50 protein-coding genes and 1 riboswitch (2 of these 51 running past the window's edge) are annotated in these 57,671 nt (G+C 45.9%); of the genes, 9 read left to right on the plus strand and 41 right to left on the minus strand.

From position 1 onward, the window contains the following. Together BK126_RS03230 and BK126_RS03235 are read right to left on the minus strand one after the other, a co-directional pair. Positions 1-542, minus strand: partial view of an alpha/beta hydrolase gene (locus BK126_RS03230; protein ID WP_083655694.1) — the 5' portion only. It extends 253 nt beyond the left edge of the window; the window shows 542 of its 795 coding nt (coding positions 1-542); it begins with the start codon at positions 540-542; its stop codon lies beyond the left edge, outside the window. Positions 543-619: 77 nt separating this feature from the next. Beyond that, a complete protein-coding gene (locus BK126_RS03235; RefSeq protein ID WP_076311264.1) occupies positions 620-1,453 on the minus strand; it encodes an AraC family transcriptional regulator in 834 nt (277 codons plus the stop codon). 113 nt (positions 1,454-1,566) lie between these two features. On the opposite strand from BK126_RS03235, the gene BK126_RS03240 reads away from it, so the two are divergent. Next, positions 1,567-3,594 (plus strand): beta-galactosidase, encoded by a 2,028-nt coding sequence (locus BK126_RS03240; RefSeq protein WP_076311265.1) that lies wholly within the window; start codon positions 1,567-1,569, stop codon positions 3,592-3,594. 186 nt (positions 3,595-3,780) lie between these two features. Beyond that, the gene (locus BK126_RS03245) at positions 3,781-4,689 is read left to right on the plus strand and encodes a hypothetical protein (protein WP_256702690.1); all 909 of its coding nucleotides are present in this window, start codon (positions 3,781-3,783) and stop codon (positions 4,687-4,689) included. Positions 4,690-4,755: 66 nt separating this feature from the next. Here the strand turns inward: BK126_RS03245 and BK126_RS03250 are convergent, their stop codons facing one another. Beyond that, a complete protein-coding gene (locus tag BK126_RS03250) occupies positions 4,756-6,270 on the minus strand; it encodes a UxaA family hydrolase (protein ID WP_076311266.1) in 1,515 nt (504 codons plus the stop codon). Next, a complete protein-coding gene (locus tag BK126_RS03255; protein WP_076311267.1) occupies positions 6,267-7,772 on the minus strand; it encodes a tagaturonate reductase in 1,506 nt (501 codons plus the stop codon). Before BK126_RS03255 ends, BK126_RS03250 begins: the two co-directional genes overlap by 4 nt. A gap of 137 nt (positions 7,773-7,909) precedes the next feature. Here BK126_RS03255 and BK126_RS03260 point away from each other — a divergent pair, with 137 nt between their 5' ends. Continuing rightward, complete coding sequence (locus BK126_RS03260) at positions 7,910-8,782, plus strand: helix-turn-helix transcriptional regulator (protein ID WP_076311268.1); 873 nt, start codon at positions 7,910-7,912, stop codon at positions 8,780-8,782. A gap of 144 nt (positions 8,783-8,926) precedes the next feature. Here the strand turns inward: BK126_RS03260 and BK126_RS03265 are convergent, their stop codons facing one another. Continuing rightward, positions 8,927-9,523 carry an HD domain-containing protein gene (locus BK126_RS03265; protein WP_090723023.1) on the minus strand — a complete coding sequence of 199 codons (597 nt, stop codon included), beginning with the start codon at positions 9,521-9,523 and terminating at the stop codon, positions 8,927-8,929. A 209-nt stretch (positions 9,524-9,732) separates the two neighbouring features. On the opposite strand from BK126_RS03265, the gene BK126_RS03270 reads away from it, so the two are divergent. Together BK126_RS03270 and BK126_RS03275 are read left to right on the plus strand one after the other, a co-directional pair. Beyond that, on the plus strand, positions 9,733-11,709 hold the full coding sequence (locus BK126_RS03270) for an elongation factor G (RefSeq protein WP_256702691.1): 1,977 nt from the start codon (positions 9,733-9,735) through the stop codon (positions 11,707-11,709). 35 nt (positions 11,710-11,744) lie between these two features. Then, on the plus strand, positions 11,745-12,419 hold the full coding sequence (locus BK126_RS03275) for a tetratricopeptide repeat protein (protein ID WP_076311270.1): 675 nt from the start codon (positions 11,745-11,747) through the stop codon (positions 12,417-12,419). A gap of 83 nt (positions 12,420-12,502) precedes the next feature. Here the strand turns inward: BK126_RS03275 and BK126_RS03280 are convergent, their stop codons facing one another. From BK126_RS03280 to BK126_RS03385, 22 genes are all read right to left on the minus strand, one after another. Further along, positions 12,503-13,549, minus strand: a complete 1,047-nt coding sequence (locus tag BK126_RS03280) for a phosphotransferase (RefSeq protein ID WP_076311271.1) — start codon at positions 13,547-13,549, stop codon at positions 12,503-12,505. 80 nt (positions 13,550-13,629) lie between these two features. Next, on the minus strand, positions 13,630-14,289 hold the full coding sequence (locus BK126_RS03285; protein WP_076311272.1) for a GDSL-type esterase/lipase family protein: 660 nt from the start codon (positions 14,287-14,289) through the stop codon (positions 13,630-13,632). A gap of 192 nt (positions 14,290-14,481) precedes the next feature. Then, positions 14,482-14,682: a hypothetical protein gene (locus tag BK126_RS03290; protein WP_076311273.1), complete on the minus strand. Its 201-nt coding sequence runs from the start codon at positions 14,680-14,682 to the stop codon at positions 14,482-14,484. Between the two features lie 68 nt (positions 14,683-14,750). Beyond that, on the minus strand, positions 14,751-15,176 hold the full coding sequence (locus tag BK126_RS03295) for a GNAT family N-acetyltransferase (protein ID WP_076311274.1): 426 nt from the start codon (positions 15,174-15,176) through the stop codon (positions 14,751-14,753). A 57-nt stretch (positions 15,177-15,233) separates the two neighbouring features. Next, positions 15,234-16,244 (minus strand): BadF/BadG/BcrA/BcrD ATPase family protein, encoded by a 1,011-nt coding sequence (locus tag BK126_RS03300; protein ID WP_076311275.1) that lies wholly within the window; start codon positions 16,242-16,244, stop codon positions 15,234-15,236. After that, the gene (locus BK126_RS03305; protein WP_076311276.1) at positions 16,234-16,932 is read right to left on the minus strand and encodes a zinc dependent phospholipase C family protein; all 699 of its coding nucleotides are present in this window, start codon (positions 16,930-16,932) and stop codon (positions 16,234-16,236) included. The genes BK126_RS03300 and BK126_RS03305 overlap by 11 nt, the downstream gene beginning before the upstream one ends. An 83-nt stretch (positions 16,933-17,015) precedes the next feature. Continuing rightward, entirely contained in the window at positions 17,016-17,570 is a 555-nt protein-coding gene (locus BK126_RS03310) for a nucleotidyltransferase family protein (protein WP_143757661.1), read from the minus strand. Between the two features lie 189 nt (positions 17,571-17,759). Further along, complete coding sequence (locus tag BK126_RS03315; RefSeq protein ID WP_076311277.1) at positions 17,760-18,476, minus strand: class I SAM-dependent methyltransferase; 717 nt, start codon at positions 18,474-18,476, stop codon at positions 17,760-17,762. 110 nt (positions 18,477-18,586) lie between these two features. Next, positions 18,587-18,913, minus strand: coding sequence for a hypothetical protein (locus BK126_RS03320; protein WP_076311278.1), 327 nt, complete (start codon positions 18,911-18,913; stop codon positions 18,587-18,589). 15 nt (positions 18,914-18,928) lie between these two features. After that, positions 18,929-19,876 (minus strand): alpha/beta hydrolase, encoded by a 948-nt coding sequence (locus BK126_RS03325; RefSeq protein WP_076311279.1) that lies wholly within the window; start codon positions 19,874-19,876, stop codon positions 18,929-18,931. Positions 19,877-20,032: 156 nt separating this feature from the next. Then, positions 20,033-21,226, minus strand: coding sequence for an ABC transporter substrate-binding protein (locus BK126_RS03330; RefSeq protein WP_076311280.1), 1,194 nt, complete (start codon positions 21,224-21,226; stop codon positions 20,033-20,035). Positions 21,227-21,312: 86 nt separating this feature from the next. Beyond that, complete coding sequence (locus BK126_RS03335; RefSeq protein ID WP_076311281.1) at positions 21,313-22,023, minus strand: ABC transporter ATP-binding protein; 711 nt, start codon at positions 22,021-22,023, stop codon at positions 21,313-21,315. Beyond that, positions 22,016-22,813, minus strand: a complete 798-nt coding sequence (locus BK126_RS03340) for an ABC transporter ATP-binding protein (protein ID WP_076311282.1) — start codon at positions 22,811-22,813, stop codon at positions 22,016-22,018. The genes BK126_RS03335 and BK126_RS03340 overlap by 8 nt, the downstream gene beginning before the upstream one ends. Then, entirely contained in the window at positions 22,785-23,756 is a 972-nt protein-coding gene (locus tag BK126_RS03345) for a branched-chain amino acid ABC transporter permease (RefSeq protein ID WP_076311283.1), read from the minus strand. The genes BK126_RS03340 and BK126_RS03345 overlap by 29 nt, the downstream gene beginning before the upstream one ends. Before the next feature lie 9 nt (positions 23,757-23,765). Beyond that, the gene (locus BK126_RS03350) at positions 23,766-24,668 is read right to left on the minus strand and encodes a branched-chain amino acid ABC transporter permease (protein ID WP_076311284.1); all 903 of its coding nucleotides are present in this window, start codon (positions 24,666-24,668) and stop codon (positions 23,766-23,768) included. 227 nt (positions 24,669-24,895) lie between these two features. Continuing rightward, a complete protein-coding gene (locus BK126_RS03355) occupies positions 24,896-26,605 on the minus strand; it encodes a hybrid sensor histidine kinase/response regulator (protein ID WP_076311285.1) in 1,710 nt (569 codons plus the stop codon). 46 nt (positions 26,606-26,651) lie between these two features. Further along, entirely contained in the window at positions 26,652-27,704 is a 1,053-nt protein-coding gene (locus BK126_RS03360) for a cobalamin B12-binding domain-containing protein (protein WP_076312517.1), read from the minus strand. 219 nt (positions 27,705-27,923) lie between these two features. Further along, positions 27,924-28,229 carry an antibiotic biosynthesis monooxygenase family protein gene (locus BK126_RS03365; protein ID WP_076311286.1) on the minus strand — a complete coding sequence of 102 codons (306 nt, stop codon included), beginning with the start codon at positions 28,227-28,229 and terminating at the stop codon, positions 27,924-27,926. A 131-nt stretch (positions 28,230-28,360) separates the two neighbouring features. Further along, the gene (locus tag BK126_RS03370; protein ID WP_076311287.1) at positions 28,361-28,831 is read right to left on the minus strand and encodes a MarR family winged helix-turn-helix transcriptional regulator; all 471 of its coding nucleotides are present in this window, start codon (positions 28,829-28,831) and stop codon (positions 28,361-28,363) included. A 124-nt stretch (positions 28,832-28,955) separates the two neighbouring features. Continuing rightward, positions 28,956-29,627: a ribose-5-phosphate isomerase RpiA gene (gene rpiA, locus BK126_RS03375; protein WP_076311288.1), complete on the minus strand. Its 672-nt coding sequence runs from the start codon at positions 29,625-29,627 to the stop codon at positions 28,956-28,958. 173 nt (positions 29,628-29,800) lie between these two features. Continuing rightward, complete coding sequence (locus BK126_RS03380; RefSeq protein WP_076311289.1) at positions 29,801-30,418, minus strand: TraX family protein; 618 nt, start codon at positions 30,416-30,418, stop codon at positions 29,801-29,803. A 59-nt stretch (positions 30,419-30,477) separates the two neighbouring features. Continuing rightward, a complete protein-coding gene (locus BK126_RS03385; RefSeq protein WP_256209550.1) occupies positions 30,478-31,116 on the minus strand; it encodes a helix-turn-helix transcriptional regulator in 639 nt (212 codons plus the stop codon). 190 nt (positions 31,117-31,306) lie between these two features. On the opposite strand from BK126_RS03385, the gene BK126_RS03390 reads away from it, so the two are divergent. Continuing rightward, a complete protein-coding gene (locus tag BK126_RS03390; protein ID WP_143757662.1) occupies positions 31,307-31,765 on the plus strand; it encodes a MarR family winged helix-turn-helix transcriptional regulator in 459 nt (152 codons plus the stop codon). Between the two features lie 50 nt (positions 31,766-31,815). Then, on the plus strand, positions 31,816-33,006 hold the full coding sequence (locus BK126_RS03395; protein ID WP_076311291.1) for an MFS transporter: 1,191 nt from the start codon (positions 31,816-31,818) through the stop codon (positions 33,004-33,006). 49 nt (positions 33,007-33,055) lie between these two features. Here BK126_RS03395 and bcbE read toward each other — a convergent pair whose 3' ends face one another. Further along, complete coding sequence (bcbE, locus tag BK126_RS03400) at positions 33,056-34,342, minus strand: bacillibactin exporter BcbE (RefSeq protein WP_076311292.1); 1,287 nt, start codon at positions 34,340-34,342, stop codon at positions 33,056-33,058. Positions 34,343-34,567: 225 nt separating this feature from the next. After that, positions 34,568-36,886, minus strand: a complete 2,319-nt coding sequence (gene yicI, locus BK126_RS03405; RefSeq protein WP_076311293.1) for an alpha-xylosidase — start codon at positions 36,884-36,886, stop codon at positions 34,568-34,570. 213 nt (positions 36,887-37,099) lie between these two features. Here yicI and BK126_RS03410 point away from each other — a divergent pair, with 213 nt between their 5' ends. Then, positions 37,100-38,020, plus strand: a complete 921-nt coding sequence (locus BK126_RS03410) for a helix-turn-helix transcriptional regulator (protein ID WP_076311294.1) — start codon at positions 37,100-37,102, stop codon at positions 38,018-38,020. A gap of 65 nt (positions 38,021-38,085) precedes the next feature. Here the strand turns inward: BK126_RS03410 and BK126_RS03415 are convergent, their stop codons facing one another. The 6 genes from BK126_RS03415 to BK126_RS03440 all read right to left on the minus strand — a co-directional run bounded on the left by BK126_RS03415 (position 38,086) and on the right by BK126_RS03440 (position 46,882). Continuing rightward, positions 38,086-38,979, minus strand: a complete 894-nt coding sequence (locus BK126_RS03415; RefSeq protein WP_076311295.1) for a hypothetical protein — start codon at positions 38,977-38,979, stop codon at positions 38,086-38,088. Between the two features lie 65 nt (positions 38,980-39,044). Further along, positions 39,045-39,136, minus strand: a riboswitch (cyclic di-GMP riboswitch). A 236-nt stretch (positions 39,137-39,372) separates the two neighbouring features. Next, positions 39,373-41,193 (minus strand): adenine deaminase, encoded by a 1,821-nt coding sequence (gene ade, locus BK126_RS03420; RefSeq protein WP_076311296.1) that lies wholly within the window; start codon positions 41,191-41,193, stop codon positions 39,373-39,375. Between the two features lie 278 nt (positions 41,194-41,471). After that, the gene (gene helD / locus BK126_RS03425) at positions 41,472-43,835 is read right to left on the minus strand and encodes an RNA polymerase recycling motor HelD (protein WP_076311297.1); all 2,364 of its coding nucleotides are present in this window, start codon (positions 43,833-43,835) and stop codon (positions 41,472-41,474) included. Between the two features lie 51 nt (positions 43,836-43,886). After that, complete coding sequence (locus BK126_RS03430) at positions 43,887-44,354, minus strand: hypothetical protein (protein WP_076311298.1); 468 nt, start codon at positions 44,352-44,354, stop codon at positions 43,887-43,889. A gap of 174 nt (positions 44,355-44,528) precedes the next feature. Next, on the minus strand, positions 44,529-45,683 hold the full coding sequence (solA, locus tag BK126_RS03435; protein ID WP_083655697.1) for an N-methyl-L-tryptophan oxidase: 1,155 nt from the start codon (positions 45,681-45,683) through the stop codon (positions 44,529-44,531). 134 nt (positions 45,684-45,817) lie between these two features. Then, on the minus strand, positions 45,818-46,882 hold the full coding sequence (locus tag BK126_RS03440) for an FUSC family protein (RefSeq protein ID WP_076311299.1): 1,065 nt from the start codon (positions 46,880-46,882) through the stop codon (positions 45,818-45,820). Positions 46,883-47,231: 349 nt separating this feature from the next. On the opposite strand from BK126_RS03440, the gene BK126_RS03445 reads away from it, so the two are divergent. After that, positions 47,232-48,464 carry a copper amine oxidase N-terminal domain-containing protein gene (locus BK126_RS03445; protein ID WP_076311300.1) on the plus strand — a complete coding sequence of 411 codons (1,233 nt, stop codon included), beginning with the start codon at positions 47,232-47,234 and terminating at the stop codon, positions 48,462-48,464. A gap of 105 nt (positions 48,465-48,569) precedes the next feature. Here BK126_RS03445 and BK126_RS03450 read toward each other — a convergent pair whose 3' ends face one another. From BK126_RS03450 to BK126_RS03475, 6 genes are all read right to left on the minus strand, one after another. Further along, positions 48,570-50,003 (minus strand): NAD-dependent malic enzyme, encoded by a 1,434-nt coding sequence (locus BK126_RS03450; RefSeq protein WP_076311301.1) that lies wholly within the window; start codon positions 50,001-50,003, stop codon positions 48,570-48,572. A gap of 164 nt (positions 50,004-50,167) precedes the next feature. Then, positions 50,168-52,264, minus strand: coding sequence for a beta-galactosidase (locus tag BK126_RS03455; RefSeq protein WP_076311302.1), 2,097 nt, complete (start codon positions 52,262-52,264; stop codon positions 50,168-50,170). 133 nt (positions 52,265-52,397) lie between these two features. After that, positions 52,398-53,276 (minus strand): carbohydrate ABC transporter permease, encoded by an 879-nt coding sequence (locus tag BK126_RS03460; protein WP_076311303.1) that lies wholly within the window; start codon positions 53,274-53,276, stop codon positions 52,398-52,400. A 31-nt stretch (positions 53,277-53,307) separates the two neighbouring features. After that, a complete protein-coding gene (locus BK126_RS03465; protein WP_076311304.1) occupies positions 53,308-54,198 on the minus strand; it encodes an ABC transporter permease in 891 nt (296 codons plus the stop codon). A 100-nt stretch (positions 54,199-54,298) separates the two neighbouring features. Continuing rightward, complete coding sequence (locus BK126_RS03470) at positions 54,299-55,987, minus strand: type 2 periplasmic-binding domain-containing protein (protein WP_076311305.1); 1,689 nt, start codon at positions 55,985-55,987, stop codon at positions 54,299-54,301. Positions 55,988-56,090: 103 nt separating this feature from the next. Beyond that, positions 56,091-57,671, minus strand: partial view of a response regulator gene (locus BK126_RS03475; protein ID WP_256209552.1) — the 3' portion only. 69 nt of this gene lie beyond the right edge of the window; only the last 1,581 of its 1,650 coding nucleotides appear in the window; its start codon lies off the right edge, out of view; it ends in the stop codon at positions 56,091-56,093.

The raw sequence follows: 57,671 nt of genomic DNA on the forward strand, positions 1-57,671 counted from the left end.
CTGACCAATTCCTCATCCGGCTTGTCACCAAGAAGTGCATCTTTTGATCCCTGATGACCGTATTCCTCCATGGTTATGACAGGATAACACAGCACAATGCGATCCGGCCTTGAACTAACCCGCTCGAGCGGATCAACGTTCTCTGGATCTCCCTCCACCCACATCGTTCCTGCACTTGCCGTCAAATGACCTCCAGCGGAAAAACCGAGCATCGCGATCTTGTTCGGGAGAATCCCATACTTATCACTGTTCGCTCTTACATATTGAACGGCTCTCCTTGCATCTGACAGTGCTGCTGGCTGACGATGAGGGTTAATTCGGTATTTAAGGACAAAAGCCGAAATGCCTGCTTGATTGAGCCACTCCGCAACAGGCCCGCCTTCATGATCAGCTAAATGACAATATCCGCCGCCAGGACACACGATAACACAGCTGTCAGCTCCCTCCACCAGATAAGGTGTTAATGTGGGAGAATCATCTTCCAATCCAGCGGCAGCATACGGCGGCACTCCAGACCATAGATTTATAGATTGCACAGCCATCCCTCCTAATCTAATAAAAGAATAATTTTCATTCATCATCCTACATTAAATCGTTTTCATCAATCATTATTTTAGCTCTAGTAGAGCGTTCGGAAATGCTCGGGGGTAATTCCTTCAATTCTCCGAAAAGTAGCAACAAAATGACTCGCATCACGGAAGCCTACTCTGCCAGCCGTCTCCTTTACGGTTAGATGAGGCTCAGAGGTCATGATCTCCTTGGATTTACGTATTCTTTTCAGAATAAAATAGCTGTACGCTGTAATGCCAAATGACTGCTTGAACATCATATTCAAATATCTGGGGGAAACTGAGAGCACCTCCGCCATTTCCATAAGCCCAACACCAGGATCACTTATCTTCTCTTCCATAAATGACAGCAAGGGAGCCAATCGATCCATAGCATGTGAGAGGGAGAGCGTATTGCCCGTCGTCCCATGCTTCTTCAGCAGCAGTAAGAATCGATAGATGTCTCCTGACGCGTCCAGCCCCGTTAGATCAAAATCGCTGCCGATGGAGTCAAGAACCCTTTTGCCATGAGTCTGGAGCTCCGAGCTCACTTTCCACTGATAATAAGCAGATTCCTGCAAGTCCAATGAGGATAGGATCGCTGCTGCCTGCGGACCGCTGAAGGTAATATATATCGTTGACCAGCCTTCACCTCTCCCGCTGTAATGGTGCGGCACATTAGGAGCCAGCAGGATTCCCGTCCCTTTAGGAAGTGGATAGGTTCTGCCCTCAAATGAGAATGCCCCCTCGCCGTCTACCGTTTGCAGCCAGTGATAACAGGGATAGCCAGCAGGCCTTTCAATCGGCTCCTGATTGTTGTTCTCTCCTATGCTTTCTATAAACAGAGGCAGCGGTTGCTCCTTCCCTGTCATGAAAAAACGCTGATGGTCTTTGCTCAGCCACATATCTTTGGTACCTCTACTTCCATATTATTATATCATCCATAACAATTCTTATATTTTAAAAATATAATTCATATTATATGATTGAATTATTCTTATACAAGAGGTGAGTTCACTTGATTAGTACGAAGCTTCCTAAAATGTTCTACGGCGGAGACTACAATCCTGAGCAATGGGATCAGGCTACACATCAAGAAGATCTGCGCATGTTCAAGCTCGCAGGTATCGATATTGCGACAATTAACGTTTTTTCCTGGGCCAAGAATCAGCCTGACGAGATCACATATAATTTTGGATGGCTCGATGAGCTGATCGACAGTCTTTATGAAAGCGGTGTCTATGTATGTCTTGCCACGAGCACAGGCGCTCATCCCGCATGGATGGCAACGAAATACCCAGACATACTTCGGGTAGATAAGGATGGACGTAAACGCAAATTTGGGGGTCGCCATAACTCCTGCCCGAACAGTCCGACTTACCGGCTCTACTCCGAGCGTATTGCGGACAAGCTGGCAGAACGTTACAAGGATCATCCTGCGGTTCTCGTATGGCATGTGTCGAACGAATATGGGGGCGACTGCTACTGTGACAACTGTGAACGTGCATTCCGTGTCTGGCTGAAGGAGAAATATCAGACACTTGATCAGCTGAACACAGCCTGGAATACGGCATTCTGGGGACATACGTTCTATGACTGGGATGAAATCGTGCTGCCAAGCAACCTGAGCGAGGAATGGGGAGATCGTTCCACGAACTTCCAAGGCATCTCTCTGGATTACTCCAGATTCAATTCTGACAGCATGCTGAACTGCTACAAGCTGGAGTACAACGCAATTAAGAAGCATGTGCCTGAATCTGTTGTGACTACCAATCTGATGGGCTTCTTCAAGCAGCTGGATTACTTCAAGTGGGCCAAATACATGGACATTATTTCATGGGACAGCTATCCAAGCCTAACGACTCCGCCGAGCGAAACTGCCATGGCGAATGATCTGATGCGCGGACTCAAGGACGGAATGCCGTTCATGCTGATGGAGCAAACGCCAAGCCAGCAGAACTGGCAGCCGTACAACTCGCTGAAGCGTCCGGGTGTCATGCGCCTGCAGAGCTATCAGACTGTTGCGCATGGCGCAGATACCGTCATGTTCTTCCAGCTCCGCAGATCCATCGGTGCCTGTGAGAAGTACCACGGCGCTGTTATTGAGCACGTCGGGCATGAGAATACACGCGTATTCCGTGAAGTAGCTCAGCTTGGTAAGGAGCTGCAGCGAATCGGAGACCGCCTCTTAGATTCGCGCGCAGATGCCAAAGCCGCCATTGTGTTCGATTGGGACAACTGGTGGGCGATTGAGAAATCGAGCGGTCCAACGATCGCTTTGAATTACGTGCAGCAGATTCACAAATATTACGCGTCCTTCTACAACCGCAATGTTCAGGTCGACATGGTAAGTGTGGATACCGATCTGAGTGCATATGACCTTGTTGTTGCTCCAGTTCTATACATGGTTAAGCCGGGATTCGCTGAGAAGCTGGAAGCCTTCGTGGAGAATGGAGGAACGTTCCTGACAACATTCTTCAGCGGAATTGTAAATGAGAATGATCTGGTCACGGTCGGCGGATATCCGGGAGAGCTGCGGAAAATGCTGGGCATTTGGGTCGAGGAGATTGATGCCCTGTTCCCGGATCAGAAGAATAAGATTGTGCTGAAAGATAAGTTCGGCAAGCTTCAAGGCAGCTACGAATGCGGAATGCTATGTGATCTCCTGCATACAGAAGGTGCTGAGGTGATCGCGGAATACGGCGAAGATTTCTACAAGGGAATGCCTGCAGTTACTAGGCATACGTTTGGCAAAGGCGAAGCGTATTACGTAGCAACCGATCCAGAACAAGGCTTCCTCGATGAACTGATTGAGAAGATTACAACGGATAAAGGAATTCAGCCTAACCTCTCAGCTCCATCAGGTGTTGAGGTCAGCCGCCGTGTTAAGGACGGCATCTCCTATCTGTTTGTGCTTAATCATAATACGGAGGCCGTATCCTATGATCTAGGCCAATTAAAGGCCGAAGATCTAATCAGTGGCAATCAGCTGAGCGGCACAGTATCTATTGAAGGACGAGACGTTCAAATTCTGGAAGTCAAATAATCAGTAAGAAGCAATCGTTATCCCGTATCCATAATGGATACGGGATATTTCTTCTTCCTATAAAATCGGGAAGGAAAATCAGAATGCAGTAAGGAATACATCTGGGAGCTGCAATATTTCTATTTCTATAGCCCGCAATATGCAACCCATTCCTTAATTCAGATTTCCTAAGGAGTTGATTCTGTGATGAGAAAGTATCCTATGCTGGATATGTCTCACCCTATCGTACAGCAAGCAAGTGACTTTATTTTTAAGAACGCCCGTCTCTTGGATCGTCTCCGATTTGCACATCTTAGTGGACAGGGATCACCTGAAGCAGTTATGCAAGCATTAGCCGCATATCAGAACAAGGACGGGGGATTGGGGAATGCTCTTGAACCTGATATCCGCAGTCCGTACAGCCAGCCCCAGGGAGCAGAATTTGCGCTGCATTTGATGGACGAAACAGAGATTTTTCCGGAGAGTTTAATGACAGGACTAGGACAATTCCTTGAACGACATTCGAATCCTCATACAGGGGGATGGCCCTACGCTTTCCGCAGCATAAACGAGCATCCTCATACTCCTTGGTGGACTACGGAATCGGATGATACGGCTTCCATTAATCCTACCGGCTCGATTGCAGCCCTCCTGCTGAAATCAAGAGACTGGCATCCTTTTCTCAAAGAGAAATGGTTGAACCGAGCTATTCAATATACATGGGATACTGTAGAGAGTACCGATCTAACAGGATTCCACAACTGGATCCACGCTGTTCACTTTCTCGAACAGCAGACAGGTGATCTCCGTGCTGCAGCGCTGAAGACCAGAGTAGATCAGCACTTATCGAAGCCGGGTGTCATTGAACTTGATCCTAGGGCTGGAGGGTATGTGCAAAAAGTGCTCGACTGGGCACCGGAATCAACCAGTTATGCCGTCCAGTTCGTCCCTGAGCAGATCCTCTCACTCCATCTAGATCATCTCATCTCTGAACAACAGGATGATGGCGGGTGGCCGATCTCATGGGAACCACTGAGCTCAGCAGCCGAGAACGAATGGCGGGGCCATCTCACGATCGAGCGGCTGAAGACACTCTCGAGCTACGGCCGAATATAACAAAGAAATAAGCTTCCGGCAGCTCAGAACCAGCCGGAAGCTTATTTTGGCGAATCTAACGATGTGCTACAAGATTACGCCGTCCTTAAATATGGCAATTTCACGGAAACCATGCTGTTCACTGTTCGTCTCTGCACGACCTGATGCAATATCCACGAGCTGGCTTAACAGCTGAACGGCTGCATCCTCCATGCTGATCCCTTCGAGCAGCTGCCCTGCATTATAATCAATCCAGTGCTTCTTCCTGCGAGCCAGGTCGGAATTGGTTGCGATCTTCACCGTAGGTACAGGTCCGCCAAACGGCGTCCCTCTGCCTGTCGTGAATAAAACGATGTGCGCACCCGCTGCGGATAGTGCCGTAACGGAGACCAGGTCGTTACCAGGAGCTTCGACAATATTCAGCCCTGGCTTGGTCGTCCTGTTCCCGTAAGACAGAATATCCACCACTTCTGAGCGCCCGCCTTTTTGAGTACAACCAAGTGATTTCTCCTCCAGAGTAGTAATACCTCCTGCTTTATTACCTGGAGATGGATTCTCATAAATGTTCTGACCGTGGTTTACAAAATACTGCTTGAACCCATTGATCAGCTTAACAAGTTCATCATATACCCCTTGGTTAGCAGCACGGTTCATCAGGATGGTTTCAGCTCCGAACATTTCAGGAACCTCTGTTAGAATAGCCGTGCCTCCTGCTGCTACAAGCAGATCAGATACGACACCAACGAGTGGATTGGCCGTAATACCGGAGAAGCCATCCGAGCCACCGCATTTGAGACCGATCTTCAGCTTGTATAACGGCAGCGGCTCACGACGTACATGCTCAGCCTGCTCCACCAGCTCCTCAATCAATCTCATCCCTTCGCTCAGCTCATCATCCGTTTCCTGTGCTTTGAGAAAACGCACTTTATGATGATACTCCGCAGGGATAAACGTCTTGAAATCATCGACCTGATTGTTCTCACAGCCTAGACCAATAACGAGCACCCCTCCTGCATTCGGGTGTACAACGAGTGAAGCAAGGAGCTGCTGTGTATACTTCAAGTCATCGCCAAGCTGTGAGCAGCCAAAAGGATGAGGAAAATGATATACCCCGTCAACACGTCCCTTGAATTCGCCTTCTCCCATCCGGGCCAATGCTTCACATACCTTGTTGATGCAGCCGACTGTATTAATAATCCAGATCTCATTCCGAATTCCGGCTTCGCCGTTCGGACGCAGATAACCGTCGAACGTCAGGAGATGAGCGGGCGGTGCGGGAAGCGCTTCTGGCTCGGTTTTGTCGTATTCATATTCGAGGAGTCCAGATAGACCGGTTGCGAGATTATGAGTATGAATCCAGCAGCCCGGCAAGATTTGTTCTTTGGCCACGCCGATAGAGTAGCCGTATTTGAGCACATTCTCCCCTGCCAGGATCTGCCGGGCAGCGATTTTGTGACCCTTGGGGATGTCTTCCGTCAAAGTAATGGTTGAGGAAGAATTCCTTTCAATCACTTCTCCCTTTTTATAATCCCGAAGAGCAATAATTACATCATCGTTCTCCCGAATGATGGTGAAGTCCTGTGTTCGATGAATGGTGCTCATACCTCTTCCCCTTCCCATTCTCTAATCGATTCACATACAGTCTCAGTAAGTCCAGGCAGTAAGGATAAATCCTGTCCCCAGATCGTCTCCTCTGCCAGGATCTGAATAATCACACGATCAAGAGATTTGCCCTGACCCAGCTCTGCCCAATGTCTCTCCAATCGTTCAAGATGTGCTTCATTGTCTTTAAGCAGAACGGACTCACCGCTATAGGTTACCGTCGTGAATCCTTCCTCAGTCTTCACCGTCCGATACAATCGAAGCAGAGCAGCAAAGCCTGTCACAATCCGTTTGGGAAGCTCTCCGTTCTTACGGTAGTAATCCAACATTGTTGGCATCAATCGAACTTTAAATTTACTCAAGCTGCCCAGCATAATGTCCTGCAGTCGATGATCAATGTATGGATTCATAAACCGCTCAAACACTTCACCCGCATAAACACGCAGCTCCTCCTGCGAAAGATCCAGCGCTTGTGTGACCTCCTCATACACAGCTGTGCGCACCCAATCCCCAAGGTGGCTGTCCTCCATCGTTTCCCGAACGAAGCGCTTACCCTGCAATATACCGAGCGGTGTCATGAGCGTATGAGCACCATTTAGAATACGGACTTTTCTAAGCTGATATGGCTTCAAATCATCAGTGAAATGCACATTAAGTCCTGCCTGTGCGAGCGGAAGCTTGTCGGCAAGCGAACTGTCTCCTTGGATTGCCCACAAATGATAAGGCTCTGCACTGTTAATCAGTGAATCCTTATACCCTAACCGCTCTTCAATATCCCTGATTTCGGACTTAGAGGGTGCACCTGTTACGATACGGTCAACCAGATTGTTCAGAAATTGATTGCTGCTCTTGACCCATTCGCGAAACTCCTCCGAATATCCAAAATCTTCACTATGCATTAAAACGTAGGATTTCAATAAATCCCCGTTGCCTTCAACCAGCTCGCACGGAAGATGAATTAATCCTTTTCCGGTGTCTCCTTGAAAATGTTGAAAGCGATGATGCAGGAACACGGTTAGTTTCCCGGGAAATGAATTCACTGGCGTACCCTCATGGTACTCCGACTTCTCATACACGAGTCCCGCTTCCGTCGTGTTGGATACAACAATATCCAGCTCGGGTCCTTCAGCCACAGCCAGGAATTCATTCCATTCCTCATAAGGATCAATCATATGTGACAGCACAGGAATAATGGCTTCCCGCTCTACCACTGCTCCGTTCTCAATGCCTCGGGTCAGTAGCGTATATAAACCATCCTGCTCTCTGATGTTCAGCAGCTTGTGACGACCCGATCTTCTTGGCTGTGTTACGGCGACACTACCTGTAAACAACCCTTGTATAGCGCTTTCATAAATCATCCAGTCAAAAAATCCCCTCAAGAAATTTCCTTCGCCGATCTGAAGCACCTTCACCGGCATTTCTTGAAATTTAGCCAGCTTCGCGCTGTCGGTTACACCTTCCAGCTTCCGTCCCAGTCTAGGGAGATCATTGCTTACCGCCATGGTTCACTTCTCCTCTAATCAATGACATATTGTTTCCTGATACTGATCATTGTATCATCAATATAAAGAAGTAAAATTGCTGATTTTGATAAATATATACTCAAATTTGATATTAACGGAAAATGAGGCGATTCCCTATGCGTAACTCACTGAACGCACCTGTTGATACTCGTATACCTGCGGATATCGAGCTGCCCTTCCGAATGCTCTACCATGAGACCAAGCCTTACGAGCACGAGCTTCCCGACCACCTCCATGATTGGCATGAAATGATCTGTGTTCATCAAGGACGGGGTAAAATATTTATCGATCATATGAGCCTCGATATGGGGCCAGGTGATCTGATTATTATTCCAGGTAACACCATTCATCGAATTTTTCCTGATCCGGATAATCTTCTAACCTCCACCGCCTTCTATATCAGCCCTGCCTTGTTTCACGGTATGGGAAATGAAGCAGCCTCAACTCTGCTGCTATTTGAGAGGCACCGCCAATCCAAAATCTATAAGCGGCAATTCAGCAGGCTGGAGCTAGACGATGTAAGTCAAATCATCGATCACATCTATAACGAAATGAACAGCCGCAAGTCCATGCGATCGTACTCCACGCTCCTTCACTTACAGCTTCTGCTCATCTACTTAACCCGGCTCAGCTCCGTCACAGATCAAGCACCAGCGATAATGTCCGGCCCTGAATGGCTTACTCAATCTTTATCCATTATAGAGCATAAGCTGCGTGACAAGGTCTCGCTTGCCCATTTGGCTAAGGAGGCTTCGGTGTCGCCCGCTCATTTCAGCCGCGTATTTAAGCAATTTACGGGAATGACGCCGACAGACTACATCTGTGCAAGACGGATTATCCTGTCCAAGGAACAGCTGATGCATAGCGATCAGACGATGGCCGTTATTGCCGAGAGCTGCGGGTTTGACAGTCTTCCTCACTTTTACCGCATGTTTAAGAAACATACGGGGATGACGCCGGCGAACTATCGAAAAAGTATACGGAAGTAGATACGACGCCGATCCAACCAACTCGTGCCTTTGCCAGAGGAAGCCGTTTATGGAAAGAAAAAGCCCGGAGGAAGTGAAATTCCACTTCTCCCGGACTTTTTATCAGAACTGCCCACGCAATTCAACTATTTGTATATACGCAGCCTATTCAGGCAGTAAGTATCCTTTTTCTACTGCCTGCTCAAGCAGGCTTGCTGCATAGTCAGCAAGTACAGGAGAGGCTTCTGCTATGACTGCAACACGTGCTTTTACTGCGCTGACGGATACCTGATGTGCTCTCCATGCTTTTCCTTCCGTATAGAAGTTATGCAGCACCGGATGAAGACGATCCATAGCCGCAGCATATTTGGCTTCATTCGTCAGCCCTTCTTCAAATTCAAGCCACAGATTCATCCACTCGCTTGCTTGCTCGTCCGGAAGTAATCCAAAGATCCGCTTGGCCGCCGCTACCTCTCTATCCCATTTATCCTCATAGCCTTTGACATCATACGCAAAGGTATCTCCTGCATCGATCTCAACCAGATCATGAATCAGCAGCATATGAACTACTTTCTTCAGATCCAGTTGATCATCAATCGCATGTTCTTTCAAGAGTAGAGCCATGACAGCGATATGCCAGGTATGCTCCGCATCATTCTCCCGCCGTGAGCCGTTCATCAGATACGACTGGCGAAGCACATGCTTAAGCTCATCAATCTCGCGAATAAATTCAATTTGTTTGGCAACTCGTTCTATACTCACTGTTACATTCTCCTTATCCTGCTCATCAATTCATATTTCATCTATGTCCTGCTCTTAAGCATACCACTCCGGGTTTATTGAAGCCAAGTTCTGAGCACATGGATAAGGTTGTCTGCTGGATTATAGCCTCTCATCATCAAACTGCTGTGGTATAATTATGTTATAAAAATGGCTGTTGCATTAGAGTTGAAATACTGAGGGGTTTGATCGTGGCTAAACATCATCGTAATGTTGGTATTTTCGCGCATGTCGACGCAGGTAAAACGACGACAACTGAGCAAATACTGTATCAAAGCGGAGTTATCCGTGCGCTGGGCAGTGTAAATGAAGGAACAGCATTCACCGATTCGCTGGACATTGAGAAACAAAGAGGAATATCTGTCAAGGCTGCAGCGACCTCTTTTGTATGGAAGGATTGTACGGTAAATTTAGTAGATACGCCTGGGCATATTGACTTTATATCTGAGGTGGAACGCAGTCTTCGGGTTATGGATGGAGCCATCCTGATCATATCCGCCGCCGACGGGGTACAAGCACAGACGGAAACCATTTGGAAAGCACTTCGCAAACTACATATTCCTACTATCATTTATGTGAACAAAATGGATCGGCCAGCTATTTCTCTCACGGATATCATGGACAATATAACTTCACTCTTATCACCAGCGGCCTTGCCTGTTCAGCAGGTTCAGTTCGATCATGAGGTGCTGCGTGAGGCGGTATCCATTTTCACTGAAGATGGAATTGACGCTCGTGAGGAACATAACATCATTGCTGAATGGCTGGCTGATCAGGATGAGGAATTTCTGGAACGATTCATTGAAGGTGAGGAAATTCCACCAGATGAGCTCCAGGAGCGAATCGCAGCCGAAGTAAGACATGGGAATGCTTTTCCTGTCTGCTTTGGCTCGTCTCAAAAAGGAATTGGAATTCGAGAATTAATGGAAGCCATCATCGATTATCTGCCTGGACCAGCTGGCAATGCGGATGGCCCTCTCTCGGGTGTCGTCTTCAAAGTAGACAGAGACAGAACAATGGGAAGAGCGGTCTATGTCCGGCTCTATAGTGGTAAATTACATACTCGGGATACCGTCACCATTATGAACCGGGGCTTGGAGGAGAAAGTAACTCAAATCCGCAAATTCGAAGGAAGAAAAGCGATTGACCTCGGCCAATTTGAGGCAGGGGACATTGCTGCGGTTTACGGCCTTCATGAAGCTCAGATCGGAGACATCATCGGGAGTGAGTCATACGTTCCTCCACTGCCAGGAATGGCCGTCCCGCTGCTCACCGTTCAAGTACACTGCAAGGACACTGCACAGTATCCTTCCCTCATCGCAGCCCTTCAGGAATTATCAGATGAGGACCCGCTGCTTGGCCTGACATGGCTCAAGGATGAACGGGAGCTTCATCTGAAAGTAATGGGATCCATTCAACTCGAGATCCTGGAGAGCATTTTGCTGAGCAGATTCGGGCTTGCTGTCACTTTTGATCCACCATCTGTTATCTATAAAGAAACGCCAGCAGCTGAAGGAGAAGGGTTCATCGCCTATACCATGCCTAAGCCTTGCTGGGCTGTACTTCGGTTTGCCATTCGGCCTCTTCCTCGTGGCAGTGGTCTTGTCTATCGCTCAGAGGTTCGTTATGACCATCTATTGGAGCGCTATCAGAATGAAGTGGCACGCCGTGTGCCAGAAGCGCTGGAGCAAGGGTTGTATGGCTGGGAAGTAACAGATCTTGAGGTCGTACTGACCTATGGAGAGCATCATGTGTGGCATACACATCCGCTCGATTTTGTAGTGGCAACTCCCATGGGCATTATGGATGGATTAGATCAAGTGAGAACGACGCTGCTTGAGCCGATGCAGCATTTTCGAATTACCGTGCCGGAAGTGAACGGCGGTAAGGTCCTTAGTGAACTGGTTCATATGCGGGCCGTGTTTGAAGCACCTTATATCGCACACGGACGATGCACCGTAGAAGGGATTATTCCGGTAGCCACATCCCTGAATTATCCGGTTCAGCTTCGTTCAGAGACGAAAGGCAGCGGAATCATGACGACGAGCTACGCGGGATATCAGGCATGCCCCGAAGGCATCATTGCCACTCGTAAAAGACGGGGGGTTGATCCACGGGATCAGTCACGTTACATCCTTGCGGTTCGCAATGCCATCAGTTCGTCATAACAGTAGATTAGATAGAAATTATACGGAGGAGATTTATGAGCAAAATCTTAGGCTTTGGACTTCTGCTTTACCTTTTCGGCAATCCTTTCGTTGCTATTATCGTATTGCTGCTCATCATTTACTTTCTAGACCGCAGATTTGTCGGTGTGTTCCCAAGCCTGACCAAGCCGTATAAACGAATGCGGAATATATCCAAAAACCGCCAGCAAATCGCGATGAACCCAAATGATGTGACGGCAAAGCTTGATCTTGCGAGACTACTCATTGAACGCAAAAAGTTTAAAGAGGGGAATGAACTGCTGCGATCCATTGAAGGAGCCTATGAGCATTCGGCTGAATATTGGGATGCACTAGGGACGACGGAACTTCACCTTGGACAGCTTGAATCTGGAGAACAAAATATTCTCAGAGCGCTTGAGATCAACCCAAGAGTAAAATACGGGCAGCCTTATCTGCGGCTTGCCTCTGCTTACAGAGACAAAGAACACAGCAAGGCCCTTCGCTATGTAGAACAATTCCAGGAAATCTCTTCTTCTTCCAGCGAATCGTATTACTACCTTGGCCTGGTCTATCGTGCACTGGGACAGCCGGCTGAAGCCAAGGAGGCCTTCAATCAGTCAATTCAGGTCTATCGATCTCTGCCGAAGTACAAGAAGCGCCAAGAACGGCGCTGGGCGGTGCGCAGCCTATTCCGCAAAATGATGAACTAATTTATTGCACTTCACTAGTAAATGTTCTATACCATTTACAAACAGCTGTACTCCAGAATTGTGGAATACAGCTGTTTTCTTGTCTATTTCGATGGATTCAAAATGCTTGCCAGTTGATCTCTATTCTTGTCCATCCATTTCATTCGTGCATACAGTTCCTCCAATTGCCGCTCCACTACAGCATATGAGTCTATGCCCTTTCTCCACCTGGATATGAAGTGCATTACAACATCAAGCCGGCGAAGCAGAATCAGCAGCGGTATTACCGCTCTCTCGTCCTCTCCTAACACAATCACCGAAGTGAAGCCAGATATGAGTGCAATACAATTCTCCCACATCTCCTCTTCCTCATGACCCAGCATATCCGATAATGGAACAGCCAGCTCCATGACTCTCGCATCAAGCGTCGCAAACTCAAAATCCAGAATGGCATAAATTTGACCTTGATCATTCTCCAGCACATTAGAAGCATTAAGATCACCGTGAACGATTTGATGCGGCAGCTGATCGATGAAACGAAGGGCTTCAAATAGCTGAGCAACTGACTCTGCCATCTCCTTCATCTGATGAGCTTGATGCTGAAAGGCCGGATCAGGCTGATTGAGAAAAGAGAGCAGATATGCAGGCGGGCATTCCGGATACGAAATATCCAGCCTATAATAAGGCGGGTATACGGGAGTATGGGTCAATTCTACACGCGATAAGGCAGCAGAGAGCTGACCCGCCTGTAGACCGAGCTGTTCATAATGCTGAGGTGCTGTAAGCTCTGGATTCCGGCCTTCTTTATATCGAAATAGAGCCGCTATTTTACCATTACAATAAGTAATTGTGTTCCCTTGCGGTGTATGTACTAATTCAGGAATTTCAAATCTTCTCTCTATTCGTGATAGAGAATCAAGCACCGCATGCTCATACAGAACCTTGTCTTGATCCTGATGTGATTCATACAGCCTGAGCACATACTCTTGGTTCCTGATTCGTAATCGATAGGATGAATTATTCATTCCACCACGAAGTCGGGTAATGCTTGGCTCTGCTGCTGCTTCATGATCGGGTCCAGCGAAATAGCTGCTCCATATGTCCTGAAGGATATGAAGTTCATCATCCTGTTTAGGCTTGTCCATACTCATACATCACTCTCTCCTTATGTTCAGGCACTTCCTGTTGGGAGGAACACAAGCTGCAATACCTGTGCTCCCCTTTACTCCTATTACTTCCTTCGAACACTTATATTTCCTATCGATGCTAAAGGATCATAACCCAGTCTAGCAAGCTGGTCATCAATGACACGGTAGCCCTTGCTGCTTGGATGCACTTGATCAATAAACAGCAGCTCGCGCTCTCTCCCCTGAAAAGCTTGTAATAACGGAGCTGTGGCAATATTCTTGCTCGTAAAGCTTATCAAAAATTCATTATACTGCCTCACAAATTGATATGCTGCTTCACTTCGCGGCAAAGGATTATATAGTCCGATTAGACGAATAAAGTAGGGGTGTGATTTCTTCTTGAGCTGTCGAATCTGAGAAATAATTTCTGACACATGCTTCTCACAAGACTCAAGCGTTTCAATAAGCACTGGGGATAGCAAATTCCCTCTAGCTGAACGCGCTGCCCGAATCAGATCGTTACCGCCTATCGAAATCGTAATCACATCGGCCTCTTTAATTAAATATCGCAAGTGCTCATCATATTTTACCATGGACAACAGTCCTCGTGAGGTTAATCCATTCACTCCTCTATTACTGACAAGCACCATGCTGCCTAAATGATATTCTAGTTTTTTTCGGTAGAGAGGTACAAATCCGCTGCCAAACAATGCACCGATTCCAACGGTGAGTGAATCTCCAAGGGCTAAATATCGGTACACCATATGATTTCCCTCCTTTTATTTTGCTGCTGATCTATTCTAGCTTATGGAGGAATTCAGACTTTTGGCACGGCAAGTTGTCCTTGAGAAGGCTTCCTTCTCACAAAAAAACACATACGAACGAATCGAATAAAGGCTCCGAAACGTTCAGCATGTGTTCTCTTAATAAGAAATGAATTCTTATGAATATAAAGCTTAAATGAAATAAGCAGCAATACTTCCGACCAGCATGCCCCCGATAAAATAGACGCCGCTCTGAGGAAATTTTACCTTGCGTAATTCAGCATACACAACGGCAAGAAAGAGCACGAACATAATGAGCTTCAGCCACAAAACTAAAAAAGGAACCGCTAGACCAAGCAATAAACCTATGATTCTGTACACTGCTGTTGACAATATACTCTGCTTCTCGCTTGTGAGTTATCCTTCAAACACTGCTAATGCTTCCTTGTCTGCAACTAGGCTTATTCCTCTTCCTCTGTTTCAAAGACACAGCGGAAGCGTTCAACCCCAGGATACTTCTCTCCCAGGCTGTAAACGACAAAGCCCACATTGCGATAAAAATCAACCGCTTCTTCGTCGGTTTCCGCCATAACCGTCTCAGGCTGAAGACTGCTGATCATTTCTGAGATAATTCCGCGGCCATATCCTTTTTCCCGATTCTCGGGAAGTACAGCCAAATGCTTAATCATCACTTTACTCCCATCCTGCTCAAGTCCGATGAGTGCAACGAGCTGTCCTTCATCTTCTAGTCCGAGCAGCTGCGCGGAATCATTATCTTTATACATCGCAAGTGCTGCTTGAATATGAGATTCTTCTGGGAGTGTCGAATATCCGATCAGCTCCTCTACGATGGCATCATGTATACGATCTTTAATAGAAACTAACAAAATGAAATCCTCCCTGTCCTAATATCCTTAACTATACGTACTTTAGGACTTTTGGCGTTAGATTTCAAGTTTATTGATATTATACGGCTGCCCAAGCCTATTCATCATAGATTCAGTTGTTCTTCTGCCCACTGCTTCATAGGCCATCATGACAGCACCAATATCACTTGGGAGCCTCTGTTCAACGTATACGAACTTAGGATCCGTCTCATTTTTTATTCCGCTGCCGTTCTTCAATTGTGCAAGTACGGCCTTCTTCAGATAGGGTGAAGTAATGCAGCTTCCGCTGAATGACACAAGAATTTCAGAAGCGCGGAACGTAGCACCGATCAGCCGGATGCCGACGGCTGTTTGTCTAGCTGCCTCGTTGCATATGTTGACAGCCAGCGGGATACCGGTGTCAGCGGCTTCTGTAATGAGATGTGCCATATCCCCGAGCATCCGGTTCTGGCTGCGTTTGTCCACTCCATATCCGCGGAGAGCCAGCTCAGCCAGCTCCTGTGTTGATGAGCATCCTAAGTGCTGAAGCATTAGGCCGACTAAAGGCAGGTCAGCTTCTTCATCATAGCCGGAGATAATCGCATACACCGTTTCATAGGTTATGAATCGGGCTGCGACACGGGCGTAATGGGCAAAGTCATCATTTCGCACCATTCTGCCTTCTTCATTTATACCGAAAATAAGGGATCCTGTTCCTCCAATCGCTACAATTCCCGGACGTCCTAAAAAAATGGATCGATGGGCAGCCAGCGTATCATTAACCACCTGACCATGAGTGGAGATTCCTAGCTCATGAAGAACCTCCATTGCCCACTTCTCGTCTCCAGGCTGATCTATCCCAGCGAGTGCGGCCGTAATCGAAGTGACATGTTCCAGCTGTCTTCCTGCTGCACTTAAGGCATCAAGAATACCGGTGCGAAGATGCTCTTCCGCCTGTATATTGTGCAGGCGATTCGTACCGCCTTTGCGCACCTGAGCCAGAATCTGTCCTGTAAAGTCGGCAACCGTGACTCTTGTATAGCTTCCTCCTCCGTCAATTCCGATCACGATGTTATCTCTATTGTTCATGAATTATCTCCTTATAAGTAAGCTGATCATTCTCACTTTGCGCTTGCCAGGAGGGGAGCAGCCAGCTCAGTTCCTCAGCCGTATCCTGAATGAACTGCTCCACACGTTCCACATCCATGAATCGAAGGGTACGGGGCTTGACGGGTTCTTCCAGCTTCCTTAATATCTCAAACCTATAATCATCGACTTCCTCCATGGTAACGAGGGCTCCCATTGACAACGCAGGAGCGACCTCCAGCGCCTCCAGTAAATCCTTGGTTTCCGGATGTATATCCATAAGTATGTATTCCAGCTGCAGTACATCGCGCTGGTATAAGCTCTGAAACGATCTAATCTGACTGTACCAGCGGTAAACAATGAATCGCTGTACGTAATTCTCTATCCCTTTGTATACCGTTTCTGCCCACCTCACATCTGCATACAAGTGCGCCGCATATCCCAATAAATATTCATTGTATTCTTCTCCCAAGCTTCGGTCTGCATGAGCCGCATGGAACAGCTGAATATCTCTTACTCTGGGCAGCACACCTTCAGATGGACAGGAATGACTCGCCCACTTCATCTGTTCATTCGCGCCCTGTCGAACTCGAAAAGCGTTGGGTGCGATACTGCCAAGTACAAAAGACGGTGAGGGCCGCCCTTGCTTTACCAGATGGGCAATCGTTAAATGAACCATTGGCCAAGGCATAATAATTCCCCACTTTTCCCCTTTTTTATTATTGCTGTCTCTCTCTTGTTTTCTTATAGGTGGGTTCGCTATAATGCATCAATTCAGCCGTGCAAAATTAACAAAGGCCAGTGATCCAGCCACTCCTTCTCAAACACTCGCTGCTTAAACAGCCCGGTATGAAGGAAATAGGGACTTTGCCTGACATTCATTTCAAACAGATCTTGAAGACCAAATGGGCTGACAATCTCCATTTCATCCTGATCATTCAGTCTGATGGCCACGGCGGTTGCGGTTTCGGGCCAGTACCTCATTGCATCCTCTACCGATTGGTATGGAGTCGTCCGATTGTTGTATTCATGCATACGGGCCTGATTCTTCACCTGCCAGTTGCGCCTGATCTGGCCGGATTCAAGCTGCTTCTCATACTGCTTGTCTACCCAATCATCCGTCTGGTCAGGGTCGTAATAGATGACGTCAATATCATGAAGGGGTGTATATTGTTTGTATTCATGGAGTACATCCCAAACACGGTTGCGGACATATCCTGCAGCGATGCAGCCCTGAGGAAGCCTTAATTCACGAACACGCTTTAGATCATCCATCACCTGAACATCCTTCATGATCTGATACAGCTGCTCTTCATAGCTTAAATTCATAATTCCCTCCTTGCTATATAAATTATAGTCCATATGTTCATAGGCATTCAATGAATAGTTTGCACTTTTTTTACATATTAGAATAGGTTCAACTCAAGTGATCTTTTGATGAGGCTGGCTGTATAAATAGATTAATTAGCGTAACTAAAAAGCAGCAGATCGTCTGCTGATAACGACCTGCTGCATACTTTATTCTGACCGCTTCTGGGCTGCAAAACGGATCAGCTGACAGCGGAATTCAGTGGGCTCATCATATTTTTGTTCAGGAATAGCTTGTGTAACTCGCTCTGTGAATAATATTTCCCAGTCTTTGTATTGATCTGCAAGTATTTCTTCAGCATGCAAGGTAGGCAGATTAAGCTCAATCAAGGGTTCTCTAGGCCTATGATCCTGAATTGTCACTTCCTCTACATTCGTGCTCATCGTGATCAGATTGATTCCTCCGAGCTTCGTGCCCTCCTTCATTCTCCGAATTACTTTGCTTAGTGCCTCCTCAGAAGACAAGTGTTCAAGACAGGAACACGCGGCGATGTAATCATACCGATTCTTTCTCATCTCATAATGTTCAATATCTGCTTGCTCAGCTGATATCATATGATCTACCTTATAATCTTTAGCATGTTCAACTAGGCTTTGAACAGCCTCCTCCAGCAGATCAACAGCAATCAGCTCACTGCTTGTTCCTTTTAGTTTTTCCGCCATGGCGATCGTATTTCTCCCCGCACCAGCTCCGAGATCCAGTATGGTCAAGTTCTGCTTCAAACGCATTAACCGCGCAAGACTATCCATGACAACCGGCATTGGACCGGCCATCCAAGTTCCCTCTTCATAAATATCATGCTCTTGATAAAATTGTTTATGGTAATTCTCTTCCATTTTACGAGCTTCTTCAAATTGTCTATCCATCGAGTAGACACCTCCGTTATCGTTCGTTGTAGGATGTATTTACTCTTTAACCCATTTACAAACTTCTAATTCAGCATGGAAAAATATCTACCATACGAAAGAATGTCCCTTTATAGCCAGCCAAAATAAACGATAGCCCAAACCACAGTAACGATCAGACCTCCGGTTACCATCATCTGACCTACGTCCCGGCGATATTCATCGTCGTGGAACAAGAGAAATGTCCCCACTAAGATAGCAATGGGCGATAATACAATCGTCAGTATGACCAGCAGAACAGCCGAATATCTATCCACATAGAATAGCTCGTCACCTGGCAGCTCGTTGATGTCCAGCGACTTCTGTTTCTTTACGGCCAGCTCACCGCAGTTCTTACATTTAAAGGCATGTTCGTCAAGTGGTTCCCCGCATCCCGCACAACTACGCTTTTGATTCATAATAACCCCCTCCCTTTAGACAGCCTCTTCTTTTTTCTCCAAATACTTGGCCAGGAAATCCCGTACGGCCTGCTTGTAACCATCCGGGTCAATAACAAATGCGGTTCCATGTGCAGCATGGGGAACGGTGAACAAATATTTGTCTCCACCACTGTGTTCATAGAGCTCATATACCATGGTGGTAGGCACGAAATCATCCTCTTCCCCATGAATATATAGAACAGGCAGCTGCGTTTTTTTTACTTGCTCCAGAGCAGATGCCTCTTTAAAGCCATAGCCTGATTTCAGCTTGGTGTATAGGCTTGTCAGCGGGATAAATGGAAAAGGAGGCAGCTTAAACATTTGCTTCAATTGATAAGTTAACTCTGCATGGACGGAGGTATATCCACAATCCGCAATGATCGCCTTTATTTGTGGAGGCAGCTTCTCTCCGCTCGCCATCAGAACAGTTGCCGCACCCATGGATATGCCGTGCAATATAACTTCACTGTCCGCACCTGTCCGCATTATAACGGTCTGCATCCAGTCGATATAGTCCAGTCGGTCATGCCATCCAAAGCTGATATAGTTACCCTCACTCGCCCCATGTCCACGATCATCCGGCATCAGCACATTATAGCCGAGTTCTTCTACATAGAATTTGGCAAAGGCAGACATGTCATAGCCTCTTCCCGTATAGCCGTGAGCCAATATAACCGTTGTGTTTGTGTTGGTTTCTGCTTCAATCCATGTGGCCCTAAGCTTCAGCCCGTCGAAGGAGGTCAGCTCAAGCTCCTCTCTTTTCTGCGAACGGATCCAGGCATAATCAGGCCCGGAAGAAACAACTTGATCACCGGCTGCCTGATCTGCATTTCCCGCCAGGAAAGCTTTTGGCGCACGTTTAACAGCCATTTTATAAAAGTGTGATACGATAACTGCCATGATAGCAATGACAACTAGAGCAACAATAACAATCCACCACATTCCAAACTCTCTCCTTATCCAAACGATCTATCTTTCTGTCATATTCACTCTATAACGACTTTCCATTTTATACAATGCCAACGCCTAAATATGAAGTATAACAAAATAAACAGCCGGACTGCCATATAGGCGTCCGGCTGTTCAGCGTGTTCCTGTTTACGGATTCACTTTGGTTACAAAGGTTTGTTTACCATCCACATATTCAAGCACCGCTGCTGATTTAACGGGATCATGAAATTCATTAAGCGTTACGGTTCCGGTAGCCAGCTGCAGATCTGTCGTTGATGCAAGTGCGTCCCTCACTTTCTCCGGCTCCGTGGAGCCGGCACGGGTAAGGGCATCGGCAAGCAGCTTCACTGTATCATAGCCGAGCGCAGCAAAGCCATCGGGCGCTTCGTCACCATTTGCTTTTTTGTAAGCATCCACAAAGGATTTAACTTCCGGCGCGGTATCTTCTGATGAATAGTGATTGGAGATATACGTATTGTTCAGCGGGTCTTCACCTGCAATTTTCACAAGCTCAGGTGAATCCCATCCATCTCCGCCTAGGAAAGGAACCGTAATGCCAATTTCCCTCGCTTGCTTCACAATCTTACCAACCTCTTCGTAGTAGCCAGGCAGGTAAATTACATCCGGGTTCTTATCCTTGATCCGAGTGAGCACAGCTTTAAAGTCTGAATCTTTCTGAGCATACGATTCTTCAGCTACAATTTCTCCGCCAGCTGCCGTAAAGGTTTCTTTAAAGGAGGCCTGTAGACCCTTGGAGTAATCACTCGTCGTATCGGTATAAATAACTGCGGTGGCTGCATTTAATTCATCCTTAGCAAATGAAGCCATCACCTGACCTTGGAATGGATCAATAAAACAAGTACGGAAGATCCAATCGTTGACTTTCCCAGTTCGTTCATCGACTGTAATCTTGGAGTTCGTTGCCGAGCTTGTTATCATCGGAATTTGCTTTTCCATAGCGATCGGCACAGCACCGAGAGTGTTAGTGGAGGTTGATGGGCCTAGTAACGCAACAACCTTATCACTGGTAATCAGCTTCTGGGCAGCTCGTGTTGATTCCTCAGGCTTAGATGCATTATCAGCCTCCACTAGCTCAAGCTGCTTGCCGAGCACTCCGCCAGCTGCATTGATCTCTTCGACAGCTAAGCGAATTCCTTTGACAGATGAATTTCCAAAGGTGGATTGTCCTCCGGTCATCTCGTAGTTGGTACCAATCTTGATTGTGCCCTCATTCTCATTCTCACTCTCAGCACGGCTACCTGATTCTCCGCCGCTGCATCCGCTTAAGAATACTGCTGAAATCAATACTGTACTGAGTAGATTAAACCACGGTTTCCGCATCGACAATACACTCCCCCGTATCGTTTATTTTCCTATCTATTTGCCAACTGGTAGAAGAGGCATCCTGGCTTATAGGTTCCCTTCTCTCAGATATGACCTCCCAGATAAGCAAGCTTGATCTCATCAGAATCAGCGAGCTCCGACGCTTCTCCTTCTATGACGACCTTCCCGGTCTCCAATACGTAAGCACGGTCCGCAATCTTGAGGGCTTGGTGAGCATTTTGCTCTACCAGCATTACGGTCGTTCCCGCTGCGTTAATCGTCTGGATCACCTTGAATATTTCTTTTACAAGAAGTGGAGCAAGTCCCATTGATGGCTCATCCAGCAGCAACAGCTTCGGTCTTGCCATAAGTGACCGTCCAATAGCCAGCATTTGCTGTTCGCCTCCGGACAAAGTGCCCGCCATCTGCTTCTTGCGTTCAGCAAGTATGGGGAAGGTAGAGTATACATTCTCGATATCAGATCGCAGCTCTTTCTGATCCCGCTGCAGAAATCCGCCTAGCTCAAGGTTCTCCTCAACCGACATATTCGCAAAAATTCTTCTTCCCTCTGGGCAATGAATCAGGCCTTTCATTGTAATGTTTCGGGGAGATTGTCCTTGAACAGCCATCCCCTGAAAATGAATGATTCCCGTTCTTGGCTTGATCAGTCCAGACAAGGTCCTGAGCAAGGTCGACTTCCCGGCACCATTCGCGCCAATCAGGGTCACAATCTCTCCTTCGCTGACATGAAGATGTATATCTTTTAGAGCATGAATGGCTCCATAATATACATTCAAACCCTCAATGTTAAGCATGGCCTTCCTCCTCAGCGTCCTGACCCAGATAAGCTTCAATGACTTGTGCAGAGGTACGTATGACTTCCGGTGTACCTTCTGCTATTCGCTCTCCCCGGTCGAGTACGTAAATTCGATCACATACATTCATGACAAGTGACATGTCATGCTCAATCAGAAGAATACTCAGTTTATAGTTGTCCTTAATCCACTTAATCAGTGTCATGAGCTCCGCTGTTTCCTGAGGATTCATCCCCGCCGCGGGTTCATCCAGCAGCAGCACCTTTGGACCTGTCGCGAGCGCTCTTGCAATTTCCAAACGCCGCTGTTTCCCATAGCTCAAATTTCCAGCAAGTTCATGTTCACGATCCTTGAGATTGAAGATTTCAAGGATTTCGTTTGCTTTTTTATTGATCTCCTTCTCGCCCTTGAAGTGCATGGGCAGTCTGAACATCGAGGACACAGCAGAATGCCTGGCATGTTGATGGAATGCCATCTTAATGTTATCCACAACACTCATTTGACCAAACAAGCGGATATTTTGAAAAGTCCGAGCCGCTCCCTTCTGATTGATCTGATAAGGCTTTAGCCCATTCAATTTCTCACCTGCCAGATGAATCTTCCCGGCAGAAGGCTCATAGACACCGGTCAGCAGATTAAACAACGTAGTTTTTCCTGCTCCATTAGGGCCAATAAGTCCAACCAACTCTCCTTCAGCCATGTACATAGATACATTGTTCAAAGCCTGCAGACCGCCAAAGGTTCTACTTACATGATTCACTTCAAGAAGAATGGGTGCCGGTGTGCTCATTCTCTGCCTTCCCTCCTCTTTTGTTTAAAAAATCAAATGAAAACTCCCTTGTTCCAAGCAGGCCCTTCGGCCGAAAAATCATCATCAGAATAAGCAAGGAAGAATATATGACCATCCGAATCTCCGGATAATCCTGAAGTAGAGTAAATAATAAAGTCAGCACAATCGCACCAATAATCGCTCCCGATGTACTGCCAAGCCCTCCCAGCACGACCATGACGAGAATTTCAAATGATTTAAGAAAGTTAAAGCTGCTCGGGTTAATTACGTAAAACATATGAGCTGACAACGACCCGGCAATTCCTGCAAAGAAGGCACCGATCACAAAAGCCATGATTTTATAGAGTGTTGTGTTGATACCCATCGCTTCTGCGGCAATTTCGTTCTCACGGATCGCTATACAGGCTCTACCATGACTCGATCTTATAAAATTGTTGATAAGAATGGTGGCAGCAAGCATGGCCGCAAATACCCATGTCCAAGTCGTTTCACTTGGAATTCCACTGAGACCTGAAGCGCCTCCTACATATTCCGTGTTAAGCAAAATAATCCGAATGATCTCTCCGAACCCAAGTGTAGCAATCGCTAAGTAATCCCCCTTCAAGCGAAGAGTCGGTATCCCAATCAATAAGCCAAATATAGCGGCCAAACAACCTCCCAGCAGCATGGCAATAAGAAACGGCATGTCAAAATCAAGCGTCATAATCGCCGACATATAAGCGCCAACCGCCATAAATCCGGCATGCCCAATTGAGAATTGGCCTGTAATTCCATTGATTAGATTTAATGACACACCTAGGATGATGTTGATACCAATCAATATGAGTGTGGATTCTGCTACGTCATTCAACACCCGAGACGATAATAAGACTTGAATTACACCGTAAATGACGAGTGAGAGAACAATTCCTAACCAGAACGAGCGTCTTTTTATGGTAAGCATGAATCCCACCTACACTTTCTCGCGGGTGTTCTTGCCGAACAGTCCGGATGGTTTGAAAATAAGAATAAGGATCAGCACAGCAAAAGCAACCCCGTCTCTCCAAGAAGAAAAACCGATAGATGAAACGTTGGTCTCAATTGTTCCAAGCAGTAAGCCTCCAACGAGGGCACCAGGAATGCTCCCAATACCTCCAAGAACTGCTGCTACAAAGGCTTTCAAGCCCGGAATAACTCCCATTAACGGATCAACGGCATTGTAGGTCATACCGAAGACGACACCACCTGCTGCCGCAAGCGCGGAACCTATTGCAAATGTTGCTGATATGGTCCGATCCACATGAATGCCCATAAGCCTAGCAGCTTCCAGATCATAGGATACTGCTCGCATGGCTTTGCCAATCTTGGTTTGATGCACAATATACTGAAGAAGTATCATTAGAATAATGGTGATAACAAAGATCATGATTTGATTCGTATCCACTTGGACGTCACCGAATAGTGTGAATTGATGTTTAGGAAGAATTTCGGGGAAACCTTGAGCTTGAGGGCCAAGGACGAGAATGCCGCTATTTTCTAGAAGGAACGATACACCGATCGCAGTGATCAGAACGGCTATACGAGAAGCATTTCGAAGAGGCTTGTATGCGAGTCTCTCAATCAGCATGCCGAGCAGAGCACTGATCCCCATGGAGAATACAAGAGAAAGAAGCAGAATAATGACAGGAGGAAGGCCTGCTGCCGCAAATAATCGGGCACTGTACAAACCGATAAATGAGCCGACCATAAAAATATCACCGTGTGCAAAGTTGATGAGCTTAATGATGCCGTATACCATTGTGTAGCCGAGTGCAATGAGAGCATAGATACTTCCAACAGATATTCCATTAATGAATTGCTGAATAAAATACTCCATCGCATGAGCACCTCTTCCTCAAGTTAGACAATATCCCATTCGCTTACAGCAAGAGCACGATGTTCAACTTTATTTTGTTAGATATAGTAACACATAGTGTTTACATATGTCACCATTAATATCTTTTTATTACATAATGAATATTTTTATGTTAATTATCGTCACACAAAAATGAGGTATTCCACTAAAGAATACCTCACCATTTGATAACAATCATGAAGAGTCGATCACAAGTGCTTCTCCATTGCTGTGCACGCTTCCAGATAAGCAGGCATCAGCCCCTCAAGCAAGCCATCTATTGAATCCAGGCAGCCTGACTTAGCTGCCTCCTCTATTGCTGCAAACAAGGTAGACAAATAATGGATACCCAGACTTAAACTGCCGGATTTCAAATCATGTGAAACTTCAATTGTACGGCTGTAATTTCTGTCCTTTACATATTGAATCAGCCGATTAATTTTGTCAGGTGTATCATTTTGATACATTTCGAGAAGTGTTGATAACAGCTCACTATCCTGATCATCCCCGAGGTCCATTAGCTCAGCCATCGTTTCTTGATTTAAAATTTGATCATCCCTGCCTGTAATCCATCGCTGTATAATCTCCTTCAGCGCATCCAGAGAGATCGGTTTAGCGATGTAATCGTCCATACCTGCCTGTAAGCACTTGTCTCTCTCGCCAGGAAACACATTGCCTGTAAGAGCGATAATCGGCGTATGACGCTTCATCTCATCACGCTCGATTTGGCGTATTTTCTCCGTTGCCTCAATCCCGCCGAGCTTCGGCATGAGGTTATCCATCAAAATAAGCGAGTACGGCTTACTTAAATATGCTGATACGGCTGCTTCTCCGTTCTCTACCGTCTCCACATTGGTAATGCCCAGCTTTTTTAGCTGCACGAGCACGACTTTGCGGTTGATTCCATTATCCTCTGCCAGAAGAATCGGATGTTGTATTTTAGATTGTTCTGCTCTATGCAGCGAATTCGTACGCCGCATACTATATGTCGCAGCCTCGCTTGCCTCTCCTGTTACCTTCTCTGATGGGAAGCTGACTTCAATCCAAAATGTTGAGCCTGCATCCTGTTCACTGATTACACCAATCTTACCGCCCATAAGCTCAACAAAGGATTTGCAAATGGACAGCCCAAGACCTGTTCCGCCATGCTCTGACTTCTGCCCTTCTCTTGTTTGTGAGTAAGGCTTAAACAGCTTGTCCTGCTCCGCTTGGGATATGCCTATACCATTATCCGTTACCTCGATACGTAATCTCTGCTCTTGTTCCGTTTGAGACAAGACGATGATGCGGATTCGAATCAAACCATTTTTGGTGAATTTGTTCGCATTGCCCATTAGGTTCGTAAGCACTTGAGTCATCCGTGCTGTATCACCTGCAAACCGTTCGAATATAGAGCTGTCAATATCGGCAACAATCCGATTACCTTTGTCTAATGCTTTTTGGGATAATAGAAGAGTTACATGCTTAACGATGGCTCTTAGATCCATTGAAGAAGGGTTAAGCTTCATTTCGCCAGCCTCTAATTTGGATAGATCCAGCAAGTCATTGATAAGATGGAGTAGTATATGAGAAGATTCCTGAATGACCGACACAGACTGTCTCTGCTCCTCCGATAGCTCGGATAAGGAAAGCACTTCAGCCATGCCTAAAATTCCATTTAGCGGGGTTCTAAACTCGTGACTCAAAAGTGCAAGAAATTCCGTCTTTGCTTCATTTGCAAGAACGGCATCCTCTCTTGCCTCTGCTAATTTCATATTGTTCTTTGTCAGCTCACGCTGAAGTGTTACCAGCTCGTTATTCATGCTCGAAAATTCTTGGAGCAACCGCTGTTCCTGTTCCTTGCTGCGGATGATTTCTTTATTCAGATCCTCAATGAGGTGCCGCAGTCTAGTCATCTCTAAATCGTGATCAGAATTCATAATATCCCTCCTTTATCCGTTCATCTTGACACGAAGGGTTCTTGTATTACTTGGCAGATATAAGCCTGTTAGCTAGAGCGATGGCTCCTTTCGCATCTTCTGCATATCCGTCTGCTCCTACTTCCTTCCACAGCATTGAAACTGTATTAAAGGGCATGCCTCCGACCAATATTTTTACTCTTGCGGTACTCGGATGATTTCGAACCTGTACAATCAGCTCTCGGACAAGATGCACATGATAGGTCATGGTTGCAGATAATGCCAAAACATCCGCTTTATATTTGACGAGTGAATCGATGAGACTGGGATTGGGTACATTTGCTCCCAAATAATAAGTATCCCATCCCTCCATTTCAAATTGATCGGTTAGCATTCGAAGACCAATCTCATGCTGCTCATTGCCAACACAAGCCGATACGATACGATGTCCTTTTGCAGAGTTTGTGAGCCAATACGGATATAGCCTTGAAATATTTGCCTGTGTAGCGGCTGTACAAAAATGTTCTTGTGCAACTGTAATCTCACCTATTTGCCATAGCCTTCCGATCTCATACTGTGTCATTTGGAATATATAAGTGTATATATCTTTAATAGGTGTATGATCCTCAGCCATATCTTCAACAATCGCGGCAGCAGCGAGTCGATTACCGGACAACAGCTGATCCAGGTAGAGCTTGGCTTCGGTGTAATAAGGAAGCTCCTCCCTTACAAACTTCGGAGAAGGCTCTGCTAATTCCACCTCTATCAACCCAAGCTCCAAGTATTCTAGAACAAGCTCCTTGTCTGGATATTCAAAATATTCTTCAATCATTTCCTTAATTAACAAGAGATTAATTCTGATGTCTTCATCCGTAACTCGATAACCTTTAAGCAATGTTTTGAGCCAGGACACGTAATTCGTAAACAGAACAGGGCTTCTCATCATCACACTCTCAGCCAAGAAATTCAAGCTGTATAATGAATCCTGCTTCGTTCTGATCCGTCCAGATTGTCCAAACTTTTGGTCTAGCTCAGGCTGAAGCTCATACTGTCTATCGGTTATTCGCTCAGCCAGCTTATCAGCATCCTTTAATAACGCCTCACCAGCTGCATATTGCATTGAATTCACAACCCATGCAGCTCCTTCCGTGCTTCTAAACAAAATAGATTATTCTATCTGCATTATTCTATCTGCATTATTCTATGATGTATGAATCAATTTCATAATACCTTTAGCTGCTTCAATCAAAGGTATATATAGATCAAAATGATTTTGTTTGTCTATATATAGTTTCAATTCCACCATTTTAATGATTTATGAAATTGATTCAAATGATTACTATTCTGCCCGTACCGAATATCTTCTTACAGTTGCCTTGATGTTAGCCAGCTCTTGGTCCGGATATTTCCGCTCCAAGTCATGAATGCGTTTGAAGTCGGAGCTCGTCACCCAAGCAAGATAATCCTTCTTATCCTCCCAAGTCATGTGAACGGTAAGCTCTCCCGGCTTGTTTTCGTTCTGCAGCAGCTGAAATGAGATAAATCCAGATGCCTTGTCCACGGAGCGGCTTCGGTTTTGATAGAGACCGATGACCTCCTCTACTTTATCAACTGGAACCTCGACAATCGATTGAACAATGTACAAATGAATGCACTCCTTTTACTCCTAAAATTCATGCACCTCATGATTACTCGATTGTCCCATAAGATGATTACACATGCAAGCATCGCAATAAATAGCAAAAAGGACAGACCCTATGAACAGGGTCCATCCTATTATATACTTTCGTTCACTTCTGACAGCTTACCGCTTGCTGATAAACCGAGCTTCTTGAGAAGACGAATGGCTTCTCTTTTTTCATCCTCCGAGAGTCCTTGCTCCGCACTGATAATGACTTCGTGATGTTGAGGGAATATCTGCTCGAAGAACGCAGTTCCCTCCTCGGTTAACTCCGCATAAATCACTCTTCGATCCTCCATAGAGGCTCTGCGTACAAGCAGCTTCTTATTCTGAAGCTTGTCCACCACATAAGTAATGTTGCCGCTGGACATTAAGACCTTCTCCCCAATTTTTTGAAGCGGCTGGGGGCCTTTATGATATAAGAGATCAAGAACACCAAATTCTGTCGTATTCAAGCCATGACTTTGAATATCACGGTTGGATCTTGCAGTGACTGAGTTGTATGCTCTTGCAAGCACCACAAACAGCTGAAGCGACAAATCTTTGTCATCGCTAATATTAGACATAACCTTGCCTCCAGTAACTATAATCCACATGAAGTTTGTTTAACCCCATTGCTGAAATGAAGTTATCACCCCCCTGCCTATGGACTTCCTTCCTCTATATAAATCTATTTCATAGGAGATGGATTCACTTGCGTTTAATTTCTATCGTTCCATCTGCATGTGCAACAACGATTGTATCTGCCATATCTACAAATAAACCGTTGTCAACGACACCAGGAATCATGTTAAGCTTCTGATTCAACGCCTCTGCATCAGAGATGCGGCCCAGCTTGCAATCGGCAATGTAATTTCCGTTGTCTGTCTTGTATTTCTCCGAACCGTTCATTCGCCATGCAGGATGGCAGCCCATTTGATCCAGTGCATGGTAAGTCCATTCACAAGCAAATGGAACGATCTCTACAGGCAGTGGGAATTTCCCGAGTGTATGTACTACTTTGCTCTCGTCAACGACAATCACGAGACGCCGGCTGTTCATTGCAACAATCTTCTCACGCAATAGCGCACCTCCGCCGCCTTTGATCAGGTTAAGACGACCATCAACTTCATCTGCTCCATCAATAGTAATATCCAGCCTTCCGATTTCGGAGAACGGGACGAGCGGAATTCCAAGCTCTCTTGCCTGATCCTCTGATGCTTGGGAAGTAGCTACCGTTTCAATTTGCAGCCCTTCATTCTTTACCCGCTCACCAAGGCGTTGAATTGCCCAATAAGCCGTTGAGCCTGTGCCTAGTCCAACCTTCATTCCGTCTTTAACATACTCTACTGCTCTCTCTGCAGCTAAACGTTTTAAATCCACCTTGAGTTCAACTCCCAATCTTGTTCGCATTTATATACTATTGTAACCGATTCATGTCACGTATGGAATATATGTTCTTACGTTTCCGTTTCTATAAGTTTTGAGATTTGACATTTTGAATTATTATACAGGAATAACTCGGTTTGTTCCATCTGCTTACCCGATTATCGTCTTTATCTTATATAAATTCGGACAATTCCTATAATGGCGAGATGCAGAGGGTAGAAGCTTGTCCATAACCATCTTGGAACGGAAGATCTGAATGAAGCCCCCCTGTAAATGGCGAAGGCGATAAATAAGGTAGATATCGTGCTCCATATCTGAATTTGGGACTGCACCATATCTATAATATTCAAGAACAGATGTGCGAACACCATCACGAAGCCTTCCGTGTACCTATAGATCAGCACGAGTAACAAACCATAGATTCCGTAATCCATGGTCGATATTTCCATAAGGAATCCAGCAGCAATAACAATGAAGACGGCTGCAATTTCATTCTTCACTTTATCCAGCGCTAGTAATACAAGAAGCGAAGCCAGTAAGGTCCACACGACATTTAATGTGGATTGGTTGAATGCAGCCATAAACGGAATCTGTGATACAACTGCAATGATAAACAACCGGATGGTATATCGCTTCACATTACGTGTATGTTTGTAACCAAGAAATATGGAAAATGCATATACGGGAAAAGCAATCCTTCCTATAATACGCAGAATGCTGTGTTCTGGAAAAAACACAGCTCCTATATGATCGATCAGCATCGTGATCATAGCTATCCAGTGCACTTATCTGCCCCCTTTATGTACATTCCACCTGAAGATTAAATATGTGTTACCTCTATAGGCTAGACTCCTGTCAGCTCAATGAATAACTGAAGCAAAGTCGTCTTAGAAACTCTCCCTATGACTTCATGTTCCCCTGCTTCTCTCGACTCTCCTTCACCTCGTATGACGGGGAGACAATTGACCTGATAGCGGATCAGCATCTGGGCAGCGAGAAAAGCCGGATCACTCGGTGTTAGTGCAACGGTTTGCGCTCGTCTCGTCATCGTAAGGCTGACCGGAATGGATTTTAAATCTGCGTGCCCGAGTGTAACTTTGAGCAGATCCTTTCGAGATACAATGCCTACAAAATCAAGGTTTTCATTCTCTACAAACAAAGTTCCTGTATTCTCCTGAAATAACAGGGCAACTGCGTCATATGCAGATCGATGCTCCTGAATCAGGATCGGCGGTGTCAGTACATCGTTAATGGTCAGTCTGGATACCTGTTCATTCATCTGACTGAGCTCACTCACTGCCGTTCCAATAGTATATCCAACCTTAGGCTTCGCATCGAGCAACCCCAGCATCACGAGTATAGACAAGTCGGACCTGATGGTAGGACGGCTTAAACCGAGCTGCTCTGCAATATGGTCACCTGTAATCGGAGCGTAACGTGCGACCAGATCAATAATTTCCTGTTGTCTGCTCGATAATTCCATCAGCGCACCTCCTCTGATTCCTTCATAATCACCTTCTTAAATATATCATTTCTTTGTCATGCTGACATATAAAGGATTCGTTATAGTTAGAAGATCAAATTACCCATTGACAGATATTATCACATTTAATAATATTAGCATGACAAGTAAAATGACTAAAACGGTTTACATTGAAAGGAGTTCTGTTCCATTGAACACATCCCTGTCTGATCGCTCCATCGGCTTCATGCTCGGTGTTATTCATAGACGTGCAGTTAGTGTAATGACCCACCGTCTCAAAGCCTATGACATCACAACAGAGCAGTGGTCTGTGCTGCTGCAAATTTATATGAACGAAGGCCTCAATCAACGCGAAATTGCCGTAAAAGCCTATAAAGATCAGCCCACTACCACAAGAATACTGGATATGCTGGAGAAGAAGCATCTGATTATCCGCAAGCCAAGCCAAAAGGACCGCCGTGCCTTCGAGCTGTTTCTCACAGAACTAGGCAGAGATCTCTCCGGCACGTTAGTGCCATTAGAGAACAAATTTAATGAAGAAATTGCTCAGATTATCCCTGAGGAAGATATGGATGTTTTCTGGAAGGTTCTATCCGAGATGGGATCGTATCTTGATACGCTTCTAGAGAAGGAATCTCAAACGAAGTAATACTAGCTATAACGCAGCATCTCACACACAGAAGGAGTTTAACAAAACAAATGCAGCATGAACAAACGAAATTGTGGACGAAGGAATTCGTTATTTTAACCCTGTGTAATTTTCTGCTGTTTCTACAGCTACATATGATTGTTTCTACCCTGCCAGCCTATGTGCAGGGGGAATACAGTGCCAATTCATTCCAAGTCAGCTTGTTTACTACCCTATTTGCCCTTAGCGCCATTATTGCGAGACTCTTCGCTGCCAAGCAGTTAGAAAAAGGGAAACGCAACCTCATGATCTACTTTGGTATTCTCGTTGCCCTGCTGGCTACCCTAGGCTATCATTTTGCTGCGATCATGGGTACTCTGCTCGTATTGCGCATGGTATTCGGCGTTGGCTTCGGCATGACCAGTACCGCCTTCCCTACGATGGCCTCAGATATTATTCCTGTAAAACGGATGGGAGAGGGAATGGGTTACTTCGGTCTGTCTACGAGTCTCGCGATGTCCATAGGGCCCATTGTCGGCTTGTCACTGCTTAACTCTTACGGTTTTGGAGTGCTTACCTGGTCCACTGCAATCATTATTGTTGTCATTGTCCCGCTTAGTTATATGCTTACCTCCAAAAAAGTTCAGAAGCCGCAGCCGGTGAGCAATCCATTCGCAGTACCTGAGAAAAAAGGCTTCAACTCTGCACTTGTCATTCCATCTATACTTAACGGACTCATGGCCGTATCCTATGGAGGCTTGGTCGGCTTCATTGCGATCTTCGGTGCAGAGCAAGGGATAGCTAATCCGGCACTCTTCTTTTTATTTAACGCCATAGCAATCTTGTTGATTCGACCGATTGCAGGCCGTATTTATGATTCAAAAGGACATGGTGCTCTCATTATTCCTGGCTCTATACTCATTATTGTTGGACTCGTTATATTATCATTTACTAGCTCTACGCTCAGTCTATTCTTCGCTGCTTTTTTGTTTGGGTTAGGTTATGGCTCGCTTCAGCCGACCTTCCAGACGTGGATGATTCAAGTGGTACACCCTTCTCAGCGCGGCTTGGCCAATGGCATGTTTTTGAATACACTGGATTTCGGAATTGCCATCGGAGCGCTCCTGCTTGGCATCATCGCCTCTGTTACCAGCTATGCGGATATGTATCGGTACTCCTCACTATTTATAGCGCTGATGCTGGTCATCTACGTCATTTACGCGCGTCTGGCCAAACAGCGCGCAGCTGTACAAGAAGGATAATACGACGAAACCGCCTGCATTTATAAACTAATGCAGGCGGTTTTTTTAGTTAGACTTTTCTTTTCACTCTGACCATGCTTTTTCCGCCTAAACGGTAATGTACATTTTTGGAATTTTTGCTATTTCCATTCGTACCGCTATTATCCTCTGAGGGCCTGATGGCAAACAAGGTAAGCAGAATACCTGCGGCGCCCACAGCGGCAAGCGTCATAAAAAGAATAAAATGCGATGTATTGAGCAGAATCGAGATGACGGGCGGACCTAACGATACCCCGATAAACCGCATGCTGCTGAACAATGCCGTGATCGTTCCCCTCTGCTCCTCCTCGATCCCTTCGGTAATCAGCGCATCCAAGCAGGGAAGCGCGGCCCCTATGCCGATTCCACCGGCAGTAAATACACCAATGACATAATATATCTGACTTGAGAAGCCCATGACAACAAGCGATGCAGTCATTAGGATAAGTCCAAAGCAGCCGATCCATTTCATGCGCTTTTTATGCTTACCAATCATCTTCCCGCTCCAATAAGAAGACAGGCACAGAGCGGCTAGCGGAATTGCCAGGATAAAGCCTTTGGTTACTCCATGGATATCGTATCGGGATTCAAGCACCTCGGACAGATAAAACAGCACCCCAAATATAACAAACATACAAATACAGCCTACAGCAAAAATGGCATAAAGCCAGCGCCCCTTCTCAGCGAGAATGTCTTTTAAAGATCCGATAAACTCCCGGAAAGAAGGCGCTTCCTTTTTGGTGCCCGGACTTTTTACCAAGAAGATGACAAGGAGCACTGAGATTAGGCATAGAACGGGAATCATCAAAAATGGTGCATACCACAGCCATACCCCAAGAGCTGCACCAATGATAGGACTTAGCACTTTCCCTAATGTATTAGACGTTTCAATAATACCCAGGCTCTTGCTTACCTGCTCTTCATCCTCGAACATGTCTCCGACCAGCGGTATCACAATGGGAAAAGCTCCGGCAGCTCCGACGCCCTGTAATAGCCTGCCGCCAAGGATGACCCAATACGCTGCACCATTTGTCAGCCACCAGGCAGCACCAGCCGATACAGCCCCTCCGGCAGCAGCGATGATGAGGCTCGGAATAATGACCGCCTTACGGCCAAACCGATCCGACAAATACCCTGCAATGGGAATAAGTATAATGGCAACAACTGCATAGACGGTGATAAGCATGCTAACCATAAAGGTCGACACTTTAAGTTCTCTCGAAATTTGCGGCAGGATCGGGATTAATGCTGAATTACCCAAAGTCATAATTAGAGGAATGGATGAAAGTGCTGCCAGATCGAGCTTCTTGTTTTCCATTGGATATTTACCCACCTTTATTAAGTTGGAAAATGCAATAAGTGCTTACCAAGAAGCACAGCATTATGTGAGGTTTATCTAATTGCGACTATGTTAATGTGGCTGTTTCATGATTAAATTATACGTGCTTTTAACCAGGAGCTACTGAAAAGGAAGTGTATTGGCGGGGCTTTTAAAGTGTAAAAAAGACGGTGCCAGTGGCACCGCCGTATTTTTGTCAACTGATTAAAGTGTAATTGTAAGCTTGCCAGTAAATGCGTCAGGAGTCACGACAACACCATGCTCTCCGTTTGCAGCCGATCCGCCTTGTACAGCAGATACTTCCTGGATACCGCGAAGAACGAGTGTCCAGGCCTTGCCTGTTCCTTCTGTCGTTACTTCAATACGGTCTCCAGAACGAACGGCCTTCACATTCAGCTCTTGTTCAGAACGCGTGCTTACCACATTCGCTTCCGCCTGGTTTCCTTCACCAAGCTCAAACAAATGCAAGGACACATTCTCAGCATAGTCGTACTCGATTACATCATTTACTGCACCCACTGCAATCAGGCTGTTCGGCTTGATCATCATCGGCAATGTGCGGAAGCTGTGATTCTCGCGTACGAAACGTCCACCTTGAATCTTCTCTCCTGTAAGGAAGTTGGTCCAGGTTCCTTCAGGCAGATAGTAAGTGACATCGCCCTCTTTATTAAAGATCGGCGCAACCAGAACCGAGTCACCAAACATATATTGAGTATCCAGGCTGTAGGTTGTAGGATCCTCTGGGAACTCAAGCATCATGGCACGCATCATCGGAATGCCTCGTGCAGACGATTCTTGTGCAGAATTGTACAGATAAGGCATCAGGCTGATCTTAAGCTTCGTGAAGTCGCGTACGACATCCACGGACTCTTCGTCAAAGAGCCAAGGCACACGATAGGATGTGCTGCCGTGCAGACGGCTATGGGAGGACAGAAGTCCAAATTGGACCCAGCGCTTGTACACATCTGGTGTCGCCGTGTTCTCGAAGCCGCTGATGTCATGGCTCCAGAAGCCGAAGCCGGACAATCCAAGTGACAAGCCGCCACGAAGTGATTCGGCCATGGATTCATAAGTTGATGAGCAATCACCGCCCCAGTGTACAGGGAACTGTTGACCGCCTGCTGTCGCAGAACGAGCGAATAATGCAGCTTCATTCTTGCCGAGCTTCTCTTCCAGCAGCTCGAATACAGCTTTGTTATACAGCTGAGTATAGTAGTTGTGCATCTTGACCGGATCAGAACCATCAAAGTAAACGACATCTGTCGGAATTCTCTCACCGAAGTCTGTCTTGAAGGAGTCTACACCTTGATCAAGCAGCACTTCCAGCTTGCTCTTATACCATTTAACGGCATCGGGATTCGTGAAGTCAACAAGAGCCATGCCAGCCTGCCACATATCCCATTGCCACACGCTTCCGTCCGCTGTTTTGACCAAATATCCGTTTTCCATACCTTCATCGAACAAATAGGATTTTTCTGCGATATATGGATTAATCCAAGCACAGATTTTAAGTCCTTTGTCCTTGAGACGCTTAATCATGCCTTCTGGATCCGGGAACATCTCCTCATCCCATACGAAATCAGACCATTGATATTCCTTCATCCAGAAGCAGTCAAAGTGGAATACGGAGAGAGGTAAGTCACGCTCAGCCATACCGTCCACAAAGTGATTTACCGTTCCTTCATCATAATCTGTTGTAAAGGAAGTCGTCAGCCACAGACCAAATGTCCATGCTGGTGGAAGTGCAGGCTTACCTGTCAATTTCGTATAGTTGTCAAGCACATCCTTCGGATTGTCACCGCCGATGATGAAGTATTCCAAAGTCTCTCCCTCAACACTGAATTGAACCTTGGATACGTTCTCGGACGCAATCTCATAAGATACACGTTCAGGATGGTTTACAAACACACCATAGCCTTTGTTGGATAGATAGAATGGAATGTTCTTGTAGGATTGCTCACTGCTTGTACCGCCATCTTCATTCCATGTCTCAACGATTTGACCATTCTTAACGAATGGAGTAAAGCGCTCTCCAAGACCATAAATGTATTCACCAACGCCCAGATCCAGCTGCTCACGGAAGTATGCTTCCTTGTTCGGCCCTGTAATATAACCAGCTTGTCTATGGCCGCTGCCTGTAATCCGCTTGCCGCCATATAGGAAACTGATGTCCCAGCCGTTTGTTTTGTCAATCTGAACTTCCAGATTACCGCTCTTCAGTACAGCGCCTTGCTCGTTCTTAGAGATTTCAACATTTGTATCCTGATTCAAAAGCTCGAATTCAGGACCTTTTTTCACTCTGCCCTTATGGTGGTTCAATGTTACACGGATTACGTTAGGCATAGGAGAACTGTAAGTTGCTTTTAGCAATGTACCGTTCAAAGTGTCACCCTTGGTGCGAATATATTTAGTAGCCGCATGAACGGTTAGAGAATTATCTTTTTGTACAATATCACGAATATCAGTTGGGTTTTGAATATGATACCCTTCACGAGTCATCCAGAATCCATCAGTAAATTTCATGTTTTCTTTCCCCCTTCGGTTATACTATAATAATATTGATATTTTATTTGATTTTCTTACGTTATTTTGATGAATAGTATCAATATTTTGATATAATTTCATCTAACTTGTCACTTTATATTAACATAACGCGCCTATTATGGAAGCGATTTCAATTAGTAAAGTTTTTTTCTCCTATTATATAGAAGAAGAATGCACAAGGAGCTTGGTAAAATGAATAAAGAATTGTTGAGAGAGAATCGCGTACATGGCAACCCTATGTTCCCCGTTAGTGTCTATCCGTCAGTAGATCAGCTCAATGGAGACAGCATTCTTGATTGCCATTGGCATGACGAGATGGAGCTGATTCTTATTGAGAGCGGCTCTGCTGTCTTCCATATTGATATGAATATTTACGAAGCACAAGCAGGGGATGCCATCTTCGTAGGCAGTGGGGAAATTCATGCCGGATATTTGCAGGGAGAGGAGCGCTGTGTCTTCTCAGCCATCGTATTCGATCCAGCATGGTTATCCAGCGCCTCGTTTGATTCTCTGCAGGAGAAAATGATGGACCCCATATTGAAGAGGAAATTGCTCCCTCCCCGCCATATTTCACGTCATACGGATTGGGGCAAATCGGTCCTTGAACATATCGATCAGATTCTGCTTGAGCATGAGCTAATGAAGCCGACGATAGAAATTTCGACCAAGGCACACTTGTATCTGATTCTTGCAGAAATGTTCGCTTATATGCAGCAGGCAGCAGATTTAGGAAGCAACATTGCCGCAGGCAGTCCAGATAAGATTGAACGTCTGAAGACGGCACTCGGCTATATCCACGATCATTATAGTGAGCCCATTAAACTGAAGGACTTGTCTGCACACATTAATATGAGTGAGGGACACTTCTGCCGCTTCTTTAAACAAATGGTCCAGAAGAGCCCGATCGATTACATTAATCATTACCGGATCCAAAGAGCATGCAAGCTGCTGGAAAATACAAACTATAAAGTAGTAGATATTGCGATGGAAGTTGGTTATGACAATCTAAGCTACTTTATTACTCTGTTCAAAAAACAAAAGAAGATGACGCCTTCCCAATATCGCAAGCAATTCTTTGAACAAATTTTTTTGGAGCCGGTCTCCGTATCCTAGAAATAACAGTACAAGGGTGACTTGGTGAGAACACTTTGCTCTTACCAGATCACCCTTGTTTATGATTAACGACTCGCTAGTTTAGACCAGTTTCCATAATCGTGCACCGAAATTCCGATGTAAGAATCATGCTCGCTTGCCATCTGCTCAAACTCTTGCATTTCTTGACGCATGTACTCGCAGCCTTCTTCATAGAACGTAATAAAATTCCCCTCACTGCTTCGATTCGTCTCAACAGCGATAGATACTTTCTTACCGAGCTCGGACGCTTCCTTCAGTTCGCTGGCTGCTGCATTGTATATGGCACTTGCTGTATCCCGATATGCCATAACTGCAACTGCATCGAACTGGCGAATCATCCAGCTGCTAATCTTCATGTCCCCGCCAGGCACGGTATAATTATCAAGCCAAAAAGGAATATCGGCTGTGATCTTCATTTCCATTCGCTTCGCTTCATTCGTTAGATAGGTTACATTCGACTGCCACTGAGCAACAACACTGTCACGATCTGATTTCCATTCTGCTAGCACATGGGGCTCAATATCCACATGTATTCCCGAGAACCGCTCGTTCTCTTCAGCTCCATTCTGATATGCTTCTATCCACTCTACAAAGCTCATTAATCCTTCACGCCCTGATAACAGGCCCCAGGAAGCTCTTCCGTCCAAGATTTGAACCTCAATACCTTCCGCAGTAGCCTTGCTGATAAAATCTTTATAATACGGTACAGCCACATCTCTGTTTATTTGCAAATAGATAGCGTTGATTCCCTGTGCTTCTGCAAAATCCAGTATCTTGTCGGGCTCACTTTTAATCTGGGTTGTATCCCATAGCCATGTTCCTGTTTGTTTACTGGAGTAGGCTGTAGCTTCTACATCTACTGCTCCCCCTGTCATTGATCCTGCCATAATGACTGCAGCCAGCAGTACCGCTGCCACTCTCCCTGTCTTCTTCCACATCTCTTATGTACACTCCTTCGATTTTAGGAACGATGTCTTATGTCCTGCTCGTTCTCTATTAATAAATCGGCAACCGGCTGTCATCATAAGTCATTAGACTTACCTTAGACCCATGGCTTTGCGTCTTTGCTTTTCAGCAAATTTGCCTCCAATTCGCATACAATAACGTCCATTTGTCTCATTACCCAATTACCTTAGCCTTACATTTCGACAAATTTAGAAGGACGAAAGTATTACTTTATTATTTTCGGAGAAATACGAAAGCATTTTATAGGACTTTATACTCATTTAATGATTTCGAACTATTTTTCCTTCACTCAAACGAAAAAATAGGTAAGCAGACAGATGCCTGCTTACCTATTTCAGATCATAACTATATTTAAGACTTATCCATTATTGTTCAAACAATGGAACGAGCTCAATTCCATTTGCAGAGATACGAACAAGTCCCTTGTCGGATAGCCGCAGCTCAGGTATAACCACCAGGGCCAATAAGGACAAAGTCATGAACGCATTGTTCAAGCAGCATCCAGAGGCCTTTAGTGCCTGGCTGATGGCTTCAGATTGTGAAGCTACGATCTCAAAAGGCTCCGGGGACATTAAACCTGCAATCGGCAGCGGAAATTCTGTCATCCCCTCATTTGTTACCACCGCGACCCCGCCTTGCATATTCACTACCTGGTTAGCCGCTTCGGCCATCAGATGGTCATCTGTTCCGATCACCATCAGATTATGGCTGTCATGAGCGACCGTCATGGCAATCGCGGCAGGCCGGTTAAAGCCAACTCCACTAACAAGCGCTACTGCCTTGTTGCCTGTTCTATGATGTCGTTCAATAACAGCAATTTTGCATACATCCTGATCTTGACTAAGAATTACTTGGCCTGATTCTGCTCGGACGGTCTTGAACACTTCCTTCGTCTCAACATGATTTTCTGTCACCTGTATAATGCGGGCTTTAAGCTCACCCTCATGAACAGGTGTTTTAATTACGAAATGATCCGCTTGGATATCAGCCTCCAACTGAACCGTCCCCAGTGCTTCTTGAGGATACTGATACTTATCCCAAGAAGCCGCCATTTTCCCTTCCCTCGCAACCACTTGGCCTGCGGCAATGGTCGTGTGCACATTCACATCAGCAAGTCTTCCATCCAGTAGAATGATATCGGCGATCGAGCCCGGTGTAATTGAACCCACATCTCTCTGAACGCCGAACCGCTCAGCCGTATTGATCGTCGCCATTTGAAAAGCCGTTACCGGCTTAACTCCCTGGGAGATAGCCAGACGCACAACGTAATTCATATGCCCTTCATTCAGCAGGGATTCTGAGCTCCGATCATCCGTCACGAGCATCATCCGTCTTGTATCAAGCCCGAGCTCGGTTGACACCTTAATCGTTTCTGCTACATCATGCCAGGCAGAACCTTGCCGCATTTTGGCGTACATGCCCAGACGTATTCTTTCCTGTACATCCTCTTTGGTTACACATTCATGATCTCCGGTCACACCTGCCGCTGCATATACAGGAAGTCTCCAATCATCTGCCGCCCAGGTAAAATGACCATCCACCGCTTTACCCGCGCGCAGTGTGGCTTCTATTTCTCCGATCATCTTCTCCTCGCCATATACAACACCCGGAAAGTTCATCACTTCCCCTAAGCCAATCATGTCATTACCCCAGCTCAATGCTTCAGCAACCTCTTCAGCACCAATATAGGCTCCCGTCGTTTCGAGCTCAGGGCTTGTAGATGGCACACAGGAAGGTGCCTGCATGTATGCTGCGAGAGGCGTCGTTCTTGCCTCTTCGAGCATATATTTAAGTCCGTTCAGACCCAGCACGTTAGAAATTTCATGCGCATCGAAGAATCCGCCCGTTGTTCCTAACGGAAGCACGGCTCTTGCAAATTCGGCTACAGTTAATTGTGTGCTCTCAATATGACAATGACCATCCAGCAGTCCTGGTGCAATATACTGCCCGCTGGCGTCAATAACTTCTGTGTCCGGTCCAATGGTATGGGAAGCATCCTTGCCTACGTATGCAATGCGAGAGCCCTGTACAGCAACAGACATGCCCTGCAATATTTCGCCTGACACAACGTTGACCAAACACCCGTTTTGAATCACAAGAGAAGCCTTTAAATCCCCTCGAGCCGTAGCCACCAGTTCTTTCACGCAATCAGCCAAAGCCGGTCTTGCAAATTGTTTTATCCTCATTTGAACTTCCCCCATTCACCGTAAAAAAAGTAGATTGTTTATGATTATAGTAGTCTACAGGTTACATGTAAACATAATTGACTTAAGAGTTTATAATTCTTCAGGAAATGATTTGAAAAAACCTAATTTCCTTACATCACCTTCCCTATAATCTCTCATTATATGTAATCATATTCAATTTGATCCTTGTTCCAAAAAAACAGCAGCACCATCCTCGTATGAGAATGTGCTGCTGGACAAGTACACTAATCATGCTGTATTGCTGACTTGTTGTGCGGTTACTTTGAGTGCTCCAATTCATGCTGATACAGCTGAGGATTAACCTTTGATATAAACGGACTAACTGCACCTATAGAGTAAATGTACAGTAAGTGCATCGCACGCGTGCACGCCGTATAGAATAGCTTGCGTTCACTTTCTCTTGAATACGCTTTGGCCGAACCGTCATAAATGATGACTGCATCAAATTCAACGCCCTTTGCCAGGTATGCCGGAATGACCTGTACTCCTTTTTCGAAACCAAGCGTCGTTTTCTTAATCAGTTTTGGCACTGTGCTGAGCTTGCCGTGAAGACGCTCATGTACCTTAAGGCTTTGACCTGCAGACTTACAAATAACGGCGATGGACTCGTATCCTTGCGACTGAAGCTCCTCAAGCTTCAATACCATAGCTTCCTCCATCTCATCTCGCTTCCCGAATTTATATACGTAAGGCTTCTCTCCCTCACGATTGAATGGAACGATGGCCTCTCCGTCAGGAAGCAAGGATTTAGTAAATTCTACGATTTCCTTCGTTGAACGATAGCTGCGCGTGAGCCTTATCACTTCCGCCTTGTCCGTGCTGTAGATATCTCTCAGCTCACTTGTCCCACTAAGTACGGATGAATGAGCATAGATCGCCTGATTAAAATCTCCTAACGCGGTCATCTTCGCACGGGGGAACATTTGTCTGAAGAAGGCAAGCTGGAATGGTGAATAATCCTGAGCTTCATCCACAATAACATGGCGTATATTCGTAAACACACGAAATCCTAATAATGAATCCTTTAGAAATAAGAACGGAGTCGTATCCTCATATGCAAGCTCCTGGGCATTTATTTTATCAATAGTAAATTTACATATATCATCCCAAGCAGATGGAAGCCGTGAACGATCAACTCCACAAGCCACCTCTGCTTCCTTGAATATAGCTTGGTACAGTCCCTTCATATCGACAAATCGCGTTGCTTTCACCCATTTGCGAAGGGGCTTAAGTCGATCGGAGACCACCATTTTGGCCAATATGTCTCTCTCCACGTCAAAATCATTAAATGTATCCTGCTTGCCTCGCTGCTTCCGCCGTAATCTCTGATAGGCCCGGTGATAATCCTCTGTGCCAAGCAGCTGGATTTGTTCATCTACCCATGCGGCAGTAAGTTCCCCTTTGCCAAAGGCAGCAAGCTCCTTCAGCATCCATTCTTTGAGAAGCTCAAGCCGGCTCGCGATTCGAATCCCCTTGTCAAATTCATAAAATTTCTGCGTAATCTGCTGTGTTGAAATGACCTCTCTACCAAGAAAACGAAGCGGCTTGAACATCATTCCCGACTGTGCCAGCCGGTCTTTGTAACTCAGAATCAAATCGAGAAATTCAGGCGAGGACTTGAACTGAATGCCTTGAATGCGAGCTTCATAACCAGGATCGTCAGATGGCGATAAGACATATTCCAGCTGCACGAAGGGATCCTCAAGCTGATACTCTTTGCCGATTCTTCGTTCCAGATACTCCTGAAAAGTCGTCTGCAGCATATTCTCTTCGCCAAGCTCAGGCAATACGGTGGATACATAGCTGTTAAACATCGGATTCGGAGAGAACAGAATCATTTGATCCGCCTTCAGAAATTCCCGATCTTTATAGAGCAGATAGGCAACACGCTGCAGCGCTGCCGATGTTTTTCCGCTGCCCGCTGCACCTTGAACGATTAACAAACGGCTTGTATCATTTCGAATAATCTGGTTCTGCTCTCTCTGAATGGTGGCCACAATACTTTTCATCGAAGCATCAGAGCTTTGACTGAGCACAGCCTGCAATAACTCATCGCCTATGGTAACCCCAGTATCAAACATGAACTTGATATCCCCATCACGAATGGTAAACTGCCGTTTTAACGTGATCTCTCCTTCGATAATCCCCGATGGTGTTCGATAGGAAGATGGCCCCGGTGCCCCGTCGTAATACAGATTCGATATCGGAGCACGCCAGTCATAGACAAGAAATTCGTTCTCCTGCTCTGATAAAAAGGAGGCAATCCCTAAATATATCGGTTCTGCTGTACCGGATCCCTTCTCCACAAAATCTATTCGTCCAAAGTAGGGGCTTCCTTCCAGCTTATTCAGTTTTTTAAGTGCATTAAATGCGTTCTTGTGGCTTCGTTCCCGCTCAGACAATACTTCGGATTGCTGTCTTAAGTTCGTAGAAGTCTCCCCGACATCATCTGCTTCACTAAAGTTAATCGTGACTTCATCCCAAAATTCTTTTCGCATCTCAACCACTTCTCCGCGAACTGAACCTACTTCACTCTCAAGCTTGGTAATTGATTGCCGAATTTGTTCCGTAACTTCATCTACTCTAGTCTGTTCGAGTAGCCATTCCTTGTCCGTACTCAAGTGATCCGCTCCTTCTTGATCATTTTGGAATTAAAAATATGAAACAATATATTAGTCCATCCTCAGCTCTTCCACCGTTTTCGTCCATCGTGTAATGACGGAATCTGGATCGATCAACTGCACACGTATACCTGCTTCAATATGAGCATATTTGGCCTGATCTATCTTTAACGCATGAATATGCGCGCTGAACCTGTCTCTTTCATGTGTGGCAGATATGAATGGAGCAAGAGGCTTAACAGCCATTTTGAGATAATAGACTTTCCCTCCATACACAATAACGAGTTCAGCTTTGCCGCTGCGAATCATATTGTTAGAAGTCGTCGTACCACACCATAATGCCAGCCTTAGTGTATATTCATCCGTTGCTACAATCTCACCGACACTGATCATTGCTGTATGCGGCCAGCCATCCTCCGATACTGTCTGCAGCATAAAGGCTTCATTCTGTTTAGATGGAAGGCGTTCTCCATCCAGCAGCTTTAGTAAGGGTTCAGGGATCGCTATATTTTTATTCATATTTTTCCCCCATATTGCATTCTCAATCTTCCGGTGTTAAGTAAAATATCCTTATGCTCATTATTAAAAAGACCAAACAACAAGAACAAACCCGGGCGACTTTCTCAGTAGCCCGGGCTGTTCTATTATTGTAGCCAATCATTGGTTATCATGCAAATGAACAGGAATCAGTTATTAGGTTGTTGCTTCATGATCTTGCAGGTGTTGGAATCGGTCCAATCGAAAAGCGGATAAATTATAACGGATAGAATCACCGTTCACAAGATTGGAGATGAGCTCCCCTACGGCACTGGCAAACTTGAATCCATGTCCAGAGAACCCGCAGGCCAGAACCACTCCCTTATGGTCAGGGTGATAATCGATAATAAAATCCTCATCCGGCGTGTTCTCATACTTGCATGCTGCCCCCCGAATGAGCCTCCCATTCGCTTCCGGAATATATTTGTGAAGAGCCTGACGAAGAATCTCTTCATCTTCCCCACCCGACTGAAATGGAAGCAGGGGAGCACTCGGATCTATATCCGTTCCCCAATCATGACGGCCGATCTTTAATCCAGATCCGTCCTTGCTGGGGAACCCGTAATATAGCCCATTCTCTGTATCTAGTGTAAATCCAGGGAATTGAGATACATCAAACAGCTCAGGTGCCTCAAACCATCCAATAACCTGTCTTACCGCTGCAACAGGCGGCTTGACCGATTCCGCGGTTTCTGAAGCCCAGGCTCCCGTCGTAATTACAAGCTGGTCTGCTTCATATTTCTCTGCAGCCGTATGTACAATGTATCCTGAGCCTGAGGATTCCCAGTGAAGGACCTTGGCACCTGTAACAAGTCTTGCGCCATGCCGCTCAGCAAGTCCTTTATAGGCATGGAGTACAGGCTCCGTCAGCAGATATCCTGCCCTGCGCTCGAGAATACCTGAATACCCTTTTGGCAAATGAAAACCCGGCCATCTGTGCTTGATCCCCATCGTGCTGAGGCGTTCTACCGATAGATTAAAGGCAAGTGCATTATTCCACTTCTCTTCCGCTAATGGATCATGATCAGGCGATATATTCAGCACCCCTGAAGGAATTAACAACGTACTGCTGCTTTCTCGTTCCAACTGACTCCACAGTTCGTGGGCTCTTACTGCCATTGCGTTGTATACAAGGTCACCAGTGTATGCATAACGGAACAATCGAGTATCCCCATGATGGCTTCCTTGGGTATGCGGCGGTTCATAAGCATCGAGCATCAATACGGATTTCCCTGACTTCGCAAGATAGTAGCCGCTGCTCAGACCCATGGTTCCTGCACCAATAATAATGACATCCACTTTATTCTTCACGGAACACACCTTCTTTATAAGTATTCAGGATGATGATCCAGTACAAAGTCTACTAAATTACCCCGAATTAGATATTGTAATGATCATAAACGAATTTACTTCGTCCGCGCAAGTGTACATTTTACACCACATCTTTATTTTTTCAGCCATGCTGACAGCCCCTCTGAGCTATCCTTCGTTTCTTCAGAGTCTAGAATATGGTCAGCCAAGCGGTTTAAACGTTCGAGCTGATAACCGTAATCGTACATTGCTGCAGCAACGATCGACAGCCGAAGCATTCCCTCCCGCTCAAAATCAATGCCCTCAATCGCAGATTCCATGAACTCCACATTGGTACGCACCAGCTCTTCGCCTTCCTGCTCATTGGGCTTAAGCTTATCTTCAAATTTGAGCAGGACATGCTCATGGAATTTGATCAATTTCTCCAAATGCTCATCGAAATATTGATCCGTTCGGTCTGATCGTTCCGCCTGAAAATAGTGTCGATCCACCGCATCCAGCACTGCAAAACCTTTTTGAAGACTTGATAGCATCAGCTTGTAGACAACCATCTGCCTTGTTGAACTGAACTTCGCCCGCCTCAGCTTCTGCTGTTCTTCTTCAAACAGATGATATTTGTCGACAAGGGATTTGATCTGGCCTTCAAGATCATTTTTCTCATCACGAAACACCGATTCTTTAATCTCATCCGATATAGAGGTTCTGAGCAGCAAGGACATACGGTCAAAGACACTTCTGATCTGCATTACAAATTGCAGTTTCGGCTTCGGCGGAGATACAGTGACGTTAATTACCGAAGCAGACACGATACCGATCAATGTCAGAATGAATCTGTCCACTGCATAGTGCCAGTCCCCGGAGGCTTCCATAATAGATACAACCGTGACGAGCGTAAGACCGATCGTATCGCCCATTTTTAACTTAAGACAGATACTGATGACCAGTATACATGCCAATCCGACAGCAATGGGTTCATTGGAGAACACCATCCCTCCAATCAGCGCAACGATGGCGCCAAGCGTCGTAGATTGCACTTGATCAAGAAAGTATCGCCAGGATCGGTATATAGAGGGCTGCATTGCAAAAATAGCTGCAATTGCCGCACCCACAGGCGACTGGGGAATGTTCAGCAGCATGCTTATATATAAAGCTAGAGTAACTGCAATCCCGGTCTTCAACACCCGAGCGCCGAAAGACATCCCTATAAGCCCTCCTTCTAGGAATCATGATTAGATATTTTTGTATTATTACCCCAAAACCACAAATTACGTAAACCTGTTCTTCTCAAATGAACGATTTATTGTACCATGACTTTCCTGAACTTTCGAGCACATTTGTAACAAATCAATGACAGCTTCGTTCACTTCGCTTAATAGAGCTATTCGCATATTGTAATTAATTACCTTGGTAAATCCCTTCCACCTCGATTGCTTAACTTTTCCAAGCCAAGTAATATGGTTTCACATGGGAACATTTCCAATATTTCTTTGGGCAGGAGGACTGCTGTTCCTATAGTAAAATACTGTACAGCTTAGAGGGGTTGACAACATGTTCAAAAAGAAGCTTGGCCTGCTGACACTCGCTTTCCTAATGGTATTCTCCATTATGGGTGGAGTCGTATCCGCAGCCGCAGCGACACCAAAAATCAAGGTATACCTGGACGACGAGTTAATGACGTTCCCTGTGACACCTGCCATTCAGAAAGGGGTAACGTTTGTTCCCTTCCGAGCATTATTCGAAGCGTTTGATTACTCGGTGAAATGGAACAATGCAGAGAAACGCATTAACGCGGACAACGGCGAAGTGAAACTCCAGCTCTACGCCGGTAAGACTACAGCCCATATTGATGGTCAAAGAACCAGCCTTCCTGCCGCACCTTACATAGAGAAAGGCAGCACGCTGATTCCGCTCCGATTCGTTGCTGAAGCTACAGGCTACACTGTGTCCTGGGATCAAAGCAGCAAAACAATTCATATTTCTACCTCAGCTGGAGAAGAAGAGAACCAGCAAAAGGTAGATGCCTTCCTTAAACAGTTTGGTACTGCCGAAAGTGAGCGCAATCTTAATAAAGTTAAATCCATGCTCGATACGGACTCATACTACTATGATTACTTCGTTGAATATTACGAGGAACTATTTAAGTCACAAGGAAATACAACCTATTCGAATGTCGAGATCGTGAGTGCAGAGGATGGCGAAATTATTGCCTCAGTCACCCGTACCGAAATTTGGACCGGAGGTCCATTCTTCTTCGACCTCACTCAAGATGAATTGTGGCTGTTCCTGACCGAATCGTCAGATGGAAGCTTGAAGCTGAATGATGAAATTCCAGGTTACGCTTATTATCATGCACTGGACTTGATCGGTCAGACACCGGCCGTTCCTCAAGAGGATCAAACAAGCATCGAAGAAACACTGCAAGCTCAGTATGATGGATACAATAACAAGGATGCAGACCTTGTATTGTCTACCCATGATCAATCCACATGGATTTATCGCAGTCTTCAACAATTGTTTAATAGCGGCTATCTGAACGAAGTAGACTATGATCTCTCCGCTTCTTCTATTAACGTTGTTCAGTATAATGGAAATACTGCTATCGTTCATGCTGAAGAGTCAGATATTGAAGGTGAGCTGACAGGCATGTACTATATGGTGAAAACAGAGGATGGAAGCTGGCTCATCGCGGACGCGTTCTCTCTTTACCCAGAAGAAGATTACAGTGTAATGTCTCTGATGGACAGCCCGCAGGCTCACAAATCAGATAAAAATCACCGTTAATCTATAGCCTGCCTAAGAATACGAAAAGAGCCCGGGCTCCTCTGCAAGCACTTGCAGGGGAGCCTGGGCTCTTCTTATATATTAGGATTAATAACTTCAGATCGATTATCCAGAAATATCACTGCTCTTCCTTGGCACTCTTCTCGCCACTCCCGTTTGAAGAGCCGCCTCAATGACCCGCTCACGAATGGATTTAACGACTCGATCATTAAAAACACTAGGAATGATATAATACTTCGTCCGTTCCTCATCCGATATTGAGGAAGCAATGGCCGTTGCAGCTGCCAGCTTCATCGCCTCATTAATTTCACTGGCTCTGCAGTCCAGTGCGGCACGGAACATTCCAGGGAAGCATAACACATTATTAATCTGGTTTGGATAATCAGATCTCCCTGTAGCCATAACTGCTACAATATCCTCTACTTCACTCGGCATAATTTCGGGTACCGGATTGGCCATAGCAAATACAATCGGGTCCTTCGCCATCGTCATGATATGCTCTCTTGTAAGCAGATTCCCTCTGGAGAGGCCAATGAAGATATCCGCATCCTTAATAACCTCATAAAGCGAGCCTGTCTGAAGATTAGGGTTCGTCCGCTCCGCATAATCCTGCCAGATCGGATTATCATAGGTTTCTGTTCGCACAAGAGCTCCCTCACGATCAACCCCAATTAAATTCTTGGCTCCAGCAGACAACAAAATGTTGCTGCAGGCAACCCCAGCGGCTCCAATACCGCATACAACAATCTTCGTGTTCTCGAGCGACTTGCCGACCAGCTTCAGTGCATTAATCAGTCCTGCATACAATACGACCGCTGTACCGTGCTGATCATCGTGAAAGACAGGAATATCCAGCTCCTCATTCAGTCTCCGTTCAATCTCAAAGCAGCGTGGAGAAGAAATATCTTCGAGATTAATACCGCCAAAAGCCGGCGATATCGCTTTGATCGTCCGAATGATCTCTTCGGTGTCCTGTGTTTCCAGGCAGATCGGAAAAGCATCTACACCCGCAAGCTGCTTGAACAGCATTGCTTTACCTTCCATGACAGGCATGGCAGCACGCGGGCCAATATTACCGAGACCGAGTACTGCACTTCCATCGGATACAACAGCTACCGTATTTCTTTTGATCGTTAATGAATACGCCTTCTGCGGCTCCTCGGCAATCGCATTACATACTCTCGCCACGTCCGGTGTGTATACTCTCGACAGATCCTCCCGGTTGTTAATCGGGGATTTGGGAGCGATTTCAATTTTGCCCCCCAAATGGAGCAGAAAGGTGCGGTCGGATACGTTGATAATGGATACTCCATTAAGATTTCGGACTGTCTCTACAATCTTCTTGTTATCATCAGCATGAGAAACCGCAACGGTTAAATCTCGAACGGTGATATCCTGATTAGTTGAAATTACGTCAATGGCAACGATATCTCCTCCAGCCTGCGAGATTGCAGATGCCACTTCACCAAAATTAATGGTCTTGGTCTTCATTTCGAGCCGAATAATAATGCTGTTTCCGTCAAGATTGCGCTGTATCATGCGAGTCCCTCCCGTGAGATGTAGTCAAGGCATTCATCAACTGTGACTTCGAGACACAGCCTTGATATTCCTGCTATCCTTACATAAAAAAGGCTCTCCTTCGACAGCAGCTTACATGATAAAGTAAGTGCTGTTCGCTAGAGAGCCGTAATGCCCTTTTCTTTTTATAAATCAACTCTTGAAGGACGTTTCAGAATTCGAATCCCGTAAGGGGCTAATTTTACTCCCTCTGTGAACGTGTCCTCTCCTTCTGTTCCGTTCAATGAAGTACCGATCTCCGTATAGGAGCGCTCATCCAAAGGCATAAACTGGATCTCATCTGTGTAGTTCTGAAGGAAGACGTAGTCCGTCTGACCATCTGTTCGGACATGGGCTGTTACACCTTGAGGGTATTCCCCGCTAATCGCCTGCGTGATGCCAAGCTCTGTGATCACTAGATTATAAAAGTCTTGATGGAAAGGAGCAGCATTGCGTGAAGCAATGTAATACGCCTTGCCAGATCCCAGTGCATTTACGGTAAGTGCCGGGCGCCCTTGATAAAAGTCACTGTCATATGCCGCGATTGCGGTTGCTGTCTCCAGATGAATGAGATCACACAGCTCTATCGCCTCATACGCTCCGGTGAGTCCAAGGGCATTGTCTTCTAGCGCTATGACTTTATTAACCTGCCCATCATGCAGCCCGTCAATTTCCTCTGACCAGATGCCGAGTGTCTTGCGAAGCGGTCCGGGAAAGCCTCCAAGGAAACAGAGATCATTCTCGCTGACTATACCCGACCAATAGGTGGCAACGAAGGTTCCTCCATTCTGTACAAACGCCTCAATACGTTCACCGACACCAGGCTTTACCATATAGAGCATGGGTGCAATGAGCAGCTTGTATTTGGCAAAGTCAGCATCCATGTTGATGATATCTACCGATACTCCCTTTTCCCAAAATGTCTTGTAGTGGGACTGTACCGTCTCATCGTATTTGATCCCTACATTACGAGGTCCTTGTGAATCTTGGATCGCCCATCGATTCTCCCAGTCGAAGATAATTGCCACTTCCGCAGGCACACTCGTACCTGTAACCTCTTCAAGCCCGGTTAATACTTCCCCAACCTCGGTCACTTCCTGGAATACACGGGTGTGCTCATTGCCTACATGATCGACGACAGCTCCATGCAGCTTCTCACTGGAGCCCCGGCTCTTGCGCCACTGAAAATACTGAACCGTATCTGAACCGTGCGCCACAGCCTGAAGAGAAGACAACAGATGCATTCCCGGCTTCTTCAGCTTGCTGACCTCCTGCCAGTTCGTCATGCTCGGCGTGCTCTCCATCAGCATAAATGGTTTGCCGCCTTTAATAGAGCGAACGATATCATGCATGAGTGCAACGGTCATTGCCTGATGACTGTCATCCTGAGCATCATGCCACGTTGGATAACTGTCCCATGATAATACATCCAGTACGTCTGCGAATTTCCAGTAGTCAAGACCATCAAAGTAGCTCATGAAATTGGTTGTTGCCGGCAGCTCGGGATTCGCTTCTTTGAGCGGAGCCAGCTCATGCTGGAGGAAATCAAGTGTCCGATCGGTCACATAACGTTTCCAATCAAGATTCATCGCATGTACCTGAGTCTCTCCATGAGGAGCAGGGGACTCAATCTGATCCCAGCTCGTATACGTATGGCTCCAAAAGGTTGTCCACCAGGCATGATTCAGTTCGTCCAGTGTTCCATACTTCTCCTTGACCCACTCCCGAAATCCCGCCTGACAATATTCACAATGGCAGTCCCCGCCAAGCTCGTTGGAAATATGCCAGCCGATGACTGCAGGATGATGAGCATAACGCTCAGCAAGCCTGCTGTTCATCATATGTACTTTCTCTCTGTAAACCGGAGAAGAGTAACAATGATTATGGCGGAAGCCGTGGAGATTACGCACTCTATTCCTGCCTACCCTCAGCACTTCCGGATATTGCTGAGACATCCAGGCTGGTCTTGCACCACTTGGTGTTGCCAGCAGTGCATATATGCCATTCTCGGCAAAGGTGTCCAAAATCTGGTCAAGCCATTCAAAGGTGAATACACCCTCTTCGGGCTCCAGAGATACCCAGGAGAAGATACCAACAGACATCACATTACAATTGGCAAGCTTCATTAGCCGGATATCCTCTTGCAGCACTTCCGGATACCGCAGCCACTGCTCCGGGTTGTAGTCTGCCCCATGCAGCATTACAGGTGCTTTCGCAAATAACGGTGAATATTTCTTATTCATACTTGCCACTCCTCACGATCGTATAAATTTACCCTCACTCCAATGAAAACGATTACATCCTTGTTCTATATCTTACACTTTGAAGCAGATCCGAACAACTTTCGTCCGAAAGCATGACCCACTCTTCATAAAATTAACCTTTTACAGAACCGACGGTCATCCCTTTAACAAAGTATTTTTGCAGGAAAGGATATACAAGCAGAATGGGAGCAGCACCTATAAAGATCTGTGCAGATTTTACCGTCGTTTGGCTGATCAATTCCATCTCCTGCGGATTCATGGCCATTGTGCTCATATCCCGCTGAATAATGACTGTCTGGAGAAAGGTTGCCAGCGGAAAGTCCCCGGAATCATTCAAATACAGCAAGCCGTCAAACCATGAATTCCAATGAAATACCATACTGAACAAGCTGATCGTCGCAATGGATGGCAGCGATATCGGCAGATAAATCGAGAGTAATGTCCTGAAATGACCCGCTCCGTCAATCAGTGAAGCTTCTTCAAGCTCCTTCGGGATCCCTCTGAAGAAATTCAGCATCAAGATGACTAGAAAAGTGTTCACTGCCGACGGAAGCACGAGTACCCAGAACGTATCGATGAGACGAAGCGTTTGAATGACTTCATAGAAAGGAACAAGTCCTCCGTTAAAGATCATGCTGAATACAAAGATCCAGGAGTACAGCGTTCTTCCTTTAAAAGCGGAGTTTTCTTTGGACAGCGGATAGGCCGCAAGAAAAGTCACGATTAAGGTGATGGCTGTACCTATGACGGTTCTCAGCACAGAGACCCAGATGGAATGCAGAAAGGCTGGATTGTTAATCGTCTTTTTGTAAGCCTCTAGTGAAAAATCGATTGGAATCAGCGAGACCAGATTGGCATCTGCCGCCGCTTTGCTGCTAAATGATACGGCAAGCACATGAATCAGCGGTATGATGCAAAGAATGGCAAGCAATATCAGAAACAGGTTATTGAACGCACTGAATATGCGGTATGATCTTGTTTTATGATACATGGTTTCTCCCTCCCTCTCAGGTTCATATAATCTAGAAAATACGATAACCGGCCCACTTGTAGGCTAGCCTGTAGGATATGAGAATCAGCACCATACTGATGACCGATTTAAACAGCCCAATCGCAGTACCAAAGCCCATTTCTCCATTAAGTATCGCGGTTCTATACACAAAGGTGTCGATAATATCGCCCGTTTCATATACGAGAGGATTGTATAGATTGAAGATTTGGTCAAAGCCTGCATTCAGGACATTCCCAAGTGCAAGCGTACCGACAACAACGGTGATTGGTATTAGTGAAGGTACAGTAATGTGCATCGTCTGCTTCCATCGGCCTGCACCGTCCATCTCAGCCGCTTCATAGAGTGCCGGATTAATCCCGGCCAGTGCCGCTAGAAAAATAATCGTGTTGTATCCGAACTCCTTCCATACATCAGAGATGATAACCGTCAATCGAAACCAGTTGTTGTCTCCGAGAAATAGGATCGGATCAATGCCGAAGCTGCCTAGAACCCGATTGAAGAGGCCTGCGGGAGCGAGTAGATCCACCAGAATTCCCCCGAGAATGACCCATGATAGGAAGTGAGGCAAGTATACTAATGTTTGGATCGAGCGCTGAAGACCTACTTTCCGGACTTCGTTAAGCAGGATGGCAAATACGAACGGAACAAGCAGATTGAAGATCATCTTGGCTACAGCAATAATCACCGTATTCCAAATGACCTGCATACTGTCTTCCCGTTCAAAGAGGTAGCGGAAATTATCCAGCCCGACCCATTCGGAGCCAGCAATTCCGAGCCACGGTTTATAATCCTGGAATGCCATGACAATTCCGGCCATGGGCAGATAACTGAACAGGAATAGAAATACCATGGCAGGCAGCAGCATGATATGAAATGGCCATGTCTTTTTGAGCGTTCTCATCCTAATCCCTCCTATTTACAATTAAAAATGACTCTTTCTCTAGAAATAAGGTATAGAAAAGCAGCATACATGATTGCATGCTGCTTTCATCTCACACGCTTTATTTTACGCTGTCGTACCATTCATTCACTTCTTGGGTAATTTGATCTCCTCCGCCAGTTTTCCAGGTTTCGACGAAAGTATCAAATGCATCGACAGGCTTGTTGCCATATATAATTTCGTTAAACGTTTGATTTTCAATTTTGTTGAGATAGTCGAGCTTGGATTTCATCGTTTCTGTCGGAGGACCTGTGAACATATCCTTATAGGAGATATCCTCTTGAGACATCAGCACCTTGGCTGCCTGAGGTGTCTCTAGCCCGTAGTTGGCTTTCACTTCACGCTCAAGCCTTGTTTCGGCTTCTTTGCCGTCTGCCAAATTAAGGAGCGCCTTCATCTGTGCATCCGGTATTCTGGCTCCGTCTCTCACGAGAAGATAGCGCAGCACATTGACATATCCGCCTTCAATCTCATCGTATCTCACCTGTTTGCCGTCTGCGTCCAGCTGATAGTCATAGCCTTCAAACAAGCCAAAGTCATGCTCACTGCCGGCAGCTGGATCTGCAAAATGGTCAAACAAATAATTCTGATATGTGAAGAAAGCCTCAGGATGCTCCATATCTTTCTTAATCAGCGTTACTCCGTTTGAGAAATGCGTTCCATGACGCATGGCAGTTCCATCTTCACCCGTAGGAATCGGATAAGGCTTCCATACGGCTTCTGGGTCGTTCTTGACCGTGTCCACCAGCGGCCATCCGCTCATCCAGTATGGACCTGGAATGATTCCTGCTGTCCCGGCTACGGCAGGCTCCGCCGTCTTGTTCTCATCCCATAGTGCAACCTCTTGAGGGATATAGCCCTTATCAAACCACTCGCTCAGCTTCTGGAGACCCTGCTTCATTCCTGGATGCACAGATCCGTATTCCAGCTCGCCATCTTCACCAATATTCCATTGCTGCGGAAGAGTGCCGTAGGCTCCAAAGATCCAGGATGGATCAGCCATCCATGTATTCATCGAATTTTTGATTCCGATACTAAGCGGTGTGACCTTATCCGGAGACAGTCCGCTTGGATTATTGTTCTTGAAGGCTTCCATCACTGCTTCCAGCTCATCAATCGTTGTCGGCGCCTTCAAATTCAGCTTGTCGAGCCAATCCTGTCTGATCCACAGGAGGTAGTCATTGTTATAAGCGTAATCGAGAACCGGAATTCCCATCTTCTTGCCGTCACGCGTATATGCATTCCAAACGGTTGGATCGATATTCATTGCTTCCTTCCATGTATCTGAAGCATACTTGTCGAACAGCTCGCCAACCTCGCCATAGATTCCAGATTCAATCAAGTCTTGAACGAGCTGTGTCTGATCTGCACCAATCGTTAATATATCCGGCATGTCCTGTCTTGAAGACATGGACAGTCTCACTTTTGTAGCGAAGGCACCATTCGTATCCGTTACAGACCAAAGTGAATCAATATTAATTCCGAATTGCTCTTTTGCCCATTTCGTTGCTACGCTGTTCTCAATGGTTTCACCGTTCTTGAACGTCACCGCCGGATCAATTCCCCACACGGTGGATATGGTTACTTCTGGATCATATTTTTCTTTGTATACGTTTTCAGCAGTGACCGGCGCTGTTGCGCTGTCGTTTGTGTTCTCTGCTCCCCGCCCCGAACAGCCCATGAGACCGACACTAGCTGCCATGGTCACTGCAAGAACGGATAGCGTTGATCTTTTCCATCTAAACCCCATTTGAGTTCCCCCTTAAAGAACTTGATCCTTACCCTTTTTATTATGAGAGGTGTCGGTCTTTTTTCCTATGATACTAAATTAAGGTTTCTGCACCTTTTTCAACTTATTGCTCTCGAAATTCGTTTGGCGACATGCCAAAATGCTTTTTAAACAATTTGCTGAAGTACTGCGGATTCTGGTATCCAAGTTCAGAAGTGATTTCGTATATTTTCTTGTTCGTATGTTTCAGCAGGTACAGCGCCTTCTCCAATCGGATTCGAATCAAGTATTCACTAAGGCCTTCCCCCGTCTCTGCCTTGAATACTTTGGACAAATACACCGGATGCAGAAAGACCCGGTCTGCTATGATCTTCACGGTCAGCTCATAACCATATTCAGATGCAACCAGATCCTTAACCTGCTTGACAATATATCCTTTGGACAAGGGCTTATTCTGCTGATCCTCTTCCAGCTTGTCTAGTATCCGAAAAGTATAATTTCGAAGCTCAGCCGGGTACTGAATCAGTCTCTCCACATGATGGGGCTCCATGCCATGAACGTCCAGCTCGCTGATCCGAATATCCGTCCGATGCGTGATATATAAGCAGGCGTTTATGATCGCCAGATAAATTTCATACATATGCTCTCTGGAAACTGGATGTCGATCAATGACATCAAATACTTCGCCCAATTTGTCCCGTACAGATCTCCATTGTCCAAGCTCAAGCAGCTGCTGAAGGACAGGCGGCTTGTACAGCAGGTTAAACACTTCTTTCGAAGCGCCTGAAAGGGCCCTATACGAATCCTGGGGAGAATATAGCACCGCTGCTTCTTCATCTGTGCTTGCCAGGTACATTGAATTTAACATTTGGTGATAGACCGTGCTGGTATCATTCGGAAACTGAAAGCTGGAGCTTATAATAACGGACACATCTCCATGTAAGTACTGTCTGACATTCTCTTGAAAAGTCCTTAGAAGCGAATAAAGCTGTCTTCGGTCTTTATCTTCCATTTCCATCTCTAAGCCGGCGGTATTGTCTGTCTGAATGAGGACAGCCAAGCAGTGATGGGGTGTTCTTCCCTGCCATACTTTATAGTTCGTGCCGAGGATCTCTTCTGAAATGTTTCCGATCGCATATTCAATAAGCACCCGGGATTTGGGATCCAGATCCATAAATCCTTGATTCAGCTGAACCAGGATCATGAGGGACTCAACATCCGTCTGCAGAGGTATTTCATAATCCTGCAGCTGCTGCTTGACCCGCGACAAGGTATGTGGTGTCCCAAGCAGCAGGCCCTGCAGCATATTTTCCCGAAGCAGGACATAATCTGATTTGCGCTGATACATGAGCTGATGGTATTTATCCGTTTCCTTTTCTCTTTCCTTGATGGCCTCAACTGTTTGATTCACACTTTTTATAAATTCCTCATCGTCTACTGGCTTAAGTATGTAGTCCTGAGCCTGTAATTGAATCGCTTTTTTGGCATATTGAAAGTCACTATATCCTGTCAGCAGAATGGATCGTATTTCCGGCCATTTTTCACTAGCCTTCTCGATCAGTTCAAGTCCATCCATTCCAGGCATTCGAATGTCCGTCACCAATATATCTACGGGATGGCTTTGCAGCAGCTGAAGTGCTCCTGCCGCCGAATCTGTTCTGTACACATGCCTGATGCCCATCTCCTCCCATGGAATGGTCGCCTC

This window comes from Paenibacillus sp. FSL H7-0326 (genome assembly GCF_001955535.1).
Taxonomy (GTDB): Bacteria; Bacillota; Bacilli; order Paenibacillales; family Paenibacillaceae; genus Paenibacillus; species Paenibacillus shunpengii.

What these genes read in the sequence shown, in the direction of transcription:
- BK126_RS03410 (WP_076311294.1), top strand. Translation starts at nt 37,100, where the DNA reads ATGAATAAAGAATTGTTGAGAGAGAATCGCGTACATGGCAACCCTATG.
- BK126_RS03345 (WP_076311283.1), bottom strand. Translation starts at nt 23,756, where the DNA reads ATGCTTACCATAAAAAGACGCTCGTTCTGGTTAGGAATTGTTCTCTCA.
- BK126_RS03445 (WP_076311300.1), top strand. Translation starts at nt 47,232, where the DNA reads ATGTTCAAAAAGAAGCTTGGCCTGCTGACACTCGCTTTCCTAATGGTA.
- bcbE (WP_076311292.1), bottom strand. Translation starts at nt 34,342, where the DNA reads ATGGAAAACAAGAAGCTCGATCTGGCAGCACTTTCATCCATTCCTCTA.
- BK126_RS03235 (WP_076311264.1), bottom strand. Translation starts at nt 1,453, where the DNA reads ATGTGGCTGAGCAAAGACCATCAGCGTTTTTTCATGACAGGGAAGGAG.
- BK126_RS03260 (WP_076311268.1), top strand. Translation starts at nt 7,910, where the DNA reads ATGCGTAACTCACTGAACGCACCTGTTGATACTCGTATACCTGCGGAT.
- BK126_RS03430 (WP_076311298.1), bottom strand. Translation starts at nt 44,354, where the DNA reads ATGAATAAAAATATAGCGATCCCTGAACCCTTACTAAAGCTGCTGGAT.
- BK126_RS03460 (WP_076311303.1), bottom strand. Translation starts at nt 53,276, where the DNA reads ATGTATCATAAAACAAGATCATACCGCATATTCAGTGCGTTCAATAAC.
- BK126_RS03250 (WP_076311266.1), bottom strand. Translation starts at nt 6,270, where the DNA reads ATGAGCACCATTCATCGAACACAGGACTTCACCATCATTCGGGAGAAC.
- BK126_RS03465 (WP_076311304.1), bottom strand. Translation starts at nt 54,198, where the DNA reads ATGAGAACGCTCAAAAAGACATGGCCATTTCATATCATGCTGCTGCCT.
- BK126_RS03440 (WP_076311299.1), bottom strand. Translation starts at nt 46,882, where the DNA reads ATGTCTTTCGGCGCTCGGGTGTTGAAGACCGGGATTGCAGTTACTCTA.
- BK126_RS03285 (WP_076311272.1), bottom strand. Translation starts at nt 14,289, where the DNA reads ATGGTGTACCGATATTTAGCCCTTGGAGATTCACTCACCGTTGGAATC.
- BK126_RS03245 (WP_256702690.1), top strand. Translation starts at nt 3,781, where the DNA reads ATGAGAAAGTATCCTATGCTGGATATGTCTCACCCTATCGTACAGCAA.
- BK126_RS03450 (WP_076311301.1), bottom strand. Translation starts at nt 50,003, where the DNA reads ATGATACAGCGCAATCTTGACGGAAACAGCATTATTATTCGGCTCGAA.
- BK126_RS03385 (WP_256209550.1), bottom strand. Translation starts at nt 31,116, where the DNA reads ATGGAATTATCGAGCAGACAACAGGAAATTATTGATCTGGTCGCACGT.
- BK126_RS03315 (WP_076311277.1), bottom strand. Translation starts at nt 18,476, where the DNA reads ATGGATAGACAATTTGAAGAAGCTCGTAAAATGGAAGAGAATTACCAT.
- BK126_RS03455 (WP_076311302.1), bottom strand. Translation starts at nt 52,264, where the DNA reads ATGAATAAGAAATATTCACCGTTATTTGCGAAAGCACCTGTAATGCTG.
- BK126_RS03395 (WP_076311291.1), top strand. Translation starts at nt 31,816, where the DNA reads ATGCAGCATGAACAAACGAAATTGTGGACGAAGGAATTCGTTATTTTA.
- BK126_RS03320 (WP_076311278.1), bottom strand. Translation starts at nt 18,913, where the DNA reads ATGAATCAAAAGCGTAGTTGTGCGGGATGCGGGGAACCACTTGACGAA.
- BK126_RS03310 (WP_143757661.1), bottom strand. Translation starts at nt 17,570, where the DNA reads ATGAATTTAAGCTATGAAGAGCAGCTGTATCAGATCATGAAGGATGTT.
- BK126_RS03370 (WP_076311287.1), bottom strand. Translation starts at nt 28,831, where the DNA reads ATGTCTAATATTAGCGATGACAAAGATTTGTCGCTTCAGCTGTTTGTG.
- BK126_RS03355 (WP_076311285.1), bottom strand. Translation starts at nt 26,605, where the DNA reads ATGAATTCTGATCACGATTTAGAGATGACTAGACTGCGGCACCTCATT.
- BK126_RS03415 (WP_076311295.1), bottom strand. Translation starts at nt 38,979, where the DNA reads ATGTGGAAGAAGACAGGGAGAGTGGCAGCGGTACTGCTGGCTGCAGTC.
- BK126_RS03300 (WP_076311275.1), bottom strand. Translation starts at nt 16,244, where the DNA reads ATGAACAATAGAGATAACATCGTGATCGGAATTGACGGAGGAGGAAGC.
- yicI (WP_076311293.1), bottom strand. Translation starts at nt 36,886, where the DNA reads ATGAAATTTACTGATGGATTCTGGATGACTCGTGAAGGGTATCATATT.
- BK126_RS03335 (WP_076311281.1), bottom strand. Translation starts at nt 22,023, where the DNA reads ATGCTTAACATTGAGGGTTTGAATGTATATTATGGAGCCATTCATGCT.
- BK126_RS03305 (WP_076311276.1), bottom strand. Translation starts at nt 16,932, where the DNA reads ATGCCTTGGCCAATGGTTCATTTAACGATTGCCCATCTGGTAAAGCAA.
- BK126_RS03325 (WP_076311279.1), bottom strand. Translation starts at nt 19,876, where the DNA reads ATGTGGTGGATTGTTATTGTTGCTCTAGTTGTCATTGCTATCATGGCA.
- BK126_RS03275 (WP_076311270.1), top strand. Translation starts at nt 11,745, where the DNA reads ATGAGCAAAATCTTAGGCTTTGGACTTCTGCTTTACCTTTTCGGCAAT.
- BK126_RS03350 (WP_076311284.1), bottom strand. Translation starts at nt 24,668, where the DNA reads ATGGAGTATTTTATTCAGCAATTCATTAATGGAATATCTGTTGGAAGT.
- BK126_RS03340 (WP_076311282.1), bottom strand. Translation starts at nt 22,813, where the DNA reads ATGAGCACACCGGCACCCATTCTTCTTGAAGTGAATCATGTAAGTAGA.
- BK126_RS03255 (WP_076311267.1), bottom strand. Translation starts at nt 7,772, where the DNA reads ATGGCGGTAAGCAATGATCTCCCTAGACTGGGACGGAAGCTGGAAGGT.
- BK126_RS03330 (WP_076311280.1), bottom strand. Translation starts at nt 21,226, where the DNA reads ATGCGGAAACCGTGGTTTAATCTACTCAGTACAGTATTGATTTCAGCA.
- BK126_RS03280 (WP_076311271.1), bottom strand. Translation starts at nt 13,549, where the DNA reads ATGAGTATGGACAAGCCTAAACAGGATGATGAACTTCATATCCTTCAG.
- BK126_RS03360 (WP_076312517.1), bottom strand. Translation starts at nt 27,704, where the DNA reads ATGCAATATGCAGCTGGTGAGGCGTTATTAAAGGATGCTGATAAGCTG.
- ade (WP_076311296.1), bottom strand. Translation starts at nt 41,193, where the DNA reads ATGAGGATAAAACAATTTGCAAGACCGGCTTTGGCTGATTGCGTGAAA.
- BK126_RS03470 (WP_076311305.1), bottom strand. Translation starts at nt 55,987, where the DNA reads ATGGGGTTTAGATGGAAAAGATCAACGCTATCCGTTCTTGCAGTGACC.